This is a genomic window from Pseudomonas ovata (assembly GCF_003131185.1).
Taxonomy (GTDB): Bacteria; Pseudomonadota; Gammaproteobacteria; order Pseudomonadales; family Pseudomonadaceae; genus Aquipseudomonas; species Aquipseudomonas ovata.
On record NZ_QFFU01000033.1, the window covers coordinates 1 to 55521 of the forward strand.

Genomic DNA, 55521 nt, shown 5'->3' on the forward strand with positions numbered 1-55521 from the left:
CCACTTCGGCACCAGCTTCTACACCCTGGACATCCGTGGCGAACAGCCGCTGATCAAGGCCAAGAAGGTGGTGCTCAAGAACGACTATGTGCGTCAGGTCATCGACGTCTATCACATCTGAAGGTGCACCCATGAGCTTTCATATCGCGCTCAATTTCGAAGACGGGGTGACCCGTTTTATCGAGGCCACTGGCAGCGAAACCGTCGCCGACGCGGCTTATCGCCAGGGCATCAATATTCCGCTGGACTGCCGCGACGGTGCCTGCGGCACCTGCAAGTGCTTTGCCGAGGCCGGCACCTACGACCTGGGCCAGGAATACATCGAGGATGCCCTGACCGAGGAAGAGGCCGAACAAGGTTATGTGCTGACCTGCCAGATGCGCGCCGCCAGCGATTGCGTGGTGCGCGTGCCGGCTTCATCGGATGTGTGCAAGACCCGGCAAGCGAGCTTCGATGCCGTTGTCAGTGACGTTCGCCCGCTGTCTGCCAGCACGATTGCGCTGTCGATCAAGGGCGACGCGCTGGCTCGCCTGGCATTCCTGCCGGGCCAGTACGTCAACCTGCAGATACCCGGCAGCGAGCAGACCCGCGCTTATTCGTTCAGCTCGCTGCAAAAGGGCGGCGAAGTCAGCTTTCTGGTGCGTAACGTGCCGGGCGGCCTGATGAGCCGTTACCTGACCGAGGCGGCCAGGGTTGGTGATGCCATTCGCCTGGCCGGTCCCCTGGGCAGCTTTTACCTGCGTGAGATCAAGCGACCGTTGCTGCTGCTGGCCGGCGGCACCGGCCTTGCGCCATTCACCGCGATGCTGGAAAAAATCGCCGGGCAGGGCAGTGCCCACCCGGTGCACCTGATCTACGGGGTCACCCACGACTTCGACCTGGTCGAGCTGGAAAAACTTGAAGCCTTTGCGGCACAGATTCCCGGTTTCACCTGGCGCGCCTGCGTGGCCAGCCCCGACAGCGCTCATCCGCACAAGGGCTATGTCACCCAGCACATCGAGCCGGGTCATCTCAACGACGGCGACGTGGACATCTACCTGTGTGGCCCGCCGCCAATGGTCGAGGCGGTCAGCGCCTACATGCGTGACCAGGGCCTGACACCGAGCAACTTCTACTTCGAGAAATTCGCGGCCAGCGCGGCCTGATTTCCATCCTTCTACAACGAGGTTGTCATGAGTACGAGATTTGCAGGCAAGGTGGTCGTGGTGACGGGGGCCGCGCAAGGTATCGGCCGCAGCGTGGCCGAACGTCTGGTGCAGGAAGGCGCGCAGGTCGTGGCCGTCGACCGTTCCGAACTGGTCTTTGAGGTCAGCGGTGCATTGGGTGACGAGCGGGTGCTGGCGCTGACGGCCGACCTTGAACAGTACGCCGACTGCAGCCGGGTCATGGCCGCCGCCGTCGAGCGCTTCGGGCGCCTGGACGTGCTGATCAACAACGTCGGCGGCACGATCTGGGCCAAGCCTTTCGAGCACTATGCCGAGCATGAGATCGAAGCCGAGGTGCGCCGCTCGCTGTTCCCGACCCTGTGGTGCTGTCATGCGGCCTTGCCGTGGATGATCAAGCAGGGCAAGGGGGCCATCGTCAACGTGTCGTCGATTGCCACCCGCAGCATCAATCGGGTGCCCTACGGCGCGGCAAAGGGCGGTGTGAATGCCTTGACCGCCTGCCTGGCCTTCGAAAATGCCGAGCGTGGCATTCGCGTCAACGCCACCGCCCCTGGCGGCACCGAGGCACCGCCACGGCGCATCCCGCGCAACAGTGCCGAGCAGAGTCCGGACGAGAAAGTCTGGTATCAGCAGATCGTCGACCAGACCCTGCACAGCAGCCCGATGAAACGCTACGGCACCATTGATGAGCAGGTCGGCCCGATCCTGTTCCTGGCCTCTGATGAAGCGGCCTATATCACGGGCGTGACCCTGCCGGTCGGCGGTGGCGACCTGGGTTGAGCCATTGGCGTAACGGCCGCTATCACAACGCTCCACAAGAACAAGACAGGTGAAGACCATGACCGTGAAGATTTCCCATACCCCGGCGCTGCAGGCATTCTTCGAAGAAGCGGCCGGCCTTGGTAACGATGACGGCAGTCCTCGGGTAAAAAGCATCGTGCTGCGGGTGTTGCAGGAACTGGCGAGCCTCATCGAGGACCTGGACATTACCGAAGACGAGTTCTGGAAAACCGTCGATTACCTCAACCGCCTGGGAGGTCGCAACGAGGCCGGCCTGCTGGTTGCAGGCCTTGGCATCGAGCATTTCCTCGACCTGTTGCAGGACGCCAAGGACGCGCAGACCGGCTTGACCGGCGGCACCCCGCGCACCATCGAAGGCCCGCTGTATGTCGCCGGCGCGCCGCTCAGTCAGGGCGAAGCCCGCCTGGATGACGGCGCTGAAAACGGCGTGGCCACGGTCATGTTTCTGGAGGGGCAGGTGTTCGACCCGGATGGCAAGCCGCTGGCGGGCGCAATCGTCGACCTGTGGCAAGCCAACACCCAGGGCACCTATTCGTTCTTCGATTCGAGCCAGTCGCCCTACAACCTGCGCCGGCGCATCGTCACTGATGCGCAGGGCCGTTACCGCGCGCGCTCCATCGTGCCGTCCGGCTACGGCTGCGATCCGCAAGGCCCGACCCAGGCGTGCCTGGACCTGCTCGGCCGCCACGGCCAGCGTCCGGCACATGTGCACTTTTTCATCTCGGCACCTGGCCATCGACACCTGACCACGCAGATCAACCTGTCGGGCGAGAAATACCTCTGGGACGACTTTGCCTACGCCACCCGTGATGGCCTGGTGGGTGAGGTGGTCTTTCTGGAGGATGGCGCGCGCGGCATCGAAGGCCGCTACGCCGAGTTGAAATTCGACTTCCAGTTACAGAAAGCCGTGGTGTCCGAGGCCGAGCAGCGCAGCGCCCGGCCACGGGCCTTGCAGGACGCCTGATCACGGCACCGATGCACTGTGTCCCTCCGGGCCCGCCTTTACAGGCCGGTCCGGTTTTTTGCGTTTCACCGTCCAATAACAATAACGAGACCACTCATGCACACACCCAACATACGTCTGCGTCTTGCCGCACTGGTCCAGGCCAGTGCACTGCTGGCTTGCCTCATGGCCGCTGTCTACCCCGACGCCCGCACAATCGGCCTGTCGATCAGCATCCTTGCGCTGCTGGCGGCCGGCTGGCTGTATCACTTCGACAAGGTCCGCACGGTCGAGGTGCGGGTCGACATTCCGGTCGAGTCTTTGCCACCACCGCCTGCGCTGCTGGTCGAGGCGGCGCGTGCGCCCGAGCCACTGCCGCTCGACCCGCGATTGCACAGCGGCCTGGCCGAACTGACCCTGGCCATCGGCGACACCGAACAGGACATGCGCCTGGCCAACCAGATGGCGCGCGAGGCGGGCGGCAAGGTCAGCGCCAGTGCCGAGAGCATTCAGGCCTCGGCCCGAATCCTCGGTGAGCTGGACCGCTCCATGGGCCAACTGGCGCATTCGTTCGACGAGCTCGGTGGTCAGTCGGTGCAGATCAGCGCACTGGTCGGTAGCATCCAGGACATTGCCCGGCAGACCAATCTGCTGGCCTTGAACGCCGCCATCGAAGCCGCCCGCGCGGGCGAGCATGGTCGCGGCTTTGCCGTGGTGGCCGATGAGGTACGTCACCTGTCACGCCGTGTGACCGACTCCAGCGCGCAGATCCATCAGATCGCGCAAAGCCTGGAGCGCACCGCCGATGAAGCACGTGGCGGTATTGATCAACTGGGTGCCTCGGCCCGCAGCGGTCTGGCGCAATCGGATCAAGCCTTGCAGTCGATGCAAAGCCTGCGCGAGGCGGCGGTGGCCAGGATGGAAATTGTCGAGCGGGTCATGGGGCGGCTGGTCGCTCAACGGGCGCTGACGGCGCAGGTTGAGGGCTTGTTGATCGACCCGGCTCCGGCCTCGACATTGTCACGCGCTCGAGGTTATTGAGCCATTAGCGGTGCCCATTAATCGAGCGTTGCGTAACCCGGCGCCTCCCTGCCCGGATCAGGGAGCGCGTACGGGCTTTGTAACCGCCTGAACAGGCAAGGTGCACGTCTCGGTTGGCGCAAGGATTGACATTCTTTGGCAGGCCATTCATCCTCTGTTTCAACTTGTTGGACAACCAACAACCAACAACTGCAAGAACAGCGGTTCAGCGCTTGAAGCGTGATGGACCCTCCAGAAGAGGACTTATGTCTCATCCCCCTGACAGTGCCGAATTGCCGCCACTGTGCGCAGCGCCCAAGCCGTCATTGAAAGCGCCATCCTTCAGGCTTCTGCCTGGAGCCTGCGATACCCATGCCCATGTGATCAGCGCCGATCACATTCGCTACCCATTCGTGGCCGACCGCAGCTACACCCCGGCACCGGCCCCTGAACAGGCGTACCTGCAGATGCTGCACGCCATGGGCATGCAGCGCGGTGTGTTGGTCCAGCCGAGCATCTACGGCACCGATAACCGCTACATGCTGGAGGTATTGGAACGTCATCAGGCCTGCTTGCGCGGTGTCGCTGTGGTCGACGACCAGGTCAGCGATGCGGTGCTTGAGCACATGCATCATCACGGGGTGCGCGGGGTGCGCATCAATGTGTTGTTTCGTGGTGGCGTGGACCTGGACCTGATGGAGCGCCTGGCTGCCCGGGTCGCCGAGTTCGGCTGGCATGTGCAGTTTCTGATCGATGTCCGGCACCTGGAAACGTTGCAGGCGCGCATGGCCAGGTTGCCGTGCCCTGTAGTCATTGATCATCTGGGGCATTTTCCCGCCCGCCTGGGTGTTCGGGAGCCGGGCTTTGCGTTGCTACGCCGCAACGTGGCCGAGCGTGGCTGGTGGGTCAAGCTGTCGGGCATTTACCGGCTGAGTGATGCGCCACCCGACTATGCCGACGCCGATGCCTTGGCACAGGCATTGATCGAGGTGGCGCCCGAGCGAATGGTATGGGGCAGCGACTGGCCCCATGTGGCCTTGCAGAGCACGCCTGATACGGGTGCCTTGCTGAACCGGCTGCCGCTGTGGGCGCCCGGTGAGCATCAACGCAAACAAATCCTGGTCGATAACCCGGCCGCCCTCTACGACTTCCGATAACAATAAAAGTGGCCGTTCGCCAATGACGAGCGGGCGGCGCGGAGAATAATAATGAGTTGGTTCAGCGAACTGAGTACGGTTGAAAAACGCACGTTCTATTCCGCTTTCGGCGGGTGGGCGCTGGATGCCCTGGACTTCATGGTCTTCACCTTTGTCATCGCCTCGTTGATGACCTTGTGGAACATCGACAAGGGCTCGGTCGGGCTGCTGAGTACCGTGACCTTGCTGTTTTCCGCCATTGGCGGCTGGGGCGCGGGGATCCTGGCCGACCGCTATGGACGGGTGCGTCTGTTGCAGATCAGCATCCTGTGGTTCTCGATCTGTACGGTGCTGATCGGCTTCGCGCAGAACTTCGAGCAACTGTTCGTCCTTCGCGCCCTGCAGGGGCTGGGCTTTGGCGGCGAGTGGGCCGTAGGCTCGGTGCTGATCGGCGAGATGGTGCGCGCCCAGCATCGCGGCAAGGCCGTGGGCATCGTGCAGAGCGGCTGGGCCGTGGGTTGGGGCGGGGCAGCATTGCTCTATACCGTAGCCTTCAGCGTATTGCCCGAAGACCTGGCGTGGCGCTCGTTGTTCTGGATCGGTGTCGTGCCGGCGCTGCTGGTGCTGTACATCCGCAAATATGTGCCAGAGCCGGAAGTCTTCCAGAATACCCAGAAACAGCAGCGCGAGTCGGGTGAGTCGGTGCCGTTCTGGCATATCTTCTCGCCGTCGCTGCTACGCGTCACCTTGCTGTCGGCGCTGTTGTGCATGGGCGTGCAGGGCGGTTACTACGCGATTACCACGTGGCTGCCGACCTACCTGAAGCTGGAAAAGGGACTGTCGGTGTTCGGCACCGGCAGCTACCTGATGGTGGTGATCCTGGGATCGTTCTGCGGCTACGTGTGCGGGGCTTTCCTGGCCGACCGGCTGGGGCGGCGTCCTAACTTCATTATTTTCGCGGTGTTGTCGGCCATCAGCGTGTTCTGCTACATGCAGCTGGAACTGACCAATACGCAAATGCTGATCCTGGGCTTCCCGCTGGGCTTCACCGCTTCGGGCATCTACAGCGGCATGGGGGCGTTTCTGACCGAGCTGTATCCATCGGCGGTGCGGGCCAACGGCCAGGCGTTTTCCTATAACTTTGGTCGGGCCGTTGGCGCGCTGTTCCCGGGGCTGGTGGGCTATATCAGTGCCAAGTACAGCCTGGGCACGGCCATTGCCATGTTTGCCGGCGGTGCGTATTGCCTGGTGTTGCTGGTCACCTGCTTCCTGCCGGAAACCAAGGGCAAGCAGTTGCACTGATCGCACGGCTCTTTGTTAAAGTAACGCCCACGCATCGTACGATCCGTGGGCGTCTGGGGCCTGCGGTTTGGCAACGGGCGCCCCGACTTTCGATGACAGAGCAGCATGACTATAAAAGCCATTGGCCGACGCGACCATTTTTCAATCGAGATCTCCCGCTACCTGGAAGGTGAGATTCGCGACGGTCGATTGCGCCCCGGCGACCGTATCCCGACCGAGACCCGCCTGGCCGAATCCTTTGCGGTCAGTCGCAATGTCGTGCGTGAAGCGGTGGCCCGGCTCAAGTCCTCAGGGCTGGTGATCAGTCGTCAGGGACTGGGCGCTTTCGTCGCCACGCAATCGAGCCAGAGCACGTTTCGCATCACCCAGGAAGAACTGGGCGACACGTCCAAACTGCGTCAACTGTACGAGCTGCGCCTGGACCTGGAGGTGGCGGCGGCGAGCATGGCCGCCAGGCGTCGATCGCTCAGCCAGTTGGCCAGTATTGCGGCCGCCCTCGACACCCTGCGCGCCGGAATCCACAGCGCCGAGTCCATTGTCGAGCACAGCCTGCAGTTCAAGCGCGCCATTGCCGATGCCACCGGCAACGAGTATTTCCGCAACTTCATTATTTTTCTGTGCGGCCATGTGTTCGAGGCGGCTTCGCTCGAGCGTCGCCTGGTCAGCGCCAGGGACCTGGGCGAGGTGCTGCTGGCCGAGCACCAGGCTGTCTTCGATGCCATCAAGCTGGGCGATCCTGACCTTGCCCGGCGCGCGACCTGGCAGCAGATCATCAACTCGGCCGAGCGCAACGGTTTGCGCGGCCTGCAAGGCTGGGAAGTCACGCGCATGAGTTCGCTGGGCGAGACCTATGCCCCGCAGTGCCCAGGCCCTGATCCGGCGCCGCGGACCCTGCCTCGGGCATTACCTGCCGGGGCCTGTGACTGTCATTTCCATGTGTTCGGTGACGAGCACGGCCAGCCCTTCACACCGCATCGCTCGTACACGCCACCGCCGGCCTCGCTGCAGGCCTTTCGCAAGGTGCAGCAGACGCTGGGCCTGAGCCGCGGCGTGATCGTGCAGCCAAGCGTGTACGGTGCGGACAACACCACCACCCTGACTGCACTGAAAGAGGCGGGCAGCGATTTTCGTGGCGTGGTGGTGATCGACGCCGATGCCGATCCTGGCGTGCTGCAGGAGATGCACCGGCTGGGCGTGCGAGGCGTGCGGGTGAACCTGATCTTCAAGAGTGGCGTGGAGGTATCGGATGTCGCTGCCCTGGCCGAAAAGGTGGCCGTGCTCGGCTGGCATCTGCAACTGCTGATCGACATCACCGAGTTCGCTGACCTGTATGAAACCGTGAAAAGCCTGCCGGTCGATGTGGTGATCGATCATATGGGTCATATGCCGACCAGCACCGGGCTTGAGCATCCGGGCTTCATGGACCTTGTACGTTTGCTGGAGGAGGGACGTGCCTGGGTGAAGCTCTCCGGGGCTTATCGCTTCACGGCCTGCAACGATCTTCCCTACGATGACGTGACCCCGTATGCCAGGGCGCTTATTGCGGCCAATCCGCAGCGGGTGCTGTGGGCCAGTGACTGGCCGCACCCGTGCATACCGGTGCCGATGCCCAATGATGCCGACCTGCTGGAGATGCTGTTCGACTGGACCGATAACGATGATGCGCTGATCAAGCAGATCCTGGTGGACAATCCGGCGCAGCTCTACGGATTCTGACCGGCAACACCGGCGGCCACCCGCCGGGCGCCGGTGTTGCCGTCTCACTCAGAAAATATAATCAGTGGTCAAAAAGCTCGACTCGCGATTACGAATGATCTCGCTGATCAGCGCCTTGTTGCCTTCCTGGAACTTGGTGGCCACCAGGGTCCGGATCGAAAACACCCGTAGCGCATCGTGGACCGAAAGGGTGCCTTCAGCGGAGTTCTTGCGCCCGTTGAACGGATACTGGTCCGGGCCGCGCTGGCACTGGGCATTGATATTGATGCGCCCGACCTGATTGGCAAAGGCGTCCACCAGCCGGCCTACCTGCGCCGAATCGTTGCCGAAAATACTCAGTTGCTGGCCAAAGTCGGAGTCCAGCACGTAGTCGATGACCGTCTGCAGGTCACGGTAGGCCACCACCGGCACCACAGGGCCAAACTGTTCCTCGTGATAGACGCGCATGTCGGCGGTCACCGGGTACAGCACGGCCGGGTAGAAGAAGTTCTCCAGTACCTCTGCGCCGCCTTCATTGACCACGCGAGCGCCTTTTTCCACGGCATCGGCCACCAGGCCTTGCAGGTAATCGGTCTTGCCCGGTTCCGGCAGCGGCGTCAGCGACACCCCTGGCTCCCACGGCATGCCGGGCTTGAGCTGTGCCAGCCGGGCCTGGAATTTTTCCAGGAACGGCTCGACCACCTCCTCATGCACGAACAGGATCTTCAGCGCCGTGCAGCGCTGGCCATTGAACGACAGGGCGCCGGTGACCGACTCGCTGACGGCATTGTCCAGGTCGACATCCGGCAGCACGATGCCAGGGTTCTTGGCATCCAGGCCCAGGGCGGCACGCAGGCGGTGCGGGCGGGGGTGCAGTTTCTTCAGGTCACTGGCGGCCTTGTTGGTGCCGATGAAGGCAAACACATCGATCTTGCCGGTGGCCATCAGGGCACTGACCGTCTCGCGGCCACGGCCGTAGATCACGTTGATCACACCGGCCGGAAAGCTGTCGCGGAAGGCTTCGAGCAACGGTCGAATCAGCAGCACGCCGAACTTGGCCGGCTTGAACACCACGGTGTTGCCCATGATCAGCGCCGGAATCAGCGTCGTGAAGGTTTCGTTGAGCGGGTAGTTGTACGGCCCCATGCACAAGGTCACGCCCAGCGGTACACGGCGGATCTGGCCCAGGGTGTCCTGTTCCAGCTCGAAACGGCTGGAGCGCCGGTCCAGCTCCTTGAGGGCATTGATGGTGTCGACGATGTAGTCGCAGGTGCGGTCGAACTCCTTTTCGGAGTCCTTGAGGTTCTTGCCGATCTCCCACATCAACAGCTTGACGACCGCCTCGCGCTGCTCGCGCATGCGCTTGAGGAACGTCTCGACGTGCTGGATACGCTCGACCACCCGCAGTGTCGGCCAGGCACCCTGGCCACGGTCATAGGCCCGCACGGCCGCATCCAGGGCGGTCATTGCGGTCTCGGCGTCCATCAGCGGCGTACTGCCCAGTATCACCGGCTCCAGCGTGTCTCCATGGCGCAAGCTGATCGGGCTGCGCACCGGGGCCAGGGCGCCTGGCCAGGACTCCAGAAGGCCATCGACCAGATACTCGCGCTGCTCGATGGCAGGGCCCGGGCGCCAGATGTCAGGAATCTGGTCGGCGTTGGGGAACAAGGAGTCAAGACGATTACCCTGTGGCATGAACTCACCTCACTGTGATGGGTTGGAAAGACGGCTTTGAACACACTACGCCACCTGCCATGACCGATGAAACCTGAGGTCGTTGATTCGCCTGGGTTTTTTTCGGTTTTTTTAGGGGCGGTGCTTGACTACCGTATTTAAATCAGTAAGATAGCCCTCATTCCGCGATAGCTCAGTTGGTAGAGCAAGTGACTGTTAATCACTGGGTCCCTGGTTCGAGTCCAGGTCGTGGAGCCAGATTTTATAGATGTAAATCAAGGTCTTGCGCAGCTTTCACCGAAAATGAGACCAAATGACAGCCTGTACGTCATTTGGTCCTCGGAATGAGAGTAGCGCAAGGCCTTGTTTTTTTACATCTGCTTACAAAGTCCTATCACCTGCCTTGACGTTTCATCGCCGTCTCTAATCACTCGATTTAGAGGCGTGCATCATGAAAACCGTATCCATCGTTTCAACCAAGGGCGGGCCGGGCAAAACCACGGTCACGGCCAATCTGGGCGCGTTCTGCGCCGACGCAAACATCCGAACCCTGCTGATCGACCTCGACACCCAGCCGTCCCTGTCGTCGTTCTACCGTCTCGACCATGAAGCGCCTGGCGGCATCTTCGAACTGATCGCGCACAACGAAACGCGGTTGGAGCAGATCGTCAGCCGCACGTGCATTCCCAACCTGTCGCTGATCCTCTCCAACGCCCCGTTCAACCTGCTCGGCAAGACGGCCGCGGCCTTCTCCATGGTGCATATCCTGCACACGAACTGTTTTCTGGGTGGCGCGGCGAATTTGATCGACGCTTGATTAAGAGCACGGGCTCTCATAATAGAGCCGAGTCATTAACACGAAGCAGATGGCTTTAATAGAACTGCATTCTGCTCACAAAGTCTTCCTTCAGGATACGGTTTTTATAGTCCAGCGGCGTTGCGCTGACCAGGTGTTTGAATTCCCTTAAGAAATGAGGTTGATCACTGAATCCCAAGTCAACTGCTAAATCGCTAAACCCAATATCATTATGATGAATTTTATAAATCGCAGACTGACAGCGAATGATTCGACAGAACATTTTTGGTGTCATTCCCAGGTCATTTTGAAATGAGCGCTGTAAAGTTCTAATGGTGTAGCCAGTGAGCGACTCCAGACGTTTGATGCCAATATTACCTTGGGCTTGGCAAATCATATTGACCACTGGAAGCGTCAGCTTTAATGATTTTCGCGGCGCGGTATTCGTCAAGAGAAAATGCTTGAGAAAAGTGAGTTGCGTGACAAAATTTTTCTCGCGCACGACCTGTTCAAATACACGTTCGGCATTCACACTAACATCAAGAAGGTCGAAAGAGCCTTCAATTAATTCCTCGGCAGAAAGATTTAAAAAATCAGGAATAACGCCAGGTGAAAATCGCACGCCAACATAGCGGCGCCCCTTGCAAAACTCCACGGAACCGGCTTGCAGCATTGTTCCGTGTACGCTCACTGAAGGATGGGTGTCATCACAGTCAAATAGTATATCAATACAGCCGTCCGGAACCGACAGCATGAAGGGCGAGAATGAGGGTGTTTCAAAACTGTAAAAATGTGAAATTAAAGGGCTGTCCGATATCGAAACTGAAAATGCTTTAGCGGCTTGCAACACAAACCAGGGTTGGTGGGAGTGCATGCTTAAATAGGGAGAAGCCAATAAAGAGACTGACATAACCTGCACCTGCTTGTGAAAACCATCACCTGAATCCATGCAGGTGTCGTGCCATATTCATGGGTTATAAAATTTGCAAATGTCGTAAAAATTCAATACTTAACAATATCAGCGCTCTAGGTTTGTCCAAACCGAAAAATCGCTACAGTGCCTGAGCTTAGCCACTAAGGGGGAACTCAAAACTGCCTGATTTTGGCAAGAAATCAGGCGTCCGAATGCTGATCCTCCGGTGAGGCAGGTCATCTTCGTCGATGCCGTGTACTCCGGCAAGCGCAAACAGATTCTTAAAGAGTTGTTCTTGATCAGGCTCGGTCAAGTGCCGCTCTAGAAGGGCTTGATTGCCTTGAGGCGAGCCGCATTGTCATAGGGTGCGGAGGCGGCCGTCAGGCCTGCTGGCTTGGAAAAGTGTCCAGAAAATGAGGATGGGAAGGTTATCTGGCAGGTGGTGATACATCGCAGCACCAACAAAAGGCTCTCCAGGTGGGGTGTTTTGTAACAGAGCCATGCTCAAGGTGGAGAGGCCGAGGGCCGGGTCGAGAATCCAGGGTGAGTGCTCATGCACCCGTGCAGTGCATCTTGTTCAAGGTCTATATCGTGTCCGGGGCAGGGGGTCTATTCAGAGTGATGCATCAATTACAGCGGATTTTCAGAAATAATTGAGTGATTGTGCTGCAGGCAGCAGCCAGCCGTGGAAAATTTTAAACGGGCGAAGCATTGTTTGGAAGAGCCGACTCGGGTTTAGGAGATCTCAACATGAAAACGATTAATGATGTGGCGGGTTCAAATTCTTATTCTGTTCAGGGCGTTACTGACAGGCGCGTGTTTAATTATATTGATACGGACCTGGGTCAACTTCATTACGCAGAGTGCGGTGCAGGTGATGCGATGATTTTATTGCATCAAACACCGCGCTCATTGGATGAATTCGCTGAAGTCCAACCGCTGTTAGCATCTCGTTGGCGGACCATCGCTATGGACATGTACGGTTTTGGGCAGTCTGCAAAGTTTTCCGCGCCACAGACGGTTGAACAATATGCGCAAGGTGTGTTGGCACTGGTGGATGCATTAAATATAGAGCGATTTTCTATTGTTGGGCATCACACTGGTATGTTTGTCGCTTCAGAGGTGGCGGCTATCGCTCCAGCGCGTGTGACCGCTGTAGTTCTGTCTGCTGGTGATGTTGTTGATGCCGCGTTTCGAGAGGCCATGGCGGCACTCGACGTAGATGTAGCCGAGACCAGAGAGGATGGCTCACACCTGATGGAGCTTTGGCGGAAACGTTTGAATCTATACCCATTCGGGCACCCTGATGTGTTAAATCGATTTATTCGGGATGCGCTGGCTCCGGGGGTAACTCCTTTAGAGGGGCATCTTGCGGTTGCAAGATATGACATGGAGAGTCGAATTGGCCTTGTCAAGGCGCCCGTGTTGGTTCTGGCCGCTACCGATGACCCCGTAACATACGCCCGGACTCAGATAGTCGTGGATGCTTATTGCAATTCATGCTTCGTGTCCTGCGCAGAAATAGAGGGAGGCGGAATACCGTTGATGGAATTAAAATCTAAAGAAGTCGCCGCTACTGTGTATCGTTTTTTTGATCAGCTTGAATATAATTTTGCAGGGGGGAAGTGTGAATGATTTCTTGTTGCAGGCGATGAGTGCAACCTGGTTATTAAAGTGACGCTGGAGCATCATTCCGTATGGCCATGGCGCTCTACATCCCTTTCCCAATAACGTCGATTGGGCATTGGAAGTTGAAGCGCTGTCAGCGATAGGCCATTGAGCGTTGCACTGAAACCCTCGATCACCAATGGTTGCCATCGCATCATTTATTGTCACCAGCCTCAGGTAGCCACTGGTTCGCTCCACCAACGTGACTACAGAGGAGGCGTTGGCCTTACCCTTGATCAGATTGCTTTTCCTCGTGCAATGCCCCGGCGTTTGAAGCGCTCGTTAACCGGCAATCGCTTTCTCATCAGTCGACACACTTGGTGGCGGGCCTGCACCTGCTGTTGGACCAGGATGGCCTAGTAACCATCAGAGGCATCTCGATTACGGCGCAGCTGTCGGCTGCTGCTTGAAAGCGAGATGGGGGATCAAGCCAGCAATGCTACGCAGGCTGAAGCCTTGGGCATGACCGATCTAATGTCGTAAAAATTCAATATTCCAGCAAATTATGACGTTAGGATTGTTTAAGACAGTAAGCTCGCCAGGGCAACCTGGTATCGTCCTGCGCCGGAAAAATCAATCAGGTCCGTTAGGGGGCCTTTCTTGAGCAGGATGGATCGGGTCGTGATGGAGAAGGCTTTGATTTGATTATGTGAGCCGAATGACCGCGTGGTGCGAAGGCGCCTGTCAGCCTTATCTGAATTGGTACTTGCCTAGTATGAGCAAGTGCACCGCGAAACGGGATGTGCAATTTGCATTTTTGAACGCGTGGATGACAAGCCGGTCTCGATTAGCGCGTGTGGGATATGTAACGCTGTGAGGCAGAGCAGGGGTTGGCTAAAAACACATAATTCATCAGGTCTCAGCCTGGAAGAAAAGCCGAGTCGATGGTCAGTTACGACCAAATACAACATAACAACAATGTGGGTAAGCGCGATGTCAAAGCATGATGCCAAGATCGATTTCATTTATCTCTCCGAGCAGGACATGATCAAAGCCGGAGTGATGGACATGGCTGAATGCGTGAACACCATGGAGCGCATGTTTATTCTGCTCCAGCAAGGTGATTATCGCATGGGCGGTGCGAATAATGATTCTCATGGCTCACAGATTACATTTCCCGCCGATTCGCCCTTTCCCGGCATGCCGAAGCCTACACCGGATCGTCGCTTAATGGCGATGCCCGCCTACTTGGGTGGCGACTTCCAGACCTGCGGTGTGAAATGGTACGGCTCTAACATCGCGAACCGCGATAAGGGTTTGCCACGTTCAATTTTGACGTTCATTTTAAACGATGTCGATACCGGTGCTCCACTGGCTTATATGTCAGCCAATCTGTTGTCAGCCTATCGAACCGGGGCGGTTCCTGGCGTAGGCGCTCGTCACTTGGGGCGAAAGAATTCAAAAGTTATTGGCTTATTAGGGCCGGGTGTCATGGGTAAAACATCCGTGACTGCTTTTATGTCGACATGCCCCGAAATTGACACCCTCAACATCAAAGGCCGCGGAGAAAAAAACCTAAACAGGTTTGTTGAGTGGGTTAATGAAGTCTTTCCTCACATCAGAAATGTCAATGTGGTCGATACGATTGAAGACGTGGTGCGCGGTGCTGACATCGTGACTTACTGTAACTCCGGTGATGTCGGCGATCCATCGACGTATCCCTTGGTGAAACGCGAGTGGGTCAAGCCGGGTGCTTTCCTTGCGATGCCTGCCTTTTGTCGCCTGGACGACGGTATGGAACAGGCAGATATACGAAAAGTGCTTGATAACACAGGACTTTACGATGCCTGGTATGCAGAGCTGCCTAAGCCGGCCCATAACCTGATCCCGTTAGTGGGTATGCGATTTATGGACATGGTCGGCGAAGGGAAACTTTCCCGCGAGGCGCTGGAGGACCTGGGTGACATCTGTGCTGGCATGACACCCGGGCGACAAAATGATGAAGAAATCATCATTTTGTCTGTGGGCGGTATGCCCGTTGAGGACGTGGCTTGGGCGACAATGGTCTACCGCAAGGCGCTTGAAAAAGACATTGGGGTCAAACTGAATCTATGGGAGGAGCCTGTCCTTCGTTAAAGACTATTCAAGGGCATCAGTCCGGCCACTGCGATTACATACCCACCCGTGGCCTCAGTCGAATACAAAAGGAGAGGGTGGAAGTTACAGCGTACCGTGGTGCATCAACTTTAAATAAAGTCAGCGTGAAGCCAGAGTAACGACCGTTGAGCGTGTCAGATACTCTCGCAGGCACCTCAGGAAATTGTCATGACGAAAACTCTCGAGTCCGTGAGGACTGCTGATCAGTTACCAACCTCCACCACAGTCGTCATTATCGGAGGTGGCATTATTGGTGTGACAGCGGCATTGACCTTGGCCGAGCGGAATATCCCCGTTGTCCTGTTGGAAAAAGGCCATATCGCTGGCGAACAATCCTCGCGAAATCTGGGATGGGTACGCAAGACTAATCGGCACGCTGATGATGTGCCATTAGCTCTGGCGGCAGATCGCCTATGGGCAGGTCTACCTGAGCGTGTGGGTCGCGAGGTGGGTTATCAGCAATCCGGTATTATGTTTCTTGCAGCAAATCAAGAGCATCTGGCATTACAGGAAAACTGGTTGAAGTCTGTGGAGTCTTTATCCTTGGACTCCAAAGTGCTTGGTGCACGCGAGGTTAATGAGCGTGTGCCCAGAGGCAAAGGTGAGTGGGCGGGGGCTCTCTACACACCTTCAGACGGCAAGGCAGAGCCCCATCTGGCCACCTCTGCGCTTGCACAAGCGGCCATCGAAAAAGGCGCTGTATTGATTCAGAACTGTGCCGTTAGAACGCTCTCAACGACGGGTGGGAAAGTTAGCGGTGTTGTGACCGAGCACGGTGAGATTCGCTGTGATCAAGTGTTATTAGCCGGTGGCGCTTGGTCGCGCCGCTTTCTGGGTAATGCTGGAGTGAGTTACCCAACGCTTCCTCTCATATGCTCGGTGCTTCGGACTGCCCCAATGGAGGGGCCAACTGATATTGCCGTTGGAGGCCCTGATTTTTCATTTCGAAAACACAGGGATGGTGGTTACATCATTACCCAGCGCGCGGCCTTGGACGCTAAACTCACCTTGGATCACTTATTAATTGGTCACCGGTACCTCAGTCTGCTTCGTGGACAAGGTTCCTTTTTACGCGTTTCTTTAGGCAAGCCTTTCCTCCAGGACCTTGCCCTCAAGCGCCGCTGGCGTGCAGACCAAACCTCACCGTTTGAGTGCGTTCGAACACTCGACCCGTCTGTCAATGAAAGCCTTATCCAGGAAGCCTTGAGCAACCTTCGCAAGGCCTGGCCGATTTTTGAAAACGCAAGTATTTCCGAAGTGTGGGCGGGGCAGATTGATATAACCCCAGACTCAAACCCTGTCATTGACCATATTCAGTCCATTCCCGGGCTGACGATTGCCACTGGCTTCTCAGGTCATGGTTTTGGTACCGGCCCCGCTGCCGGGCAACTGGCAGCAGACCTCGTATCCAATATGACGCCACTCGTTGACCCCGCTCCATACCGGTTTGATCGCCTCTGAAGTAATCGAGTATTGGCCCTTAAATAAAAATAAATGGACCCTACACATGAGCGAATCCAAGAATATATCCAGCGCCACTCTCACGGCCGCCAGTGCGAATCCGAAACGCGCCAAGAAGTTCGGATTGCTTACGATGATGTCAATCTGTATCGGCTTGGTTGTTGCTCAAGGCGCCATGATATCGACGGCACAGGGCGTTGGTTTTGGTGCCATGACGTTTCTGGCTGCCATGGTAGCGGCGCTGGCAATTTCACAATGTAATGCGATGAGTTTTGCCGAACTTTCTCTGATGTTTCCTCAAAAAGGAACACTGGCTACCTATACCCAGAAGGCAATAGGTCATGTGCCGGCTATTGTTGCCGTTTTTGCCGGTTACATTGTGGTCTCCGTGCTGGCGGTGCCGGTTGAGATGTTTATGATTGATATCATCCTGGCCAAACTGCTGCCCGGCTTCGTGCCGGACAAGACAATATCGCTGCTTATCCTGGTCGGGCTTACCCTGACTAATTTAATGGGGACAGACGTATTTGCGCGAATACAAAATCTGCTCGTTCTGGTCATGGTGAGTACAATCGCGCTGGTGTCATGTGTGGCTATCATGGGAGCCGTACAACCCCATCCAGCGTTAGCGGGTACACCCGTCGATTGGGGTTTTGCCCGCGTGACTGATTTCGGTTTTATCGGATTCATTGCACTGTCAATGTGGTGTTTTGTCGGCATCGAATACATTTGCTCGTTAATCAGCGAGGTCAAGGAGCCGCATAAAAATATTCCCCGGTCCATGCACCTTTCCTTGTTTGTAATATTTTTCCTGTTCGTCGGGTTTGGCTATGGTATAACCTTTTACATGGACTCTGAAACCTTGCTAAGTGCCAAGATGCCCTACGTTGACTTTATCATGGCTGTCTTTGGTAGCTCTACTGGCTTGGTGATTACAGCCGTCGTTGCACTGGCGGCGACCTCGAGTTCTGTCAATACCATATTGGCAGCTGTTCCAAGAATGATGCATGGGATGGCCGAGCAAGGGCAGTTGCTCCCGATGTTCAAAAAGGTGAATCGTTATAATGTGCCTTGGGTAGCCACCGCAGTACTTAGTGGTTCGATACTTATTCCTTATTTATTGCTTGATATTGACTCGATCATACTCTTTGTGATCGCGGCCAGCACCAGTTATCTTGTTGCTTACTTGATTGCACACCTGAATGTGATTGTCTTGCGTAAGCGGATGCCGGATCACGCACGTCCTTATCGCTCTCCGTTCTTCCCGGTACCGCAACTCTTTGCCATTGTCGCCATCCTGTACGTGGCTATCAATAATTCCCCCTCGCCGGAATTGACGACTTCGGTTTATGCGATTACTGGCGGCATGCTTTCGTTCATTACCCTCTGCAGTGTCATATGGGTTAAGTTTTATATGAAGCGGGGCATTTTCGAGCCTGATATGGACTCATAAAGCCGGGGAGCACCTCTAAAAACTACCTGCGTTGTCATCGCTGCGTTAAAAACAGGCTCAGAATGCTCATTTACAACGCGTAAACTCCGCTTCTTCGCCTGTTTTTGCCTTGCGCTGACTGCCTCGCCTACGTTTTTAGAGGCACCCCCGGGCGATTGATGTTCTCATTGCTACCGCGCTGCCAGGGGCTGTGCGGTTCACAGACGTAAATCGCCACCTTTGTTTTCTGGATCAATCTGGCATGTTTGACCCTCTCACGGACCTGGCCGTTGACCTTGACGGTCTCGACCAGGCTGTAGATTTTAGCGCTGGCGGTGGCGCCGTTGACGGTATCGCTGAACAGCCAGGCTTTGCGTCCGATGACAAACGATCGTAAAAGACACGCGGTTCTTACACCGCCAACGTCGCCCCACGCGTATTCACAAACAGTGAATAAACCGAGTGGCTGCTGGCCATGAACAGCCGATTCCCTTCGCGCCCCCCAAAGCACAGGTTCGCGCAGCGTTCTGGCAGCGAGATATGCCCGATGGCTTTGCCCTGCGGATTGAACACGCGCACGCCATCGAGTTTTTCCAGGTCGGCCCTGGCATCGCCATTGCCACCCCAGCCGCACCAGATGTTGCCCGCTTCGTCGCACTTGATGCCGTCGATCGCCGCGTAGTCCAGCCCCTCGATGTGCTTGCGACGTTCGCCCAGTGTGCCGTCGTCTTTCACAGTGATCGCCCAGATCAATCGATTGGGCTTGGCACGACCTTCGACGACAAACAGCGTTTTTTCATCGAGTGAAAAACACAGCCCGTTAGGACCATTGAGGTCGTCGATGACCCGGGTGACTTTCTGGGTCTCGCCGTCGATGCGGTAAACCGCGTGAGGTTGGACGGGGGTGATTTTGTGGCCTTCGTAGTTGTTGCCGGTCTGGAAGGGTGGGTCAGTGAACCAGATGGATCCGTCTTTTTTGCAGACGACATCGTTGGGCGAGTTGAAGGGCTTGCCGTCGAAGCTGTCGGCCAGCACGGTGATCGCGCCATTGTATTCGGTGCGTGTGATGCGGCGGCCTTCACGGGTTGTGGTCGAGCCTTCGCAGACGATCAGGCGCCCTTGGCGATCCCGGCACATGCCATTGGAGAAGTTGGCGTGTTCGCGGTACACCGAGAAGGTGTCGGTGATTTCGTCCCAGCGCATGATGCGATTGTTGGGGATGTCGCTGACCAGCAAATAGCGGCCATCGCCGACCCAGACCGGTCCTTCGGCCCAACGCATGCCGGTGGCCAGTTTTTCAACACTGGCGTTAAAGACACGCAACTCCAGGAAGCTGTCGTCGAGGACCTGAATCAGCGGATCCGGGTAGCGTTGACTCAAGGGCTCGGCCGCCTCGGAGAGTCGAGGCAGGGCAGCGCTGCCAACAGTCGCCAGGGTCGCGGAAACGGCGAGGGACTTCTTGAGAAAGTTGCGTCGGGTATTGCCCTCGGCCTGGTCAAGGTCTGCAGGCGCGGCGGACAGGAATGAGTTCATGTAGCGGTCTCCTTGGTCTTGTTTTTTTGAGAGACGTAGTAATACCTTGTGATAAGACATCGTACAAGATGGTTGGCTTGATGGTTTCAGGTGACATCAATCGGCAGCACGCCACCTTGCTGATTTTTCTTCCTGGCAAGCAGCAGTCCACACGATCTTGGCTTTGATTGAGCACACGGATACACGTTAAGACGACTGTGCAAACACCTTGAACAGATCAACGTCCTCGTTTTGCGCAGGCGCCAGGCGCAAGCGCTGTTCGATATTGAGCAAGTGCTCCTCCATGCGCTGCGTCGCCTGCTGAACATTCCCTTCCAACAGCGCCGTGGCCAGGGCTTCGTGCTCGTTGTGCGAGCACTGGATGCCGCTGTGATTCTCATACAGGGCGATGATCAGCGAGCTGCGGGCAATCAGGCCTTCGAGCATTTCGCCCAGGGTGCTGTTACCGGCAATGCGGGCCAGCAAGCGATGGAAATCACCTGACAGCCGGATGAATTCGGGCCTGGCCGGTTCGTGCCCAAGTGCCAGCTCGGCTTTGAGGTGCGCTTTGATGGCCCGGCGGTCGAGGGCCTGCATGCGCTTGCAGGCTTCTTCGATCAGGGCTTTTTCGATCACCTGGCGGGCGGCGAACACTTCGCGGGCCTGCTGCGGCGTGGGTTCTTCAACGAAGGCGCCACGATTCATTTCCAGGCGTACCAGCTTGAGGTGGGCCAGTTCGCGCAAAGCGCTGCGAATGTGGTTGCGGTTGGCCTGGAAAACCTCGACCAGATTGAGTTCGGTCAGGCGCGTACCGGGCGGCAGGCGCTGCTCGACGATTGCATCGTAAATCGCGTTATAGATGCGTTGCACTTCACGAATGACGTGACTGGCCATGGACGATGCTCTTGGATAGGAAAGTCTGGGCGGTTGAAGCCGGGTTGCAGTGTAATTGTTAACAATGCAGCCGCAAAGAGCCAAGACCTTCGGCAAACGGGTGCACGTTTTTATCGCGCTGCCCTATAGCTGTGCGAGACCACCATGTTTCAAGGATTGGCCTGCCAGGAGACCACCCTGAGGTGGTGCCTGGAAGCGATAGAAAAAGTGCCGTTTTTCAGCCAGATAGACCGCTGCGTAGCCTTCAGGCAGGCATTGCGGGCGTTGAAGTGCGGGCTTGGCATATCGATTGCTAACACTTTTATATCAATTGTTAGCGATCTTAGGCGGCGAGCATGTCTGGTAAAGGTCAGGTCGAGCTGGTGGCGGTGCACAAGGCCTACGGTACGCGGGTAGCGGTCAGTGATATCCATCTGAAGATTCCCAGTGGCAGCTATTGCTGCCTGCTCGGTCCCAGCGGTTGCGGCAAGAGCACCACCTTGCGCATGCTGGCCGGGCACGAGGCGGTGAGCGAGGGCGATATCCTCATGGATAACCGCAACGTCACGGACTTTTCGCCGACCCAGCGCGGAACGGCAATGATGTTTCAGAACTACGCGTTGTTCCCGCACATGAACTGCCTGGACAACGTCGCCTTCGGCCTGCGCATTGCCGGCATGGCCAAGCCCGAGCGCCACGCCAGGGCCCGTGAACTGCTGGCGCTGGTGAACATGCAGGATTACGCCCAGAGCTACCCCGAGCAGCTTTCCGGTGGTCAGCAGCAGCGTGTGGCGCTGGCCCGCGCCCTGATCACCCAGCCGGATGTGGTGCTGCTCGACGAGCCACTGTCTGCCCTCGACCCGTTTTTGCGGATTCGCATGCGCAAGGAACTCAAGGCGATCCAGAAGCAATTGGGGCTGACCTTCATCCATGTCACCCACTCCCAGGAAGAAGCATTTGCCCTGGCCGACCTGGCGGTGGTGATGGATGGCGGCCGGATCCAGCAGGTCGCGCCGCCGCGAGAATTGTTCGAGCGCCCGGCTACGCCCTTTGTCGCGCAATTCATTGGCGGTCACAGCCTGATGCAGGGCGAGCTCGGGCCGCGTGAGGCGGATCGGGTGGTGCTCAGCGTCGACGGTGCAGGGCAGGGCAGCCTGAGCCTGGCGCAACTGGGCGACGACTACGCCGAGGCTGCTGTGGGCACACCGTTGGCGTTCTCGGTGCGCTGTGACCACCTTGACATCCTGCCGCCTGACAGCGCTGTACCGTCTGGCCAGTTCGGTCTGCCGGCGCGGGTCTGCGATGTCGAGTTTCAGGGGGCCTTTATCTATGTCGAATGCCAGACCGCCCGTGCGACGCCGCTGATGGTTTACCTGGCCGACCGCCGACATCAGGTGCCCGAGGTGGGCGCCGAGGTCTTGCTGGTCTGGGATGCCGCGCACCTCAACCTGTTCTCCCCGCAATACGCCAATCCGACCCAGGAGGTTCACTGATGAGTGAGCACGACGACAGCACTGCGCAATGCCCCGCCGAAACCCCGCAGCTGGAAGCCGCCAAGGGACTGTCCAGGCGCAGCCTGATCAAGGGCCTGGGGGTCGCCTCGGCGGTGGCCGTGGGTTCGGGCGCGATCACGGGGTTTCCGATGATCTGGGCACAGAACATCAAGAACATCACCTTGCGCCAGTTCGGCACCGGGGTGTCCAACCTCAACGACATCGCCATGAAGGCCAGGGAAGACCTGGGCATCACCCTGCAACTCACTGCGCTGGACTCCGATGCAGTGGCGCAGCGTGCCGTGACTCAGCCGCGCTCCTTTGATATTGCCGACATCGAATACTGGATCGGCAAAAAGGTGTTTCCGTCCGGCACCATGCAGGCCATGGACACTCGCCGGCTGAAGAACTTTGACAAGATTTCGCCGTTGTTCATCAACGGCAAGCTGAACGCCGGTTCGGTGATCGCCCAGGGTACGGCACCGCACACCGTTGGCTTCGTCGAAAGCGCCGATTCGCTGAAATTCGCCAGTGAGCCGACCCGCTGGATGACACTGGTACCGACCATCTACAACGCCGACACCCTGGGGATTCGTCCTGATCTGGTCGGGCGCCCGATCAAGAACTGGCGCGACCTCATGGACCCGGCTTTCAAGGGCAAGACGTCGATTCTCAATATCCCGTCCATCGGCATCATGGACGCGGCGATGATGTGCGAGTCCATGGGAGAAATCACCTACGGTGACAAGGGCAACATGACCCAGGACGAGATCGACAAGACCATTGCCATCCTCATGCAAGCCAAGAAAAACGGTCAGTTCCGCGCCTTCTGGAAAAGCTTCGATGAATCGGTGAACCTGATGGCTTCCGGTGAGGTGGTGATCCAGTCCATGTGGTCGCCGGCCGTGGCCGCCGTGCGCAGCCGCGGTGTGGCCTGCACCTATCAGCCTCTGGAAGAGGGCTATCGCGCCTGGGGCGGTGGCATCGGTCTGGCCAGGCATCTCAGCGGCCTGGAACTCGATGCGGCCTATGAATACATCGACTGGTACCTGTCGGGCTGGGTCGGTGCCTACCTTAACCGCCAGGGCTATTACAGCGCCGCCCCGGAGACTTCCAGGCAATACATGAGCGCCGATGAATGGGGTTTCTGGATGGAAGGCAAGGCGGCCCGGAACGACATTCTCAGTCCGGACGGCAAGGTCATGGAAAAGGCCGGTGCGGTGCGTGATGGCGGTTCCTACGAGCAGCGTATGGGCAGCGTGGCCTGCTGGAACTCGGTCATGGACGAGAACCGCCACATGGTGCGCAAGTGGAACGAGTTCATCGTCTCATGACCCGGTCTTGACGGTGGATGGCGCTGTTTCATCCACCGCAATGCCTGCGACTTACCTTCTTTTCCGCAGCCTGGATTCGATATGCGCACCGCCATCTCCAACATCAGCCACCTGCAAGCCCTGCCGCTGGCGTTGACCCTGCTGCTGTTCCTGGTCTTTCCCATCATGGTGATCGTGGTGGTGAGCTTCTGGGACTACGACGCCTACCAGTTGATCCCGGACTTCATCTTCGGCAACTATCAGTACCTGCTGTCTTCGCCGACGACCTTGCAGGCCTACCTGAACACCTTCAAGTATGCCTTGCTGACCTGGCTGATCACCCTGGCGCTGGGCTTTACCGTGGCCTACTACCTGGCCTTTCACATCCGTAGCAACAAGGTGCAGACCTTGTTGTTCCTGCTGTGCACCATCCCGTTCTTTACCTCCAACATCATCCGCATGATTTCCTGGATACCGCTGCTGGGGCGCAATGGCCTGGTCAACAGCAGCCTGATCGGTACCGGGCTGATCGACCAGCCGCTGGAGTTTCTGCTGTACAGCGAATTTTCCATCGTCCTGGCCTATGTGCACCTGTACACGCTGTTCATGGTTGTGCCGATCTTCAACACCATGATGCGCATCGACCGCCGCCTGATCGAGGCGGCGCGGGACGCCGGCGCGCAGACCTGGCAGATCCTGCTGCTGGTAATCGTGCCGCTGTGCAAGTCAGGGATCCTCATCGGCAGCATTTTCGTACTGACCCTGGTGATGGGCGATTTCGTCACCGTGCGCATCATGGGCGGCGGCCTGCATGCCTCGGTCGGCGTGCTGATCCACAACGAGATCAGTCTGTTGCAATACCCGGCAGCGGCGGCCAGTGCCGTGGTGTTGCTGGCCACGGTGTTGCTGATGCTGGTGGTGATGTTCCGCCTGGTGGATATCCGTAAGGAGTTGTGATCATGAAATCCAAGGTACGTCCGTGGAGCTTTTATTGCCTGAGCCTGTTCTTCGGCCTGTTCGTGCTGTTTCTCTACGGCCCGACGCTGACCATCGGCATCCTCTCGTTCCAGGGCCCGGACGGCGGGCTGACCTTTCCCATGAATGGCGTGTCCCTGCACTGGTTCCACAACCTGTTCCAGGCCCAGCAGGTGGGTGATTTTGCCGGTGCGTTCAGCCGCTCGATTCTCCTGGGCCTCGCGGTGATGGCGTGCACCCTGGTGTTCTCGGTGCTGGCCGGCTTCGCTTACCGGCGACCCTTCGCGGGCAGCCAGGCGCTGTTCTACCTGACGCTGGCAAGCCTGATCATTCCGTCGATCCTGGTCAGCCTGGGCATTGGCCTGATGTTCGACCGCCTCGGCTGGGAGCCGGTCTGGTACAGCTCGGCGTTTGGCGCGCACCTGACCTGGACCTTGCCGTTCGGCCTGCTGATCATGTTTGCCGTGTTCAACCGCTTCAACCGCGCCTACGAAATGGCCGCGCGCGATCTTGGCGCCAGCCCCTGGCAAACAGTGCGCCTGATCGTCCTGCCGCTGATTGCACCGAGTCTGTTCGGGGTGGCGCTGTTCGGCTTCACCCTGTCCTACGACGAGTTCGCCCGCACGTTGATGGTCTCTGGCAGCTTCAATAGCCTGCCCCTGGAGATCTTCGGCATGACCACCAATGTCACCACGCCGGTGCTCTATGCACTGGGCACCCTGACGACATTGTTTTCCCTGGCATTGATCGGTCTGGTGTTGCTGTTGATGAGCCTGAGCCAGCGAATGAGGAAACCGGTATGAACATTCGTGTGATCAACCCCAATGGCTCGGCGGGCATGGCGAGGTTGCTGGAGGCAACCTGCCAGGGCATCAAGGCGGCAGAAACGCAATTGAGCGTGATCCATCTGCCGGGCTCGGTGGCCAGTATCGAAGGCGCTGCCGATGGTGTGTACGCCGCTTACCACTTGCTGGAGGCGATGCGCCAAGGCCAGGAGGAGGGCGTACAAGGTTTTGTGATCGCCTGCTTCGACGACACCGGCCTGGACGCCGCCCGCGAGTTGGCCACCGGCCCGGTGCTGGGCATTGGTGAAGCGGCCATGCACGCGGCGAGCATGCTGAGTGTGCGCTACTCGATCCTCACCAGCCTGCCGCGCTCGATTCATATCATTGAACGCAACATGCACAGCTATGGCCTGCAACGGCGTTGCGCCAATATCCATGCGGCGGATATTCCGGTGCTGGAACTGGAGCGCGACCCGGTCCATTACCTGCGTCTGCGCGCGCTGGGCCAGCAGATCCTGCGCGATGACCGCAGCGAGTGCCTGGTGATGGGCTGCGCCGGCATGAGCCAGTGGGCGCAGCGCCTGCAGGAGGACCTTGGCGTGCCGGTGGTCGATGGCGTGCAGGTGGCGCTGAAATGGGTGGAGTCCCTGGTGCAGTTGCGCCTGGGCAGCAGCAAGCACCTGAGTTATGCCTGGCCACGCAGCAAGGCGGTCTAGAGTCTGTTGCATCCCGTCAGGGGCGGTAGGGATGATGCTCGATCCAGTGGCGGGCAATATCGACGCGACGCGCCACCCAGACACGATCATGGGCTTCGATATGGTCGAGAAAGCGCTGCAGTGCCCGGAAACGCCCGGGGCGCCCGACCAGCCGGGCGTGCAAGCCGACCGACATCATCTTCGGCGCGGTTTCGCCTTCGGCATAGAGCACGTCGAAGGTGTCTCGCAGATAGGCGAAGAACTGATCACCGCTATTGAAACCGCCGGGGCTTGAGAAGCGCATGTCATTGGCATCGAGGGTGTAAGGCACGATCAAATGCGGCTCATGCACACCCTGCCGGGTTTGCATTTCGGTCCACAACGGCAGGTCGTCGCCATAGTAATCGCTGTCGTACAGGAACCCGCCATGTTCGGCCACCAGGCGCCGGGTGTTGGGGCTGTCCCGGCCGGTGTACCAGCCAAGCGGTGGCGACCCGGTAAGTCGGGTGATGATGTCAACGGCGCGCTGCAGATGTTCGCGTTCAAGGTCGACCGGGGCGTTCTGGTAATGCAACCAGCGCCAGCCGTGGCTGGCGATCTCGTGATTGCGATCAATCAGCGCCTGGGTGATTTCCGGGCAGCGTTCCAGGGCCATGGCGACGGCAAAGGCAGTGAGCGGCAGGCCGCGCCGCCGGAATTCATCGAGTATGCGCCAGACCCCGGCGCGTGACCCGTATTCGTACATCGATTCCATGCTCATGTGCCGATCGGCAAAGCTCTGGGCGCCGACAATTTCAGAGAGAAATGTCTCGCTCTGGCTGTCGCCATGCAGCACGCAGTTCTCGCTGCCTTCCTCGATATTGAGCACGAACTGGACCGCGATGCGTGCACCGCCCGGCCATTTGGCATCGGGTGGGTTGCCTGCGTAACCGCGCAGGTCGCGGGGATAGTTCGGGTGTTGCTGAACCATGGACAGGTTTTCCTTGAAGGCCTATCAGTACCGCGCGTGCTCTTGACGGCTCCATCTTGAGGCCAGGATTGATGAATGAGTCGCCGGTTATACGGGCATTTGCATCACGCTCAGAAAGAGCAAGTTTCACGCCATTCCCTGCACGAGTAAGCAGGGGCGGGGAACGGATCATTTCTGTCGACTCAAGGGCCTGCCAGGCTGTTCACGATAAGTGCGCTGTTCGCATCATCCGCACTGTAATTGCACGCTGGCAGTTGCTGGCAGCGGTTCGTTTCAGCACACTCGGCCTTCAGCGTTCTTGAGGTGATGAAGTGACATGAAGGATCAATCCGGCCCCATCCCCCTGGTCATCCTTGACGTTCAGGAGGCGATTGATCAGCCGAACTGGGAGGGCAAAAGTAATCCTGGTTATCTGGCGGTGATTCAACGCCTTCTTGAACACTGGCGGTCAAACGATTGGCCGGTTATTCATGTAAAGCACGATGAGCAAGCGCCTGCATCCAGTTACTACGTTCATGGCCCGTGGAACGGCATAAAGAAAGAGGTGGCCCCTGTAGCGGGAGAAATCGTGGTCATCAAACAGGAAAACTGTGCCTTCATCGGCACTGAACTGGACGCTGTGCTCAAACACCTGCAGGCGACGCGCCTGGTGCTGACCGGGGTGGTCATTCATAACAGCATGGATGCGACGGTTCGTGCGGGCAAGGCGCTCGGCTATGGCATCATTCTTCCTTCAGACGCCACCACCGCCGTGCCCGTGGCAGGGACGAATGGAGCGTCCTGGAGCGCCACGACCGTGCATGAATTGACCTTGGCGATTCTCGGTAACGAGTATGCCGATGTCATGTCATCGGACGAAGTGATCGCACAGTTCACCATATGAAGTCAGGTGGCAGCCACTGATTGATCTCACGTGCACGCAGCCTGTGAGCGATCAGCGTCGGCCAGCCCCGCCTCAATGAAGCGCACCGAGCTTTCCATGGCCTGCTGAGCTTCTGGCAGCCGGGTGGCGTAGAAGTGCCAGGCGTGGAACATCGCCGGCCATACTTCCAGGTTGACGCGAACGCGGTTGTCAGCCAGGTGAGTGGCAAGACGCATCGCATCACTGAGCATCAACTCGTTCTCGCCGATCTGCACCAGGATCGGCGGAAGTCCAGTGACGTCTGCGAATACGGGCGAGGCCAGGGGGTGATTGGCCAAGGTGTCGCCCAGGAACGCTCTGGCAAGAATATCCAGAACAGGCTTGGCGTTCAGAGGGTCCAGGCCTTCGCGATTGCTCATGGACGCACCGGTGTGTTCAAGGTTGGCCCATGGCGAAATGGACGAGCCAACCGCAGGCAATGCCAGTCCTTGTGATTTGGCCGCCACCATCACGCTGACAACCATCGCACCACCCGCTGACTCGCCAGCGAATGCAATCCTTCTGGCTGGCACGTTCTGTTCGAGCAACCATTCATAGGCGCGCAGTGTGTCGTTGATGGAAGCCGGGAACCTGTGCTCGGGGGCAAGGCGGTAATCGGGCATGTACACCCGGGCACCCAGCCTGTTTGCATAGTTGCCGCCGATGCCATGGTAGCCATCCGGACGTCCGACGATGTAGGCGCCGCCATGGATATACATCAATACAGCGTCGGTCTTGATTATGTCCGGAGTGACCAGTGTGCCTGGCACCCCGCCCATGTCGACGGTTTCAAACCTGACACCGGCAGGCGCTGGATTCTGCGCAAGCATGTGGGCATAGGCGTCGCGGATGTCGCTCATGCGTGTGGTGGTATCGATTCCCTTGAGAACAGGCACCAGGTCGCCAAGGCTGTTGGCCCAGGCGTGTACAGCCATTTTTACTTCAGTATTCATCATGATCTCAATTAGTTTGGGGTTTTTTAGTGTCTAATCGAGATGCTATGCTTGTCATTGGGGAATAGGGTTCCCTATAGAAGGCGTAAAACCGCCCGAACATCGAGATCTCAAGGCTTATGGAACTCCACAACCTGAACGACATTGCAGCTTTTGTAAGCTCGGTGAATGCCGGAAGCTTCACGGCAGCGGCAAAGCAACTGGGCCTGACGCGCTCGGCGGTGGGCAAGTCGATTGTCAGGCTCGAAGCGCGTCTGCAGGTGAGACTGCTCAATCGCACCACGCGTAGCCTGAGCATGACCGATGACGGACAGGTGCTTTATGACCGCTGCGTGGGCGTCCTTCAGGATCTGGATGAGGTGGAGGAGGCCCTTGCGTTTCGGCGCGCCACGCCCAGTGGACGACTGCGTATCAGCCTGCCGGTTGCACTGGGCAGGCTCCACATCCTCCAGCATGTAGAGAGTTGTCTGAGGGAGTGGCCATCGCTCAGTATCGACATCGCCTTTTCCGACAGGCTGGTCGACCTGATTGATGAGGGATTCGACCTGGCCATACGTATCGGGCCTCCCAGGGAGGATTCCCGATTGCTGACGCGCACCGTGGCCTACCAGCAAATGATCAGTTGCGCTTCACCCAGGTATCTGGCTGAACACGCTCGGCCTGAAACACCCGAAGATCTCTCCGCTCACCAGTGCCTGCATTTTGTCAGCGGTGGAAGACTGCTTCCCTGGCATTTTCGAGTCGATGGGCGCCCCTGGCCCTTTACGCAGGGCGGCAGGCTGCAGATGGACAGTGCCGAGTCCTTGCACCAGTCAGCGGTCGCAGGCCTGGGTATCGCGACGCTGCCGTCTTATGTCGTCAATGACGATTTGCGCAGCGGCAAGCTTGTGCAAGTGCTTGCAGAGTATGCAGAGGCCGCAGAGCCTGTCCGGGTAATCTATCCCAGTAAGCGGCACCTCTCGCCAAAAATTCGGCTCTTCATCGATAAGCTCGTGCAGGCCTGGTCGCCGTGTGCCCCCTGGGAACAGCCTTTGGCGCCAGGCATGTGTTCTGCCTGACCCGCAGGGCACGTGCAATGGATCAATGTCCGGCTCATGCGGCAGCATGGTATCCACTTGCCGGGTCTGCCCCTTGATGCGACGATCTGGTCTTTTCTCAAGCACAGGGAGTGTCGCCATGCTGACTCAATCGTCACTGTGGTTTTTTGTGGTTCCGTTTGCCATCGCCGCGGCCATTCCCGGACCTGCACAAGGCGCGTTACTCGGCCAGGTGGTGTCCAGGGGAGCCAGATCGACCTTGCCATTCATCGTCGGCATGGTGCTGGGCAATGCCCTCTGGCTGCTGGTGGCGATCCTTGGCCTGGCTGCACTGGCCTTGCAGTTTGAACAGGCTTTCGTGGCAATCAAGTGGCTGGGCATTGCTTTCATCCTGTTTGTCGCCTGGAACCTCTGGTCGAACAATACCGGGCAGTCTCAGGCGCCTGTCCAGCGCTCAGCCGCGCGGGGTCTGTTATCCGGTGCCCTGTTGACGCTGGGTAATCCGAAGGCCGTGGTTTTTTTTGGTGCCGTCCTGCCTCATGCATTCGATCTGACGCGTCTGAGTACTGCCGAAGTGGTGTTGATCATGGCGCTGGGTATTGGCATCGATCTGTCGATCCAAATGGTCTACTTACTCACAGCTTCGCGCATCAAACGCGTGATTCGCTCACCGGCCGCCATGAAGCAGCTGAACCGTACATCCGCTGGCGTCATGGCCGGGTGTGCCGGGTGGATGGCGATTTCGCGGTGACCGCTGGCAAGACCGTAGTGTTCTTCCGGGCCTTAGTGGCAACCGCTTCATTCTCATGGCCAGTGTCATGCGCGATCAAATGATGCATGGCAGCCCGGATTTCGCTCAGCCCGGCACCTCGGCCGAATACGAATCCGGCGAAGGCGGGGACACGATGGTCTTGTTGTCGTTCATGAACACCCGCCCATGCACATACGCGTGGATGGCGCGTGCCAGTACCTGGCTCTCGACGTCGCGACCCAGGGCGACATAGTCCGATGGGCAGTACCCCGATTTTCCAGCGATACAACAGGTCGCTCAGACAGTGGCCGAAGCGCGACACCATCAGGATCACTTTGCGCTGGGTGCGCTCGTCGAAAAACGCGTGGTCCATCTTGTACTTTGCCACCAGCGGCGCAAAGGCTTCTTCCAGTTCCTGCAGCGAGCGACCTTCCTCGGAGCGAAAGGTGATGCGCATGAAGTAATGCTGCGTGCTTTCATGAAAAAGCACACTACCAACCCTGATGTGGCGCGCTACCTGGGAGCGGGCAGCGACCTGAAGATCAAGCGCGGTTTGAACGCGCTGTGGAACCAGGGCGGTATTCAGTACGCGGCGCCAGTGCGCTGAGGGCTGTCACGCCCGACCGGGTCGGGCGTTTCCAGATACGTTGGCACATTCACCCCACTCGGTCTGCAGCGCCTCGCGCTGTTCAGCCCGCGCCAGCCCCAGGTTGGCACACACCTGTATGAATAAAGAACCTCGAAAACAACCCCCGTCTCAATCGGCACTCAACTGCCACAGGACATCCAGCACATGCTGTGTCGAGCGCTCGACGTTGCCGGCGCGATGGGCAATGCCCAGTTGCCGCCAGAGGGCAGGCTGCAAGGGGCGCATGACGATGCGGGTGTCGGGCAGTGGCGTATCGGCCTCATGAGGTAGCAGGGTCGCACCATAACCGGCGGCCACCAGGCTTTTGATCGCATCGTTGTAATTGAGCTGGATACGCGGTGCAGGGTGCTGGCCTGCGCTGGCAAACCATTCTGAGGTCTGACGCGAAAGCCGGGTGGTGCTGTCGTTCAGAATCAGCGCCCGGTCGGCCAGCCAGCCGGGGGTGATCAGGTCCGGGCATGCCCAGCGTGCCGGCAGGAAGGCCATGACCGGATCGCGCCGCCATGCCTTGATCGTCAAGCCTTTCAACGGCGCCTGGGGCAATGCCACCAGGCCGATGTCCAGCGTGCCCTCGACCAGTTTTTTCAGGGTTTCCCGGGACGTGAGCACCGCGACCTGCACATCGATGGCCGGATGGTCCCGCCCCAGGGTTTCCAGCGCCTGCGGCAACAGCTGCGCGATGGCCCCGGTTGAAGCGCCCAGGCGCACCCGGCCGGCCAGGCCCTGCACTTGGCGCTGTACATCCTCCAGTGCTTGCTCGGCATCGGCCAAGAGCCGCCTGGCGCGTTCGATCAGTGTGTCGCCCAGCGCGGTTGGCTGGACCCGGCCGCGGGTGCGCGACAACAGCAACCCGCCAACCCGCGCTTCAAGATCGGTAATGTGCAGGCTGACCGTGGGCGGCGCCAGGTTCAATTCACGAGCCGCCTCGGCAAACGAACCCAGGTCGGCGATGGCCACCAGCGTGCGCAGGCGGTCCAGGCTGATTTCACGCATGGGGATTCCTCGTTCAGAAAAACTGAACAAAACCGTTTTAAAATTCAACTTTTATTATTCCATGGCGATGCGCAAGATCACAGTCACTGACTTCTCTTGCGAGCACCTTCTCATGGCAATACCCCTGGTTTTTATCGACGGCGACCAAGGCACCACCGGCTTGCAGATCCAGCAGCGGTTGCAGGGGCGTACCGATTTGCGCGTGCTTACGCTGGCACCTGAGCAGCGCAAGGATCCCAAACACCGGCGTGAGGCCATCAATGCCTGCGACATCGCGCTGCTGTGCCTGCCTGATGACGCCGCGCGCGAGGCGGTGGCGAGCATCAACAATCCGGCGGTGCGGGTGATCGATGCCAGCTCGGCCCACCGTACCCATCCAGACTGGACCTACGGCTTTGCGCAACTGAGCGCGCAGCAGGCGCAGCGCATTGCCGGCGCACAGCGGGTCAGCAACCCCGGCTGCTACCCCACCGGCGCTGTGGGCCTGTTGCATCCGTTGCTGGAGGCGGGATTATTGCCCCGGGATTATCCGGCCAGCATTCATGCCGTGTCCGGCTATTCCGGGGGCGGTCGCGCGGCCGTCGAGGCGCATGAAGGCGCCAAGGCGTCGCAGGCGCTGGCGTTTCAGGTCTATGGATTGGGGCTGGCGCACAAGCATGTCCCGGAGATCCAGCAACACAGCGGCCTGAGCGAGCGGCCGCTGTTCGTGCCGTCCTACGGCAATTTTCGTCAAGGCATCGTGCTGACCATCCCCCTGCATATGCGTTTGCTGGCGCCCGGTGTCGATGCACAGCGGCTGCAGGCATGCCTGGAGCAGCATTACGCCGGCACCGGGACTGTGCAGGTCATGCCGATGCAGCAGGCCAAGGCCTTGACGGCCATTGACCCACAGAGCATGAACGGCACCGATGATCTGCAATTGATGGTGTTCGACAATGGCAGCCAGGTCTTGCTGGCGGCGGTGTTCGACAACCTGGGCAAGGGCGCGGCCGGGGCGGCGGTGCAGAACCTGGAACTGATGCTGGCCGGTAACCTGACTCGAAAAACAGCGTCCTGACGGGCAGTGCAGCCTTCAAGGCTCATTGCGTGCCAGCGGGTTTTTGCTGTCAGGTGTGATGCTCAGCCAGCCACCTTCAAGCACCTGCAGCAGTTCACCCAGTTGTTCGATAGCGTGCGGTTTGCCCTCAAAGCCGTGGATGGCCTCGTTGCCGGCCTGTGCCAGCCGGTCGATGGCCGCGTCCGCCAGGGCCATGCCGGACGGGCTGAGCTTGATCAGTTGGCCGCGCCGGTCCAGCGGGTCAGGAATGCGCAGGACCACGCCTTTTTCGACCATCTTGTCGGCGCGGTAGGTGGCCGCGCCCGACGTCACTTTCAGCAACCGGAAGACGTCGGTAGGCCGCATGCAATAGGGCTCACCGCTGCGCCTCAGGGCGAACAGCAGCATCAGCTCCTTGTAATCAAGGCCCATGTGTTCGGCGATGTCGGTGACATGCTGATCGATCAGCAAGGCCAGGCTGCGAATACGGATCAACAGTGACAGGCCGTCATGCTCAAGATCGGGACGCTCCCGGCGCCACGCATTGGCCACGGCTTCAGGGCTGACGGAAGGGGAAAAGAGCTTGTTCATGAGCGGCTCGAGGGTGCAGAGCTTCGATCATACCTCAAGGATCCACATTCTGTAGCGACGGCAAACGGACTTACGACGATAACGTTAATAGGTTAACGGTTTGGCTTGACACCATGATCGGGCAGGCTTAGCGTAGATATACCTTAATTGTTAAGATTCTTCTTGGTTAAGGTAAAAGCCCTGAAAGCCTGAAAAATAAAAAGGACCCGACCATGCTCACTGCTGAACAGAATCGCCTGTTAACCGATGTCTCTCTAGGCACGCCTCTGAACCGCTACTGGAAACGACAGTGGATACCGGCGTTGCGCAGCGCCGCCCTGGAGCCGGGGGGAGCACCGGTCAAAGTCGAGCTGCTGGGCGAGCACTATGTGGCTTTTCGTGGCGACAACGGTGAGGCCGGTTTTCTGCGCGAGGCGTGCCCCCATCGCGGTGTCTCGCTGGCGCTGGGGCGTAACGAGAACAATCGCCTCACCTGCATTTTTCATGGCTGGAGCTTCAATGCCGAAGGCCGTTGCGTAAAGATGCCCACCGAGAAAGACCAGGGTTTTTGCGACAAGGTAAAAGGCCAGGGTTTCCGGGTGCGAGAGGGGGGCGCGATCGTATGGGTCTACCTGGGTGAGGGTGAGCCGCCCGCGTTCACCGATTACGCCTTCACCTACCTCGGCCGCGAGCATTGCCGGCCACGGGCGTCCTACAACGAGGCCAACTGGCTGCAGAATCTCGAGACGCTGCTGGACTCGGCGCACATTGGCCTGCTGCATGCCGACACCACGGCAGACAAGCGCCTTCCTCAAGCCGGGCTGCAACTGGTGTCGGGCAATGACACGCCGAAATACACCCTGGAAAGCCGACCTTACGGCCTTCGTTCCTACTCCCTGCGCACCAGCGGCGGCGAGCAGGACTACCTGCGCGTGACCGAATTCGTGGCACCAGGCACCGCCTTCATTGGCACCACCGACGCGGAAGCCGGCTTCGTCATTATCGTCGTGCCGGTCAATAACACGCGCAGCCTGCAGTGGTACGTCTACTGGGACACTCGTCAACCGATCGACCAGAACCTGCCGGATTTCGCCTTGCTGGGCACTGATGAGTCGGATGACAACTTCGCCGCTTCACGCCAGGGCACGCCGAACTATGGGCAGGACCGGGCGGCCATGCGTGCCGGTGAAAGCTGGAGCGGCATCCCTGGCGTGATTTTCGAAGACTACGCCGTGGCCGAGAGCATTCCGATTGTCGACCGTACCCGTGAGTTTCTGGGCAGTGGCGATCTGGCCATCGTGCGCCTGCGGCGTGAGTTGATGGAGCGGATACGCCTGAGCGAAGCGGGTGAGGACTGTCTCAAGGCCGAGCAGTCCGACTACCGTGCGCTGCGTGCGCTGGCAGCGATGATTCCGGTACAGACCGATATCCGGGTATTTACCGACAGACAGCAAGATGAGCGTCGCAAGACGTTCTCTGCCTGATTTGCGCTGGCGCCGGCCAGGCCGGCGCTGTTCTGTGCACTGCCGCTTGAGGTCATCATGCAAGCTTCCATGCTTTATCCGGTTTATGTGAAATCGATTACCCATGAGGCCGAACAGGTACTGGCCTTTGATCTGCGGCCAGTCTCTGGCATTGAACTGCCTCCATTTACGGCCGGTGCGCACATCGATGTGGTCATTGAAGGCATGCCGACCCGCAGTTATTCCCTGCTCAATCATCCCGACGATAAAAACCGCTATGTGATTGCCGTGGCCAGAGATCCCGCCAGTCGCGGCGGCTCAAGGTACTTGCACGAACGGTTGCGATGCGGTGCCACGTTGCAGGTTGGCGCGCCGAGAAACCTGTTTGCGCTGGACCCGGCTGCCTGCGAAACGGTATTGATCGCCGGCGGTATCGGTATCACGCCACTGTGGAGCATGGCCCAGCAACTGGAGTCGCAGGGCAAGCCGTGGACGCTTTATTATTTCGCCCGTGAAGCCAGGCATGCGGCACTGCTTGAGCGAATCGATGCGGCGTCGCGAAACAATGTCGAGTTGCTCTACGCCCTGACGCCCGAGCAAACGATGGCAACGCTGCGCGGGATCTTCGCTGCCGACGCCAGCCAGCGGCACTACTACTGTTGTGGTCCGGCCGGCATGCTCAAGGCCTACAAGGAGGCCGCCGCCGAGGTGGATTCCACACGCGTGCACTTTGAAAGTTTTGTGCCCACTCACGAAATGGCCTGCGAAGGGGGTTATGAGGTGCACCTGGCCCGGTCAGGGAAAACCCTTGCGGTTGACAAAGGCCAGAGCCTTCTGGAGGCGATGCTTGCCAGCGGCATCGAGGTCATGAATTCGTGCAGAGAAGGTATCTGCGGTGCCTGCGAAGTCGCTGTGCTGGAAGGCGAGCCTGACCATCGTGACTCTATCCTGAGCGATGACGAGCGTCAGGCAGGCAAGTCGATGTTCGTCTGTTGCTCCGGTAGCAAGTCCTCGCGCCTGGTACTGGATATTTAAACGTCGCACTCCAGCGATGACCACACAGGTCGTGTCCAGCGGTTCCTTTCAATGGCTGTGCAACGAGCCTTGCATGGCCACGCCCGTGATCGCTTGAGGCGCGGGTATCAAACAAAGCCCTGATAAATCCAATAATAAGGTAGGCCGGCATGTCTTTGATCGACGCCCACACACAAACAGCGAAGCCTGATAATGAGGCGTTGCCTGATCTGATTCACCGCAAGAATGCCGTCAGGCTCATTCCGCTGCTCTTTATCTGCTATCTGTTTGCGCACCTGGACCGTATCAATATCGGTTTCGCCAAAATCCAGATGAGTGCTGACTTGCAGTTCAGCAATAGTGTCTACGGGCTCGGCGCCGGGTTGTTTTTTGTGTCCTATATGCTGTTCGGTGTGCCGAGCAACATGGTGCTTGATAAAGTCGGCCCGCGTCGCTGGATTGCGTTTCTCATGGTGTCGTGGGGCTTGATGTCTGCCGGCATGATGGGGGTGGAAACGCCTCTGGCGTTTTATGTCTTGCGATTTCTTCTGGGGGTCGCAGAAGCAGGGTTCTTCCCAGGCATTCTGCTGTTTATCAATCGCTGGTTTGCCACAAACCGACGCGCTCAGGTGACCGCCTGGTTTGCCATCGCCGTCCCTATGGCAGGTGTGGTGGGCGCCCCCGTTTCTGGCTGGATTCTTGAGGCTTTTTCTGACAGCAGCACCTTGCGTGGCTGGCAATGGATGTTCCTGCTCGAGGGCTTGCCAGTGGTGTTGCTGGGGCTGGTTGTGTTGAGCGTGCTACCGGACAACTTCAACGAAGCGCGCTGGCTTGCCGAGCATGAGCGCATTGCCTTGGGGCAACTCGTGGGCGGGCAGGCATCAATCGATGAACGGGGTCGCTTCGGCACGCTGCTGCGTAACCCACAGGTCGCGTTATTGATTGTCATCTATTCGGCCGTGATGCTCGGCATGGGGGTTGTTGCCTTCTGGATGCCGACCTTGATTTCGGGTGCCGGTGTCGCTCACAGCCATCAGATCGGTGTGCTGAGTGCCATTCCTTACCTCGTCGGCTGTTTTTGCATGGTGTTGACAGGGCGCTCTTCGGATCGTCGGCGTGAACGCCGATGGCACGTATTCATTCCTCTGCTGGCGACAGCTATCGGTATCGCGCTGACCGCCCTGGCGCCTCAAAGTCTGTTGCTTGTCATGCTGGGCATGGTGCTGGCCTGCGCGGGTGCCACGACGGCGCTTGCCATGTTCTGGCAACTGCCTGCAGGCATTATCTCGAGCCGGGATCTTGCCATAGGCATTGCCTTTGTCAGCTCATGCGGCAGCGTGGCTTCATTTCTCTCTCCGGCGCTGGTCGGCTGGATGAAAGACAGCAGTGGCAGTGCAAGTCTTGCCCTGCTTCTGCTCAGCGCCCTGATCCTGATCGGCAGCGTGGTCGTATTTGCACTGCCGAAGCACCAGGTCAATCCCGCCAGGTAATGACTGGCGATATCCGGGCCACTGCCTGCCACCCGGCAGCATTTCACTCGGTCAGACAGATTGACGATACGATACGTTCAGTATTATATTTGGTGCCACATCTGCGAGTCATAACAATGAATAACAATATGCTTCGTGTCATCTGGTTTGTACCGCCTGCCGTGTCCATTGCGGCCTCCTGGGAAGCCTCTGATCGTGTCGAACTGCAATCAAGGCAGACCCTGTCTTCCGATGAGCAGTTCGAAGCCCTGTCCAGCGGTGCAATGGACGCGGCTGTAACATCGATGGATAACGTGCTGCACTGGAACCTGCGTCCCGGGCCGCAGGACTTTGTCATTGTGGCGCAGGTCGAGAGCACCACACCTTTGAGCTTGATCGGCCGATCGAAGGTACAAGCGCTTCAGGACCTGGAAGGTGCCAGCATCCTCGTCGATGCACCCGAAAATGGTTTCGTCATTGCACTCAGGGCTCTGCTGGGTGAGGCGGGCCTGGCCAGGGATGCTTATTCCCTGGTGCCTGTCGGGGGCGTCAAGGAGCGCTTTCAGGCGTTGGTCGACGGACAAGGGGACGCCACGTTATTGGGCCCGCCATTCGATTCACTCGCCCTTGCCCAAGGGCTCGTGACCATTGCCGGCATTCAAGCTGCTTACCCACTGTTTCCCGGGCAGGGCGTGGTCGTCAGGCGCACCACACTGCTCAACAATCCGGCCCTCAAAGCCTGGATCGCCTTGCTCGCGCAGGCCGTACGCGGCATCGGGGGCAACCTGAACAAGCTTGAATCGGTATTGGCCAGCCAGTCCATGCCCGCCAGCGCCGTCAAGGCGATGATCGATACCTTTCCGACGACCCTGATGCCCAGCGTACAGGGCATCGAACTGTTGATCGCCCACAGAAAGCAACTGGGCCTGTTGGGGGCAGAGGCCTCTTACGCGTCGCTCGTCGATACCTCTCTGCTCAAGTGACTACCCCCGGAGGATATGAATGAAAACATTTGCACTCGGCACCTTTTCAACGGCCCAGGATCCCTCGCGCAAGTTTGCCGGGGTGGTGGTTGACCACAAAGTGGCCAACCTTGGCGACCTGGCAAAAGAGTATGGATTTGCAGGGCTGATCGACAAAACCGTGCTGTCGCTGCTCGATGACTGGCAGCGCAGCCTTGAAGATTTGCAACAACTGGTGCACCAGGCGTCTGCGCATGACTGGACCGATGAGCGCGAGTTGCGCTTCCATTCGCCTGTGGATCTGCCGCGTCAGGTCTTTTGCACCGGCGCCAACTACCGCAAGCATGTCGTGGACCTGACCGTTGACTCCAAGGTGGGTCCTGAAGGACTCAACGACGATGAGCTGCGGGCATGGGCCGAGGACATGATGGACAAGCGCGTGGCCCATGGGGAGCCGTACGTCTTTACCAAACCGGTCTCGGCCATTTCCGGTGCCTACGACGATCTGGTGCTGCCGCCCACCACCCGCAAGCCTGACTGGGAGCTCGAGCTGGCCGTGGTGATCGGTCAGGAGGCTTATAACGTCAGCGAAGCCGACGCCATGAATTACGTGGCCGGTTATACCATCGTCAACGATATTTCAGCCCGCGACCTCATCCCCAGGACAGACTACAAGATGCTGGGGACCGACTGGCTGCGCTCCAAAGGTCAGCCAGGGTTCCTGCCGATCGGTCCTTATCTGGTGCCCAGGTGCTTCATTGAAAACCCTTATGAGCTGTCGATGAAACTGACGGTTTCGGGTGCTGTGATGCAGGACGAGACGACCGCCGACATGCTGTTCAATATCGAAAAGCAGATCGCTTATATCACCCGTTATGCACGCCTGTTGCCCGGTGACATTATCTGCACCGGTTCGCCGGCCGGAAATGGCACTCACTACAATCGCTTCCTTGAAGCCGGCGATGTCATGGAGGGCACCATCACAGGCCTGGGGCATCAACGACAGAAGTGCGTCGTGTGAACGCGCCGGGGCCTGCCATGCACACACTGATCGATAACCCTGACCGCGCCTTGCTGGAGCGCCTGCTCGGCGAAGAAGCGTCCGATGTGGCGCTGGAGATGACCGAGCATCTCAGGCAACTGGATGTGCGCCTGGTGAAAGGATCGCCAGGGCATCTGGAACTCAGCTTCAGGGCATCGGGGGCAGACTTGCAAGGCAATAACGTCGTGGCAGGCGGCACGCTGATGACCATGCTCGATTACGCCATGGCTTTTGCCGTGCTCAGCCAATTGCCGGCCGGTCGTACCTGTGCCACGACCAGTATCACCGTCAATATGCAGTCCGCTGCCGGGCCTGCGCGGCTCAAGGTCATCGGGCAGGTGGACCGGGTGGGGCGGCAAGTCGCTTTTGCCCGTGCCGAGTTGCTTGACCCCGAAAGCAACAAGCGCGTGGCCAATGCGTGTGCGACCTTCGCCGTGCTGGAATGCCGATAAAAAGCCAAAAAATTTTAACTATATACTGAACGATACGTATCGTTTATATGGAGTGCTGGTATGAATATAACCGCTTCTGCGCCCTACCGTCCGGTCCGCCGGATCGTGACCGGTCATAACGCACAAGGTGAATCCATCATCGAAAGCGATGGCGTTGCACTGAATGTCGTGGCCGAGCCAGGCAAGCCGATTGCCCAGGTGCTATGGGCGACCGGACAAGGACGGGCGCCGGGCGGTGAGCCTGCACCGGCCGGGCACAAGTTTGCCTTTCACTCTGAAGGCGGGTCATTGCTGCGCATCGTGGATTTTCCGGCCGATGAAACCTACGACCAGGAAAAGCTGCTCGAATTTCTGGATCAGGAAGGCGTGCGAGACACCGCTCAGCCCAGGCACTTCTGGTTTCACAAGACGGAGTCGCTCGATTATGCCGTGGTGCTCGAAGGCGAAATCCATGCCTTGCTGGATCAGGGCGAAACCCTGATGCAGGCCGGGGACGTGCTTATCCAGCGCGCCACGAACCATAGCTGGTCCAATAAGTCGGGAAAAAACTGTCGCATGCTGTTTGTGCTGATGGCCTTGCAGGAAGGAGAGGCATTATGAGAAAGGCAATTATCACTGCGGCCATTACCGGTGGTGCCCACACGCCCTCGATGTCGCCTTACTTGCCCGTCACGCCCGATGAGATCGCGCAACAGGCCATCGATGCCGTGCACGCCGGGGCGGCCATTGTCCATCTGCATGCGCGCAACCCTGAAGACGGGCGCCCGACCGGCAGCCCTGAGATGTTCAGGCAGTTCGTCAGCCGTATCAAGCAGCAGACCGATGCCATCGTGAACATCTCCACCGGCGGCGGTGGCCCCGGCATGCCGATCCATGAGCGCGCGGCCGCCGGCATCGATCTGCAGCCGGAGATGTGCTCATTGAACATGGGGTCTATCAACCTCAACCTTTCCGAGATGGCCAGGAAGGAAAGGGACTGGAAATACGACTGGGAAGTGCAACACCTGGAAGCCACCAAGGACCTGGTGTTCAAGAACACCTATGCCGACATCGAGTGGATCCTTGAAACCATTGGCAGTACCGGCACACGCTTCGAGTTTGAATGCTACGACGTCAGCCATCTGTATACGCTGAAGTACTTTCTCGATCAGGGCCTGGTGAAGCCGCCGCTGTTCATCCAGACCATTTTCGGGCTGCGCGGGGCCATTGGTTCGCATGCCGAAGACGTCCTGCATCAGAAGCGCACAGCCGACAGGCTGTTTGGCGATCAGTATCACTGGTCGGTGCTGGGCGCCGGCAAGGATCAGATTCCCCTGGCGACCCTCAGTGCGCTGCTGGGCGGCAATGTGCGGGTGGGGCTCGAAGACAGCCTTTATATCGGTCGTGGCGAGCTGGCTGTATCCAACGCTGCCCAGGTGCGCAAGATTCGCGAGATTCTCGAAGGGCTGGGCATCGAAATTGCGACCCCTGCCGAGGCGCGTGAAATGCTTGCGCTCAAAGGGCGAGACAATACTGCTTTTTGACGGGCGTGCTGCCGACCGGTTTATTGCCGGCCCTGAGGGCCGGCGCTTTCAAGCCTGTGAGTCAGGAACACCGAGCAAATGATAGACATAGGCGATATGCGATGTGGCAAATTGCTCGTCCAGCGGTGCATGGCCGAGCATGAGCCTCATGTAGACCGCGCCATAGATCACGTCCATGAGGATTTCTATGTTGGTATCGGCTGCGATCTCGCCTGTCGCTTTCCAGTCTTCGAGAATCTCACGCACCACGGCGCGGCGGCCGTAGTGAAAGCGCTCACGGAAGGCGCGCAGGATCGAAGGGTCCGACTGGCCCTCGGCAATGATCTGGGCCACCAGGCGTCCCGGCCAGCCTGCGTATTGCTCGACCAGCGAGCGAAAGTGGTAGGCCAGCGCGTCCTTGGGCGCCAGTTCACGAGGCACCGTGGTCTTGACCAGGTGGTTCTCCATGAACGCGTCGATGACAATCAGCGCCTTGGAATCCCACCATCGATAAATGGTCGCCTTGCTGACGCCGGCTTCGCGTGCGATTGCTTCGATCGAGATGGCCTGGATCGACTTTTCCTGAAGAAGCAATATGGTCGCGTCGAGTATCTGGCGACGCGTCGCTTCGCTGCGAGGACGGCCGACGGCTGATTTTTCGTTCGATGCCATCTTGTTAACCTGCATGACAGATCCTTTCACGTTGACTGTTCTGCACCTGTTCGTTACGGCAGCCTGGGGCAGGGTGCATACGAAACGTGTCGGTCAGTATATTTTCAATGCCAGAAACTTGCTATGACAGTGCCAAGGGCGCTGCCAATCATTCCTGATCTTTAGGCTCTGTGGAAGAACAGAGGCGGTTGCTGAAATAAGCAACAAAAGCAGTGTAGCAAACCCCTTTACAAAACGATACGATCCGTTTAGATTTGGTTTCAGTCTTCCCGTGCTGAGCTTCAGTGATCCAGCGCGTACCACCGGGCCGAAAACGGCACCCGGCAAGATGAACACAATAACAAAGGTGATCGAATGAATATCGTAGGTCCGGACAGGCTGGTCTTTGGTGTAGATGATGTGGCGCTTTGCGAGCGCTTCCTGGTGGATTATGGCTTGCAGGCCGTCGGCAACGGGCGCTTCGAGGCGCTCGATGGCACGGGCGTGGAAATCAGGCATCGCAACGACCCTGACTTGCCAGCGTGGGAACTGCCCACCAGCAATATGCTGCGCAAGACCGTCTATGGCGTCAGTGATGCTTCAGTGCTTGAACAGATCAAACGTGAATTCGAAGGCGAGCGTGAGGTCAAGGTGCTGGCTGACGGCTCGCTGGAGCTGGTGGACGACCTGGGATTTGCCCTGGGCTTTCAGGTGACGGTGCGCAGACCGATCAATCTTCCTGCCGAGGCCATCAATGCGCCGGGTGACATTCGTCGCCCTGCCAACACCACCGGCGTGCCTTCGGATGTTGCCACGCCCCTGGTGGCGCGCCCGCGCACACTGTCGCATGTGGTGTATTTCGTGCCCGATTCCGAAAAGGCCGAAGCGTTCTACACCCGCCGCCTGGGCTTCAAGCTGACCGACAAGTTCGTCGGGATGGGGCCGTTCCTGCGTCCTGCCGGGACGTTCGATCATCACACGCTGTTCTTTATCCAGACCCCGCCCCACCTGCAAGGGTGCGAACATTTCACCTTCCACATGGGGGGGCCGACCGAGGTGCTCAGCGCCGGCTATGCGTTCGTCAACAAAGGCTATGAGTCTTTCTGGGGCCCCGGGCGCCATCGCTTTGGCTCGAACTGGTTCTGGTACTTCAATACGCCGCTGGGCTGCCATATCGAGTACGACGCCGACATGGACCAACACGATGATGAATGGACACCCCGTGTGGCACCTGGCGTCATCGATAACTCGCAGATCTTCCTGTTCCATTGGCGTGAACAATGGGCGCCCGGTGGCAAGCCCGGCTGATCGATGCCATGCAGGCATCATCGACCCGCTACAGCGTTTGCTCTATCAGCGATCTTCCAGAAGGGCAGTCAAAAGGATTCCGATTGTCTGCCTTTGGGCCGGATGACTTTTTCCTGGTCAATCAGGCCGGTGTGATCCATGGCTATCGCAACTCGTGCCCGCACTGGCCCGGCTCGACCCTGCCACTGAAAAAAGGTGACTACCTGGATGAGTCGGCTCGCTACATCGTGTGCCACGGACATAACGCCCTGTTTGAAATTGAAACAGGGCGGTGTATCAGCGGACCTTGCCTGGGCGAGCGGCTGACACCCTTGACCATTGAAGTCGATCAGTCGGGCACTGTTTTTATTCTCACACATACTGCATCGCTCTGAATGTTCTGTCCTGCGCAGGCGCACAACCGTGTGCCGGCGCCGCTTCAACCTGCATGAAAACAAAAACAATAAAGGATGTGCCTCATGAACAATACCGGTGTCTTCAAACTCGCTGTTTGTCTCATCAGTGCAGTGGTGGCTGCTCGTGCGCAGGCCCTCGAAGGGGGAACGTCCAGTTACCCGTCGGGTGTCGTGACCGTCATGAGCGGGGCCATTGGCGCGCCCGGTGAAACCCACCTGTACAGTTACAACAAACTGATCGATATCAACTCGGTTCGCGACGGTCAGGGCGACAAGGTCTTTCCCAAGGCCAGCGGCAAGATTCACGCGCATGCGCTGCGGTTGGTGCATACCCTCGACGGGCCGCAGTTTCTGGGCGCCAATGTCTCACTGCAGGCGGCTCTGCCCTATGTAGACGGGCATATCGACATTCCGGCGCTCGGCCCGTATGGGCGCGGCTCTTCGGACGGCATGGGCGACCCGATGTTTGGTTTTTTGCTCAGTTGGGCATCACCGCGGTACTTGCAGAACATCGACATTGAACTTATCCAGCCATGGGGCAAGTACGATGAACATGAACTGGTCAATCCCGGCAACAATACGCGCGCACTTTATGTGGGGTACGCCTTTACCTGGTTTGCTGCCGAAAAACTGGAGCTGAGTTCCAAGATCAGTGCCAACTACAGTTTTGAGAACAAGGCCACTGACTACCAATCCGGTATCCAGGTCGTTGCCGACTACGGCCTCAACTACCGGATCGGTCAGAACTGGCTGGCGGGTATTGGTGGTTACGTGGCGACTCAATTGAACGATGATCAGTCCAATGGGCAGGACATCGGTAATCGCACCCGCTCGACCAAAATAGGTCCGCAAGTCGGGTATGGCAGTCGGGACTGGGGGTTTGTCGCGGCGTACCAGAAAGATGTGTATGCCCGTAATACCTCGGGTGGCGATACCCTGATGCTCAATGGGTTCGTCAAGTTCTAGGTTTGCACGGTCCGAAACGCCTGGCCTTATGGCCAGGCGTTTTTTGTCATGCCTGAACAATAGTGTTCCGGTGGCTCGCCATGTCCGTGTAGCAATAGGGAAGGGGACGGCACAGAAGAAGGTGCAGCAAATGGCCCGGCAGCAGAACACTGCCGGGCCGGGAGGTCAGAGCCCTCCAAGTGCCACGTATTTGATTTCCAGGTAGTCCTCGATACCGTACAGGGAGCCTTCACGGCCCAGGCCGGACGCCTTGACGCCGCCAAAGGGAGCAACTTCCGTAGAAATGATGCCTTCGTTAACGCCGATCATGCCCACTTCCAGGCCCTCGATGACGCGGAAGATGGTCCCGACATCGCGCGCATAGACATAGGCCGCCAGGCCAAAGGGCGTGTCGTTGGCCATGGTCAGCGCCTCCTGCTCTGATGTGAAGCGAAACAGCGGTGCCACCGGACCGAAGGTTTCGTCACTGAACACCAGAGCTTCGCGTGGCACATCAATCAGCACGGTCGGCTCGAAGAAACTGCCACCCAAGGCATGCCGCTGGCCGCCGGCAATGACCCGGGCGCCCTTGCTCACGGCATCGGCAATGTGTTCTTCCACCTTCAATACGGCCGCTTCATTGATCAGCGGTCCCTGCACCACGCCTTCGTGCATGCCATCGCCAACCTTGAGGGCTGCGGTGGCTTCAGCCAGCTTGCTGGCAAATGCGTCGTAAATGCCGGCCTGGACCAGGATCCGGTTGGCCGCGACACAGGCCTGGCCGGTATTGCGGTATTTGGCGGCCAGCGCGCCCTTGACGGCGGCATCGACATCGGCGTCATCGAAGACGATAAAGGGCGCGTTACCGCCCAGTTCCATGCTGGTCTTCTTGATGGTCGGCGCGCACTGGGCGAGCAACTGAGCGCCCACCTCGGTCGAACCGGTGAACGACAGCTTGCGTACGGCCGGATGGGCTGTAAGCGCGCCGCCGATCGCCTGCGCCGAGCCGGTGACCACATTACAGACGCCTGCCGGCAGACCGGCACGCTCGGCCAGCACGGCAAGTGCCAAGGCTGACAACGGGGTCTGGCTGGCCGGCTTGATCACCCCTGCGCAGCCCACGGCCCAGCCGGGACCCGCCTTGCGAGTGATCATTGCCGCCGGGAAGTTCCACGGCGTGATGGCGGCAAAGACGCCGATCGGGGCCTTCTGCACCAGAATCTGCCGACCGTGAGCGTTCTGCGGAATGATGTCGCCGTAGACCCGCTTGGCCTCTTCGGCAAACCACTCGATGAAGCCTGCGGCATAGAGGATTTCACCCCGCGACTCGACCAGGGGCTTGCCTTGCTCGGCCGTCATGATCGTGGCCAGGTCGTCCAGGTTTTCCAGCATCAGGTCGTAAAGCGTGCGCAGCACCCTGGCCCGCTCCTTGGGCAGTGTCTTGCGCCATCCCTGCATGGCGCGCTCGGCCGCTTCGATGGCCCGGCGGGTTTCGTCCGCGCCACCCTTGGGCACGCGTGCCACCAACTCGCCGGTGGCCGGGTTTCTCACTTCGAGGGTCTGGCCGCTGTCGGCCTGTACCCATTGTCCGTCGATCAGCATGGCCTGGCGCAGCAGGTCCGGGTCCTTGAGGGGCAGCGTGACTGTCTTGGTGTTGGTCATGGTCGTGGTCCTCACACCGGATGGCGGCCGACGAAAAAGGCTTCGTCGAGATCGCGGGTAGGATTCAGGCCGGCCACTTCCAGGCCTTTGCGCAGCACCGCCATGTCACGCTGGTACACGCGTTGGGTGGGGTGCGGCATGGGCCCGCCGTTGTAGCCCTGCAACCATCCCTGGTATTTCCACATCATGCGGTTGAGCAAGCCGTTGGCGGCCATCGGCAGGCTGGCGAAGGCCTTGCGCGCAGGGTCCATCTTGTACCAGAGCTGCGTGGCTTCGTCGTACTGGCCGGCGCGGATCAGGGTATGGATCTGTGGCAGCAGCGGACCGTAATAGGCCGAATAGTTAGTGCCGCAAAAGGGAATATCCATCACCTGTGCCAACGGCACGTATTCATATTCCAGCGGTGACGAGATCACCACCTCTTGATGAAACTCGCGATGCACCTCGATGGCCGACATGATGTAGGGCAGGCCGCCCTCGGCCTTGATGGCCACCACGTTGGGAATCTCATCGACCATGCGTCGCAGCACAGCCAGCGGAATGTCGGCCGGGTGCAGGCGGCTGAAGCCCCAGGCCGGCAACGGGAAAATGATCACGCCCAGCCGGGTGGCGTCGCAAATGGCCTTGGTGTAGGCGAAGACCTCTTCGTAATCCTTCGGGTAGAAATACGGCGGGTAGCCCAGCAGCACCAGGTCGGCGCCGGCCTCTTCGGCGCGCTTCACCGCTTCAATGTTGTCTTCCAGGGTGTTGAACACCGCGTGGTGGACAATCACCAGGCGGCCTGCGGCCTGGTCGGCCATGATCCGGCAGAACTCACCGTACTGTTCCTGCGTGATCGCCACTTCCGAGCAGGACAGTGAACCGACGAATCCGTGCTGGATGGCCAGCTCGACATCGTGGCGCACCGCCTTTTCATTGATGCGCCTGAAGTCCGAGGTCATGGTCGGGATGGTGACGTTGGCAACGCCCTTGAGGTGTTCGCGAGCCCATTCGCGGGCGTCTTTCTTGTTGTAATTGGCCATTTACAAGGCTCCTTGGGGGTAAGTGGGTGTACAGATCAGCGTTTTGTCTCGAATTCGATTGGCAAGGCGGTGGCGAGGCCGGCCTCAAGGGCTTTGGTCAGGATCAGCTCGGCCACCACGATGTCCTGCAGGCCGCCACCGACCGACTTGTACATCGGTGTGCGGGCCCGGGCGAGGGCCTCATCGCAGGCACCGCTCATCAGGTCCGCCAGACTGTAGGTCTTGCTGTGCACATCGATACCGGCGGCCTGGGCCGCCAGCATGTCACCGGTTTCTTCCAGCACTTCTTCGCGCATGTCGCAAATGATCAGGTCGCTACGCTCGACCACCGACACATCGATTTCCCGTTGTTCCGGAATGGTGGAGCCGATCGATACCACGGTGGCGCCAGGCTTGAGCCAGTCACCGAACAGAATGGGTTGTTCATCGCGTGAACGGGCTGCAGTCAGTACCAGGTCTGCGCCTTCGACGGCCTCCCGGGCGGTGGCTGCGCCTTTGGCCGGTATCCCCAGGTCCAGGGTGACGGCCTCGGCAAAGGCGGCCCGTTTTTCCGGGGTCGGGCTGAAGACGGTCACCTCGATGAGCTCGCGCACGCTGGCGAATGCTCGGGTGTGCATGGTCGCTTCCAGTCCGCTTCCCAGGACTGCCAGGCGCAACGGGCGCCTGGGCGCCAGGCGATCCAGTGCCGCCGCCGACGTGGCTGCGGTCCGCAGGCCGGTGACCAGATTGCCGTCGACAAAGGCGGCAATGCGGTTGGTGGTGCGATCGAACAACACAATGACGTACTCGATGCCGGGCGGTGCATCGCCCATGTTCGAGCCCATCAGCTTGGCGCCGTAATAGCGGCTGCCCGGCGGAATGGCCGGCAGGTTGCGCAGCCAGGTCTTCTCCAGCACCGCCACGGTGCGCGGTGGCGTGGCCTTGGCAGGGATGTCATGGGCGTAAGCGCGCTGCAGGGCGGCAATGGCATCTTCCCAGCGAAATACAGCGCGTGCCGTATGGCTGGAAACGAAAACCGGCGAGTGGGGGTTGGCAGTCATGGCATAGGCTCCGTATCGCAAAGAAGATTTCTTATAAACGATACGGAGCGTATCTAAAATAGATATTCTCTACAAGCCAGTTGAAAGAGTGAAAAAAATGCTTGGCCTAAAAAGCAGGGGCGCTTGAAATATCGAAACGATACGTATAGTTTGTTTTGTGTTCATACAGCGCCTCAGGAGAAAACAATGAAATTGGGTCGGTTTGTGGTTGAAGGGTTGGACGGTCCGGTGCAGCGCATCTGCATGGTCTTGCCTGAACAAGGTCGGGTCATTGACCTGCGTGCGGCCGAAGCACTGCGGCTTCAGTCGCAAGGCGCTACCCGCGAAGCGGCGTTGCGCTATGCCTCAACGGTCTTTCCCGAAAGCATGTCGGCAGCCATCGCCTTGGGTCAGCAGTTTCTCGATACGGCACACCAGGCCGCGCACGCGTTTGGCGACGATGCCTCGCGCAGCATCGACACACTGCAATGGGGCCCCGCCTGTGATCCCTCGGTGGTCCGTGATGGCTTGACGTTCACCAAGCACATCCGCCAATTTCACGAGCGGATGAACATTACGCCCACCCCGGCCTTGCTGGATATTCCCGGCTACTTCAAGGGCTCGCCCTGGACCGTGATCGGCCACGACGCCGAAGTGCCGTGGCCTGCCAAGGGACAGCGGATCGATTACGAGCTGGAGATCGGCTGGGTCATCGGCCAGCGCGCGCACAACATTCTTCCCGAAGACGCCCGCTCGCATATTTTCGGGCTGACCATCTTCAACGACTTCAGTGCGCGTGACCTGCAAGCCAACGAGTTCGCCATCGGCATGGGACCGACCAAGAGCAAGGACTTTGCCTATGGCATCGGTCCCTGGATCACCACCATCGATGAGTTCACCAACCTCAACGACATCAAGATGGCCGTGCGCGTCAATGGCGAAACCTGGGGTGAAGGTGACTCCTCCGAAATGCTCTGGACGCCTGAAGAACTGATTGCCTATGTCTCGATCGGCGATCATGTCCAGCCAGGCGATGTCATCGGTTCCGGCACCATGGGCAATGGCTCTGCGCTGGAGCTGGGCCGCAGCCTGAATCCGGGCGATGTCGTCGAACTGGAGGTGTCCGGCGTGGGCGTCCTGCGTAACCGTATCGGCCAGCGTCCGGCCGATGCCTGGTGGCCGGCTCGTCGCGAAGCCTTCATGTAGGCCATGTGCAGCAGGGCCTGGTAATACCGTAGCATCAGCGCGGTTGCTTACATTGCCAGGCCTTGAACGGTCGCCGGGTAGGTGATCGCACGCAACACGTGTGTTTTTGCAGCTACCACCCGCCACAGAAGCGGAGAGGAGACAAGAAATGAACGAAATCAAACGCGTCCTGATCGTCGGCAGTGGCATCGGTGGCGCCACCGCCGCCTACGCTCTGCGCAGGGTCGGCGTCGATGTCCATTGCATCGATATCAAGACCGAGACCCCTATGGTCGGGTCTGGCATCTGCATGCTGCACAATGCCATGCGGGCCATGGCCAGCCTTGACCTGGCCCAGGCCTGTCTCGACAGCGGCTATCACTTCGATGCGTTCCGCCAGTTCGACTCGGCAGGGCAACTGCTGCGCACCAACCCGGCGCCGCCCAGTTGCGGCATCCGCCGGCCTGAGCTGGCACGCATCCTGGAGACGGCCGCCGAGGGCGCCGGGGCGATCTTCGATAGAGGGCTCACGGTGCAAAGCCTGGTCAACCGGGCAGAGGGCGTCGATGTCCGCTTCTCTGATGGCCGTGAGGCCACCTACGATCTGGTCGTGGCGGCAGATGGGGTCTATTCCAAGCTGCGCCAGCAACTGTTCGGCACCGACTGCTCGCCACGTTTTGCCGGCCAGAGCGTGTGGCGCTTCAACGCCCCACGGCCTGCCGAAGTCGACGCGTTCTGCCTGTTTCGCACCGCCTCGGGCAGAACCGTGGGTTCGTTCCCGACCTCCCAGGAAAGCTGCTACATCTTTTACCTGGAAAACAGCCCGGAGCCGCTGCGTGTTCCGGAGGCGGAGGCACACCTGCTGATTCGCGAGCGATTGTCCGAGTTCACGGCACCGGCGATCCGTGCGTCGCTGGAATGCGTGACCCAGCCCAGGCAGGTCATTTTCCGGCCCCTGGACATCACCCTGGTGCCTGCCCCCTGGCACCGTGAACGGGTCGTGCTACTGGGCGATGCCGCCCATGCCCCGACGCCGCACATGACCTCGGGTGGTGGCATGGCCATCGAGGATGCCGTGGTCCTGGCCGACTGCATCGCCGCCACACAATCTGGCCAGGCGGCGCTCGAGCTGTATTCCAATCGTCGTTACGAGCGGTGCAAGACCATCTGTGACGCCTCCTTGCAGCTGTGCCGCAATGAACAGCAAGACCCCTTGGGCAATCGGGAAAAGTCGGCGGCCTTGTTGTTGTCCACTTATCAGTTTCTGGGGCAGCCGATTTAAAGACGCGTTATCGACATCTCAGGGTTTTCCAATAACAACAAGAGCGATCAACAGCTATGAACCTTACCTTGAAAGAGTCTGTAACCGCCGGCCTGATCGGCGGCGTGGTCTCGGCCATCGTGGCCTTCGTCGTGGCCTACTACCTCGTGCCCTTTCCGGGCGATGCGCTTGAAAACTCGATTGGCAATGGCATCAGCGGGCTGTTCAGTGGCTTGTTCAGCGGTTTTGTCGGTGTCTTTGTCGTGCTCAGGAAACTGCACGCGGCCCACTGACAGATAACCCGCCTGCCGATGATCTTCAGGCGAGCCATCGTTCGTGCCCGACATGAACGATGGGCCGCCTGAAAAAGAGGCAGGACCCTTCGCGTTCCCGGATGACTCTTATGCTGCGAAATCTGAAGTTGGCACCGCGCTCTGTTCTGAGCTTCGGGGCCATAGCCCTGGTCGTCGTACTGCTGGGCGGCTTTTCAGTGGTCAAGATTCAGGAAATGTCTGATCAGTCGATGGTGATCAGTGAAAAATGGCTGCCCAACATCATGCGCTTGAGCGACCTGGTCAAGGCCCAGTTGCGTAACCATGCCGTGATGGCACAGATGGCCGCCGTGGTCGATCCTGTGGCCAGGCAGGAAGGGCTGGACAACCTGCAACGCATGATTGCCGATGCGCGGGTTTTGCGTGACGCCCTGGCGCCAGGCCTGAGCGACGCCGCCGAGCGAGCCGCATTCGAGCAGTTGATAGCGGCTGATCAGGTGTATGGCGCCGAACAGCAACAGATCATCGCCCAGCTTGCAGCAGGCAACCTGAGCGACGCCGTGCTTGGCCTCAAAGGCAATGCCATGGCCTACGGCATCAAGCTTGGCATGGCGACAGACCATTTGATGAAGCTCAATGTCCAGGGGTATGAGCGCGCGTCCGAAGACCTGTTCGTGGCCCGCGACAGCGCCCGCAAAGGCGTGCTGTTTGCGGTGTTGGCCGCGGCGATCATGACGATCGGCCTGGCGGTCCTGTACACCCGCAGCATCGTGCAACCATTGAGTCATGCCGTAGAAGTCCTCGATCTGGTGAGCAAAGGCGACCTGACCCGGGAAATCAGTGTGTCAGACCACGATGAACCGGCCTTGGTGCTGCGCTCGCTCAAGCTCATGCAGACGGCGCTCAGGGCCGTGATGGACGAGATCGCCGGTGCTTCGCTGCGCATTGCGACCTCGGTGCAGGCGCTGGACACGGTGTCCGAGTCCTCCACCCGCAGCATGCACCGGCAGGACGAGGAAGTGACCGGCGCTGTTTCGGTTGTGCAGGTGGCCAGCCAGGCCATTGACGAAGTCGCCCGCAACGCCGCCTGGACTGCCGAAGCCTCGCACCGTTCGGATCTCAATGTGCGGGCCGGCTGTGAGCAGGTCGAGAAAATGGTCGACGCCATCGTGGCGTTGTCCAGCGAAGTGGAACTGACCAACCAGCAGATTCATGAGCTGGCCACCAGTATTGCCTCGGTTACCCGGATCATCGAAGTCATTCGCACGGTCGCCGAGCAGACCAACCTGCTGGCGCTCAATGCGGCCATCGAAGCTGCACGCGCCGGCGAGGCCGGGCGTGGTTTTGCCGTCGTGGCCGATGAGGTAAGGGCCCTGGCGCACAGGACCAAGGATTCTACGCAGGAAATCGAAGTGCTGATCGGACGTATCCAGGCGGTGACAGGCCGTGCCGTCCAGTCCATGCAGCGCAGTTCGCAGAGCGCTACGGCCACCTTGAGTCTTGCCGGGCATGCCGACCAGGCGCTCAAGGACATCCGTGAATCGATAGAAACCATCAGTGCGCGCAGCCAGGTGATTTCCGGTGCGGCAAGCGAACAGGCCGGCATGATGAGCCATGTCAATCAGAGCCTGCAGGTGATTCAAGGACGCTTTCAGGATGCATCCGAAGGCGTCAGCCAGACACGCCAGGCCAGCCGGGACCTGGCCTCGCAGGCACAGATACTCAGTGCCCTGGTGTCGCGCTTTCAGACCTGAGCGGGACTTGCTACCGGTCATTTTCCGGTTGCTCTGGTTTTGTCATCCCATCCCCAACAACTCGCCCACCGGCAGTCGGTGGGTGGTTTTCAGCTCGCGCAGGGAAAGGTTGGAGCGGATGCTGGTAACCCCCGGCAGCTTACGCAGGACCTTTTCGACAAACCGGCTGTAGCCATCCAGGTCCTTGGCGACCACTTGCAACAAGTAGTCGGCCTCGCCTGTGGTGTTGTGGCAACTGAGCACCTGCGGGGCGGACTCGATGATGCGCTCGAAATGCGCGGTCGCCTCTTCGCCGTGTTCATGGCAGGAAATCTGCACGAACGCCATGACCCCAAGCCCGAGCTGCTTGCGGTTCAACACCGCCTGGTAGCCTTCGATGATACCGCTGTCCTCGAGTCGCTTCTGCCGGCGCCAGCAGGATGCCTCGCTGAGTGACAATTGCTCGGCGAGCTTCACGTTCGACAGCCTGCCATCACGCTGCAAGCACTCCGAGAGTGCGATGTCCAGCTTGTCCATGACCATGCTCATGAAAGAATCCTTCAGTTCAGGGTGGTTTTATGAAGCTTTATTTCACAGTGCCGAAGACGTTCCTTGCAATCTGAAAAGTAATTTCAGGCCGTTGATTCATAATTTTCAAAGCGCGGTCCGTGCGTTTTCCAGACAGAGGTGACTTCATGAAAGCAGTTGTGTACGAAGCCTTTTCCCGGCCCCCCAGGCTGATGAGTGTTGAGGATCCTGCGCCCGAGCCGCATGGCGTTGTCGTCGAGGTGCTGGGCACGGGTGTGTGTCGCAGCGACTGGCATGGCTGGAAGGGGCATGATCCGGACATCCAGTTGCCGCACGTGCCAGGCCATGAACTGGCAGGCGTGGTCGCGGCTGTTGGCAGGGACGTGCGCAAGTGGAAGGTCGGGGATCGCATCACTGTGCCGTTCGTGGGCGGGTGCGGGGCTTGCCCTGAGTGCAACAGCGGCCAGCAACAGGTCTGCCACACCCAGTTTCAGCCGGGCTTCACCCATTGGGGCTCGTTTGCGCAATACGTGGGCATTCACCAGGCCGACCTGAATCTGGTGGCGCTGCCGGAACACATGGATTACGCCACGGCGGCCAGCCTGGGCTGCCGGTTTGTCACCTCGTTTCGCGCCGTGGTCGACCAGGGTCGGGTCAGCGCCGGGCAGTGGGTGGCGGTGCATGGCTGTGGCGGTGTGGGCCTGTCGGCGGTAATGATTGCCCAGGCGGTCGGTGCGAACGTGATCGCCATCGACATTGCCGAAGACAAGCTGCAACTGGCACGATCACTGGGGGCCGTGGCGACGGTCAATGCCAGCCAGGTCGCCAATGTGGTCGAGGCAGTGCAGGACATCACCCAGGGCGGGGCACATGTGTCTCTGGATGCGCTGGGACACCCTACCACCTGTTTCAACTCCATCAGCAACCTGAGGCGTCGTGGCCGGCATGTGCAAGTCGGGCTGATGCTCGCCGATCACAGCACCCCGATCGTACCGATGAGCAAGGTCATCGCCCACGAACTGGAAATTGTCGGCAGTCACGGGATGCAGGCGCATCGCTATGGCGCGATGCTGGACATGATCACCTCAGGCAAACTGGCGCCTGAAAAACTGGTGGGCAAGACCATCAGCCTGGAACAATCGATCGATGCACTGATGAACATGGACCGGTTTGAAACGGCCGGGGTGACAGTGATAACCACTTTCTGACCGGCGCGCCCCTGTGTAGGAGCGCGCTCTGCCCGCGACCGAGTGCGCAGCGCTCGCAAAATCTCGGAAACGCTGAAAGTTTATAGCGAATGACCGAAAATCTTGGAACCGCTGAAAATTTACGACTGCTACGCAGCCGGTCGCGGTGGTCCGGCATTCCGGCAAGCGCGCTCCTACAAGCCAGTCAGCCGCGAACCAGTTCGATCAGTGTCCTGGCCACGCCTTCGGAGCTGGCGGGGTTCTGGCCGGTGATCAGGCGGTCGTCTTCGACCACGAACGGGCCCCAGTCCGGGCCTTTTTCGTACAGCGCCCCGGCCTTTTCGAATTCGGTCTCGATCAGAAACGGCACCACGTCGGTCAGGCCCACAGCCTCTTCTTCGCTGTTGGTAAAGCCGGTGACCCGGCGGCCTTCGATCAGCAGCGCGCCATTGGCAGCCTTGACATGGCGCAGCACGCCTGGCGCATGACAGACAAACCCGATCGGCCGACCGGTGCGCAAGTACGCTTCGATCAGGTTGATTGAGGTCTGCGATTCGGCCAGGTCCCACAACGGCCCATGACCGCCGGGATAGAACACGGTGTCAAAGTCTTCGACCTTGACGGTATCGAGCTTGACCGTATGAGCCAGGGCCTGCTGGGCAGCGTCATCGGCCTTGTAGCGCTCGGTGGCTTCGGTCTGTGCATCGGGCTCGTCGCTCTTGGGATCCAGCGGCGGCTGGCCACCGGCAGGGGAAGCCAGGACCACCTCGGCACCGGCATCCTTGAAGACGTAGTAGGGCGCTGCAAACTCTTCCAGCCAGAAGCCGGTTTTCTTGCCG

Annotated in this window: 51 protein-coding genes, 1 tRNA gene and 6 pseudogenes (1 of these 58 only partly in view); 41 read left to right on the forward strand and 17 right to left on the reverse strand. The window is 59.1% G+C overall.

What is annotated here, in order from left to right:
* The 8 genes and pseudogenes from DGA31_RS27155 to DGA31_RS27190 form a co-directional block, all read left to right on the forward strand.
* Positions 1-121 (forward strand): annotated as a pseudogene (locus DGA31_RS27155) (benzoate 1,2-dioxygenase small subunit); the annotation flags it as partial.
* Positions 122-131: 10 nt separating this feature from the next.
* Complete coding sequence (benC, locus tag DGA31_RS27160; RefSeq protein WP_109514616.1) at positions 132-1145, forward strand: benzoate 1,2-dioxygenase electron transfer component BenC; 1014 nt, start codon at positions 132-134, stop codon at positions 1143-1145.
* 27 nt (positions 1146-1172) lie between these two features.
* The gene (locus tag DGA31_RS27165) at positions 1173-1946 is read left to right on the forward strand and encodes a 1,6-dihydroxycyclohexa-2,4-diene-1-carboxylate dehydrogenase (RefSeq protein WP_109514617.1); all 774 of its coding nucleotides are present in this window, start codon (positions 1173-1175) and stop codon (positions 1944-1946) included.
* Positions 1947-2004: 58 nt separating this feature from the next.
* The gene (gene catA, locus DGA31_RS27170; RefSeq protein WP_109514653.1) at positions 2005-2931 is read left to right on the forward strand and encodes a catechol 1,2-dioxygenase; all 927 of its coding nucleotides are present in this window, start codon (positions 2005-2007) and stop codon (positions 2929-2931) included.
* 570 nt (positions 2932-3501) lie between these two features.
* Positions 3502-3951, forward strand: a pseudogene (locus DGA31_RS30970) (methyl-accepting chemotaxis protein); the annotation flags it as partial.
* A gap of 245 nt (positions 3952-4196) precedes the next feature.
* Positions 4197-5087: an amidohydrolase family protein gene (locus tag DGA31_RS27180; RefSeq protein WP_109514618.1), complete on the forward strand. Its 891-nt coding sequence runs from the start codon at positions 4197-4199 to the stop codon at positions 5085-5087.
* A 51-nt stretch (positions 5088-5138) separates the two neighbouring features.
* Positions 5139-6368 carry an MFS transporter gene (locus tag DGA31_RS27185; RefSeq protein WP_056837650.1) on the forward strand — a complete coding sequence of 410 codons (1230 nt, stop codon included), beginning with the start codon at positions 5139-5141 and terminating at the stop codon, positions 6366-6368.
* A 105-nt stretch (positions 6369-6473) separates the two neighbouring features.
* Positions 6474-8084 carry an amidohydrolase family protein gene (locus tag DGA31_RS27190; protein ID WP_109514619.1) on the forward strand — a complete coding sequence of 537 codons (1611 nt, stop codon included), beginning with the start codon at positions 6474-6476 and terminating at the stop codon, positions 8082-8084.
* Between the two features lie 48 nt (positions 8085-8132).
* Here the strand turns inward: DGA31_RS27190 and DGA31_RS27195 are convergent, their stop codons facing one another.
* Entirely contained in the window at positions 8133-9758 is a 1626-nt protein-coding gene (locus tag DGA31_RS27195) for an NADP-dependent glyceraldehyde-3-phosphate dehydrogenase (protein ID WP_109514620.1), read from the reverse strand.
* A 161-nt stretch (positions 9759-9919) separates the two neighbouring features.
* Between DGA31_RS27195 and DGA31_RS27200 the strand changes: the two genes are divergently transcribed.
* Together DGA31_RS27200 and DGA31_RS27205 are read left to right on the forward strand one after the other, a co-directional pair.
* A tRNA-Asn gene (locus tag DGA31_RS27200) sits at positions 9920-9995 on the forward strand.
* 193 nt (positions 9996-10188) lie between these two features.
* Positions 10189-10467 (forward strand): annotated as a pseudogene (locus DGA31_RS27205) (ParA family protein); the annotation flags it as partial.
* A gap of 142 nt (positions 10468-10609) precedes the next feature.
* Here DGA31_RS27205 and DGA31_RS27210 read toward each other — a convergent pair.
* Entirely contained in the window at positions 10610-11482 is an 873-nt protein-coding gene (locus DGA31_RS27210; RefSeq protein ID WP_241509663.1) for an AraC family transcriptional regulator, read from the reverse strand.
* A 714-nt stretch (positions 11483-12196) separates the two neighbouring features.
* On the opposite strand from DGA31_RS27210, the gene DGA31_RS27215 reads away from it, so the two are divergent.
* Positions 12197-13081 (forward strand): alpha/beta fold hydrolase, encoded by an 885-nt coding sequence (locus DGA31_RS27215; RefSeq protein ID WP_109514622.1) that lies wholly within the window; start codon positions 12197-12199, stop codon positions 13079-13081.
* Positions 13082-13209: 128 nt separating this feature from the next.
* Here the strand turns inward: DGA31_RS27215 and DGA31_RS27220 are convergent.
* A pseudogene (locus tag DGA31_RS27220) lies at positions 13210-13585 on the reverse strand (hypothetical protein); the annotation flags it as partial.
* A 462-nt stretch (positions 13586-14047) separates the two neighbouring features.
* On the opposite strand from DGA31_RS27220, the gene DGA31_RS27225 reads away from it, so the two are divergent.
* The 3 genes from DGA31_RS27225 to DGA31_RS27235 all read left to right on the forward strand — a co-directional run bounded on the left by DGA31_RS27225 (position 14048) and on the right by DGA31_RS27235 (position 18125).
* On the forward strand, positions 14048-15190 hold the full coding sequence (locus tag DGA31_RS27225; protein ID WP_109514623.1) for an ornithine cyclodeaminase family protein: 1143 nt from the start codon (positions 14048-14050) through the stop codon (positions 15188-15190).
* 189 nt (positions 15191-15379) lie between these two features.
* Positions 15380-16672 (forward strand): NAD(P)/FAD-dependent oxidoreductase, encoded by a 1293-nt coding sequence (locus tag DGA31_RS27230; protein ID WP_109514624.1) that lies wholly within the window; start codon positions 15380-15382, stop codon positions 16670-16672.
* Positions 16673-16718: 46 nt separating this feature from the next.
* Entirely contained in the window at positions 16719-18125 is a 1407-nt protein-coding gene (locus tag DGA31_RS27235) for an APC family permease (RefSeq protein WP_109514625.1), read from the forward strand.
* Positions 18126-18279: 154 nt separating this feature from the next.
* Here DGA31_RS27235 and DGA31_RS30590 read toward each other — a convergent pair.
* From DGA31_RS30590 to DGA31_RS27250, 3 genes and pseudogenes are all read right to left on the reverse strand, one after another.
* A pseudogene (locus DGA31_RS30590) lies at positions 18280-18390 on the reverse strand (IS30 family transposase); the annotation flags it as partial.
* A gap of 125 nt (positions 18391-18515) precedes the next feature.
* Positions 18516-19637 carry an SMP-30/gluconolactonase/LRE family protein gene (locus tag DGA31_RS27245; RefSeq protein ID WP_109514626.1) on the reverse strand — a complete coding sequence of 374 codons (1122 nt, stop codon included), beginning with the start codon at positions 19635-19637 and terminating at the stop codon, positions 18516-18518.
* Between the two features lie 186 nt (positions 19638-19823).
* On the reverse strand, positions 19824-20510 hold the full coding sequence (locus DGA31_RS27250; RefSeq protein WP_109514627.1) for a GntR family transcriptional regulator: 687 nt from the start codon (positions 20508-20510) through the stop codon (positions 19824-19826).
* 335 nt (positions 20511-20845) lie between these two features.
* Between DGA31_RS27250 and DGA31_RS27255 the strand changes: the two genes are divergently transcribed.
* The 5 genes from DGA31_RS27255 to DGA31_RS27275 all read left to right on the forward strand — a co-directional run bounded on the left by DGA31_RS27255 (position 20846) and on the right by DGA31_RS27275 (position 25771).
* The gene (locus DGA31_RS27255; protein ID WP_109514628.1) at positions 20846-21982 is read left to right on the forward strand and encodes an ABC transporter ATP-binding protein; all 1137 of its coding nucleotides are present in this window, start codon (positions 20846-20848) and stop codon (positions 21980-21982) included.
* Positions 21982-23316: an ABC transporter substrate-binding protein gene (locus DGA31_RS27260; RefSeq protein ID WP_109514629.1), complete on the forward strand. Its 1335-nt coding sequence runs from the start codon at positions 21982-21984 to the stop codon at positions 23314-23316. The genes DGA31_RS27255 and DGA31_RS27260 overlap by 1 nt, the downstream gene beginning before the upstream one ends.
* 81 nt (positions 23317-23397) lie before the next feature.
* Positions 23398-24252: an ABC transporter permease gene (locus tag DGA31_RS27265; protein ID WP_109514630.1), complete on the forward strand. Its 855-nt coding sequence runs from the start codon at positions 23398-23400 to the stop codon at positions 24250-24252.
* A 2-nt stretch (positions 24253-24254) separates the two neighbouring features.
* A complete protein-coding gene (locus DGA31_RS27270) occupies positions 24255-25073 on the forward strand; it encodes an ABC transporter permease (protein ID WP_109514631.1) in 819 nt (272 codons plus the stop codon).
* On the forward strand, positions 25070-25771 hold the full coding sequence (locus DGA31_RS27275) for an aspartate/glutamate racemase family protein (protein WP_109514632.1): 702 nt from the start codon (positions 25070-25072) through the stop codon (positions 25769-25771). The genes DGA31_RS27270 and DGA31_RS27275 overlap by 4 nt, the downstream gene beginning before the upstream one ends.
* Before the next feature lie 16 nt (positions 25772-25787).
* Here the strand turns inward: DGA31_RS27275 and puuE are convergent, their stop codons facing one another.
* Complete coding sequence (gene puuE / locus DGA31_RS27280) at positions 25788-26720, reverse strand: allantoinase PuuE (protein WP_109514633.1); 933 nt, start codon at positions 26718-26720, stop codon at positions 25788-25790.
* Between the two features lie 316 nt (positions 26721-27036).
* Between puuE and DGA31_RS27285 the strand changes: the two genes are divergently transcribed.
* A complete protein-coding gene (locus tag DGA31_RS27285; protein WP_109514634.1) occupies positions 27037-27603 on the forward strand; it encodes an isochorismatase family protein in 567 nt (188 codons plus the stop codon).
* Between the two features lie 26 nt (positions 27604-27629).
* Here the strand turns inward: DGA31_RS27285 and DGA31_RS27290 are convergent, their stop codons facing one another.
* Positions 27630-28574 carry an alpha/beta hydrolase gene (locus tag DGA31_RS27290; RefSeq protein ID WP_161959237.1) on the reverse strand — a complete coding sequence of 315 codons (945 nt, stop codon included), beginning with the start codon at positions 28572-28574 and terminating at the stop codon, positions 27630-27632.
* A 119-nt stretch (positions 28575-28693) separates the two neighbouring features.
* Here DGA31_RS27290 and DGA31_RS27295 point away from each other — a divergent pair, with 119 nt between their 5' ends.
* Positions 28694-29632 carry a LysR family transcriptional regulator gene (locus DGA31_RS27295; protein ID WP_109514635.1) on the forward strand — a complete coding sequence of 313 codons (939 nt, stop codon included), beginning with the start codon at positions 28694-28696 and terminating at the stop codon, positions 29630-29632.
* Between the two features lie 76 nt (positions 29633-29708).
* A complete protein-coding gene (locus tag DGA31_RS27300; RefSeq protein ID WP_241509665.1) occupies positions 29709-30362 on the forward strand; it encodes a LysE family translocator in 654 nt (217 codons plus the stop codon).
* On the opposite strand, the gene DGA31_RS27305 is transcribed toward DGA31_RS27300, so the two are convergent.
* A complete protein-coding gene (locus DGA31_RS27305) occupies positions 30322-30852 on the reverse strand; it encodes a hypothetical protein (protein ID WP_241509664.1) in 531 nt (176 codons plus the stop codon). The two genes, DGA31_RS27300 and DGA31_RS27305, sit on opposite strands and share 41 nt — an antisense overlap.
* On the opposite strand from DGA31_RS27305, the gene DGA31_RS30100 reads away from it, so the two are divergent.
* On the forward strand, positions 30841-30969 hold the full coding sequence (locus tag DGA31_RS30100) for a hypothetical protein (protein WP_421958017.1): 129 nt from the start codon (positions 30841-30843) through the stop codon (positions 30967-30969). The genes DGA31_RS27305 and DGA31_RS30100 overlap by 12 nt on opposite strands.
* Before the next feature lie 150 nt (positions 30970-31119).
* Here DGA31_RS30100 and DGA31_RS27315 read toward each other — a convergent pair whose 3' ends face one another.
* Entirely contained in the window at positions 31120-32004 is an 885-nt protein-coding gene (locus DGA31_RS27315) for a LysR family transcriptional regulator (RefSeq protein ID WP_109514637.1), read from the reverse strand.
* A 112-nt stretch (positions 32005-32116) separates the two neighbouring features.
* Here DGA31_RS27315 and argC point away from each other — a divergent pair, with 112 nt between their 5' ends.
* Positions 32117-33061, forward strand: coding sequence for an N-acetyl-gamma-glutamyl-phosphate reductase (argC, locus tag DGA31_RS27320; protein ID WP_056837680.1), 945 nt, complete (start codon positions 32117-32119; stop codon positions 33059-33061).
* 15 nt (positions 33062-33076) lie between these two features.
* On the opposite strand, the gene DGA31_RS27325 is transcribed toward argC, so the two are convergent.
* Positions 33077-33631 (reverse strand): MarR family winged helix-turn-helix transcriptional regulator, encoded by a 555-nt coding sequence (locus DGA31_RS27325; protein WP_056837682.1) that lies wholly within the window; start codon positions 33629-33631, stop codon positions 33077-33079.
* 212 nt (positions 33632-33843) lie between these two features.
* Between DGA31_RS27325 and DGA31_RS27330 the strand changes: the two genes are divergently transcribed.
* The 8 genes from DGA31_RS27330 to kce all read left to right on the forward strand — a co-directional run bounded on the left by DGA31_RS27330 (position 33844) and on the right by kce (position 41535).
* Positions 33844-35094: a Rieske 2Fe-2S domain-containing protein gene (locus tag DGA31_RS27330; protein ID WP_109514638.1), complete on the forward strand. Its 1251-nt coding sequence runs from the start codon at positions 33844-33846 to the stop codon at positions 35092-35094.
* 57 nt (positions 35095-35151) lie between these two features.
* A complete protein-coding gene (locus DGA31_RS27335; RefSeq protein WP_206606851.1) occupies positions 35152-36108 on the forward strand; it encodes a PDR/VanB family oxidoreductase in 957 nt (318 codons plus the stop codon).
* A 149-nt stretch (positions 36109-36257) separates the two neighbouring features.
* Positions 36258-37577 (forward strand): MFS transporter, encoded by a 1320-nt coding sequence (locus DGA31_RS27340; protein WP_109514639.1) that lies wholly within the window; start codon positions 36258-36260, stop codon positions 37575-37577.
* Positions 37578-37705: 128 nt separating this feature from the next.
* Positions 37706-38539 (forward strand): ABC transporter substrate-binding protein, encoded by an 834-nt coding sequence (locus DGA31_RS27345; RefSeq protein WP_206606852.1) that lies wholly within the window; start codon positions 37706-37708, stop codon positions 38537-38539.
* 19 nt (positions 38540-38558) lie between these two features.
* Positions 38559-39539, forward strand: coding sequence for a fumarylacetoacetate hydrolase family protein (locus DGA31_RS27350; RefSeq protein WP_109514641.1), 981 nt, complete (start codon positions 38559-38561; stop codon positions 39537-39539).
* Between the two features lie 17 nt (positions 39540-39556).
* Entirely contained in the window at positions 39557-40012 is a 456-nt protein-coding gene (locus tag DGA31_RS27355) for a PaaI family thioesterase (RefSeq protein WP_109514642.1), read from the forward strand.
* A gap of 60 nt (positions 40013-40072) precedes the next feature.
* On the forward strand, positions 40073-40612 hold the full coding sequence (locus tag DGA31_RS27360) for a cupin domain-containing protein (protein WP_056837693.1): 540 nt from the start codon (positions 40073-40075) through the stop codon (positions 40610-40612).
* Positions 40609-41535, forward strand: coding sequence for a 3,5-dioxohexanoate:acetyl-CoA acetone transferase (gene kce, locus DGA31_RS27365; protein ID WP_056837696.1), 927 nt, complete (start codon positions 40609-40611; stop codon positions 41533-41535). Before DGA31_RS27360 ends, kce begins: the two co-directional genes overlap by 4 nt.
* 48 nt (positions 41536-41583) lie before the next feature.
* Here the strand turns inward: kce and DGA31_RS27370 are convergent, their stop codons facing one another.
* Positions 41584-42201 (reverse strand): TetR/AcrR family transcriptional regulator, encoded by a 618-nt coding sequence (locus DGA31_RS27370; RefSeq protein WP_109514643.1) that lies wholly within the window; start codon positions 42199-42201, stop codon positions 41584-41586.
* 339 nt (positions 42202-42540) lie between these two features.
* Between DGA31_RS27370 and DGA31_RS27375 the strand changes: the two genes are divergently transcribed.
* The 3 genes from DGA31_RS27375 to DGA31_RS27385 all read left to right on the forward strand — a co-directional run bounded on the left by DGA31_RS27375 (position 42541) and on the right by DGA31_RS27385 (position 44834).
* Positions 42541-43473 carry a VOC family protein gene (locus DGA31_RS27375; RefSeq protein WP_056837699.1) on the forward strand — a complete coding sequence of 311 codons (933 nt, stop codon included), beginning with the start codon at positions 42541-42543 and terminating at the stop codon, positions 43471-43473.
* Positions 43446-43847 (forward strand): Rieske (2Fe-2S) protein, encoded by a 402-nt coding sequence (locus tag DGA31_RS27380; protein ID WP_240043486.1) that lies wholly within the window; start codon positions 43446-43448, stop codon positions 43845-43847. The genes DGA31_RS27375 and DGA31_RS27380 overlap by 28 nt, the downstream gene beginning before the upstream one ends.
* An 84-nt stretch (positions 43848-43931) precedes the next feature.
* Positions 43932-44834, forward strand: a complete 903-nt coding sequence (locus tag DGA31_RS27385) for a SphA family protein (protein WP_056837701.1) — start codon at positions 43932-43934, stop codon at positions 44832-44834.
* A gap of 165 nt (positions 44835-44999) precedes the next feature.
* Here the strand turns inward: DGA31_RS27385 and DGA31_RS27390 are convergent, their stop codons facing one another.
* Genes DGA31_RS27390 through DGA31_RS27400 form a run of 3 tightly spaced genes read right to left on the reverse strand, consistent with a single transcriptional unit; the run spans position 45000 to position 48537 of the window.
* Entirely contained in the window at positions 45000-46451 is a 1452-nt protein-coding gene (locus DGA31_RS27390) for an NAD-dependent succinate-semialdehyde dehydrogenase (RefSeq protein ID WP_277749411.1), read from the reverse strand.
* Between the two features lie 35 nt (positions 46452-46486).
* A complete protein-coding gene (locus tag DGA31_RS27395; RefSeq protein ID WP_056837705.1) occupies positions 46487-47497 on the reverse strand; it encodes a dihydrodipicolinate synthase family protein in 1011 nt (336 codons plus the stop codon).
* A gap of 35 nt (positions 47498-47532) precedes the next feature.
* The gene (locus tag DGA31_RS27400) at positions 47533-48537 is read right to left on the reverse strand and encodes an ornithine cyclodeaminase family protein (protein WP_109514645.1); all 1005 of its coding nucleotides are present in this window, start codon (positions 48535-48537) and stop codon (positions 47533-47535) included.
* A 186-nt stretch (positions 48538-48723) separates the two neighbouring features.
* On the opposite strand from DGA31_RS27400, the gene DGA31_RS27405 reads away from it, so the two are divergent.
* From DGA31_RS27405 to DGA31_RS30980, 5 genes and pseudogenes are all read left to right on the forward strand, one after another.
* Positions 48724-49722 carry a fumarylacetoacetate hydrolase family protein gene (locus DGA31_RS27405; protein WP_109514646.1) on the forward strand — a complete coding sequence of 333 codons (999 nt, stop codon included), beginning with the start codon at positions 48724-48726 and terminating at the stop codon, positions 49720-49722.
* A gap of 148 nt (positions 49723-49870) precedes the next feature.
* On the forward strand, positions 49871-50983 hold the full coding sequence (locus DGA31_RS27410; RefSeq protein WP_109514647.1) for an FAD-dependent monooxygenase: 1113 nt from the start codon (positions 49871-49873) through the stop codon (positions 50981-50983).
* Positions 50984-51051: 68 nt separating this feature from the next.
* Positions 51052-51255, forward strand: a complete 204-nt coding sequence (locus tag DGA31_RS27415; RefSeq protein WP_236709401.1) for a hypothetical protein — start codon at positions 51052-51054, stop codon at positions 51253-51255.
* A 110-nt stretch (positions 51256-51365) separates the two neighbouring features.
* A pseudogene (locus DGA31_RS30975) lies at positions 51366-51869 on the forward strand (MCP four helix bundle domain-containing protein); the annotation flags it as partial.
* Between the two features lie 519 nt (positions 51870-52388).
* Positions 52389-52988, forward strand: a complete 600-nt coding sequence (locus tag DGA31_RS30980; RefSeq protein ID WP_421958016.1) for a methyl-accepting chemotaxis protein — start codon at positions 52389-52391, stop codon at positions 52986-52988.
* Between the two features lie 42 nt (positions 52989-53030).
* Here the strand turns inward: DGA31_RS30980 and DGA31_RS27425 are convergent, their stop codons facing one another.
* Complete coding sequence (locus DGA31_RS27425) at positions 53031-53504, reverse strand: Lrp/AsnC family transcriptional regulator (protein ID WP_421958015.1); 474 nt, start codon at positions 53502-53504, stop codon at positions 53031-53033.
* Between the two features lie 158 nt (positions 53505-53662).
* Between DGA31_RS27425 and DGA31_RS27430 the strand changes: the two genes are divergently transcribed.
* On the forward strand, positions 53663-54703 hold the full coding sequence (locus DGA31_RS27430) for a zinc-dependent alcohol dehydrogenase family protein (protein WP_056837719.1): 1041 nt from the start codon (positions 53663-53665) through the stop codon (positions 54701-54703).
* A 184-nt stretch (positions 54704-54887) separates the two neighbouring features.
* On the opposite strand, the gene DGA31_RS27435 is transcribed toward DGA31_RS27430, so the two are convergent.
* A protein-coding gene (locus tag DGA31_RS27435; protein ID WP_109514648.1) for a type 1 glutamine amidotransferase domain-containing protein crosses the window boundary here: on the reverse strand, positions 54888-55521 show its 3' portion. 47 nt of this gene lie beyond the right edge of the window; the window shows 634 of its 681 coding nt (coding positions 48-681); the start codon falls outside the window, past its right edge — the gene reads right to left on this strand; its stop codon occupies positions 54888-54890.

Excerpts from the sequence above, each read along its gene's own strand:
- DGA31_RS27355 (WP_109514642.1), top strand. The coding sequence starts at position 39,557 with ATGCACACACTGATCGATAACCCTGACCGCGCCTTGCTGGAGCGCCTG.
- benC (WP_109514616.1), top strand. The coding sequence starts at position 132 with ATGAGCTTTCATATCGCGCTCAATTTCGAAGACGGGGTGACCCGTTTT.
- DGA31_RS27230 (WP_109514624.1), top strand. The coding sequence starts at position 15,380 with ATGACGAAAACTCTCGAGTCCGTGAGGACTGCTGATCAGTTACCAACC.
- catA (WP_109514653.1), top strand. The coding sequence starts at position 2,005 with ATGACCGTGAAGATTTCCCATACCCCGGCGCTGCAGGCATTCTTCGAA.
- DGA31_RS27215 (WP_109514622.1), top strand. The coding sequence starts at position 12,197 with ATGAAAACGATTAATGATGTGGCGGGTTCAAATTCTTATTCTGTTCAG.
- DGA31_RS27380 (WP_240043486.1), top strand. The coding sequence starts at position 43,446 with ATGGGCGCCCGGTGGCAAGCCCGGCTGATCGATGCCATGCAGGCATCA.
- DGA31_RS27375 (WP_056837699.1), top strand. The coding sequence starts at position 42,541 with ATGAATATCGTAGGTCCGGACAGGCTGGTCTTTGGTGTAGATGATGTG.
- DGA31_RS27195 (WP_109514620.1), bottom strand. The coding sequence starts at position 9,758 with ATGCCACAGGGTAATCGTCTTGACTCCTTGTTCCCCAACGCCGACCAG.
- DGA31_RS27250 (WP_109514627.1), bottom strand. The coding sequence starts at position 20,510 with ATGGCCAGTCACGTCATTCGTGAAGTGCAACGCATCTATAACGCGATT.
- DGA31_RS27345 (WP_206606852.1), top strand. The coding sequence starts at position 37,706 with ATGCTTCGTGTCATCTGGTTTGTACCGCCTGCCGTGTCCATTGCGGCC.
- DGA31_RS27335 (WP_206606851.1), top strand. The coding sequence starts at position 35,152 with ATGCAAGCTTCCATGCTTTATCCGGTTTATGTGAAATCGATTACCCAT.
- DGA31_RS27410 (WP_109514647.1), top strand. The coding sequence starts at position 49,871 with ATGAACGAAATCAAACGCGTCCTGATCGTCGGCAGTGGCATCGGTGGC.
- DGA31_RS27255 (WP_109514628.1), top strand. The coding sequence starts at position 20,846 with ATGTCTGGTAAAGGTCAGGTCGAGCTGGTGGCGGTGCACAAGGCCTAC.
- DGA31_RS27340 (WP_109514639.1), top strand. The coding sequence starts at position 36,258 with ATGTCTTTGATCGACGCCCACACACAAACAGCGAAGCCTGATAATGAG.
- DGA31_RS27385 (WP_056837701.1), top strand. The coding sequence starts at position 43,932 with ATGAACAATACCGGTGTCTTCAAACTCGCTGTTTGTCTCATCAGTGCA.
- DGA31_RS27235 (WP_109514625.1), top strand. The coding sequence starts at position 16,719 with ATGAGCGAATCCAAGAATATATCCAGCGCCACTCTCACGGCCGCCAGT.
- DGA31_RS27425 (WP_421958015.1), bottom strand. The coding sequence starts at position 53,504 with ATGGACAAGCTGGACATCGCACTCTCGGAGTGCTTGCAGCGTGATGGC.
- DGA31_RS27430 (WP_056837719.1), top strand. The coding sequence starts at position 53,663 with ATGAAAGCAGTTGTGTACGAAGCCTTTTCCCGGCCCCCCAGGCTGATG.
- DGA31_RS27185 (WP_056837650.1), top strand. The coding sequence starts at position 5,139 with ATGAGTTGGTTCAGCGAACTGAGTACGGTTGAAAAACGCACGTTCTAT.
- DGA31_RS27295 (WP_109514635.1), top strand. The coding sequence starts at position 28,694 with ATGGAACTCCACAACCTGAACGACATTGCAGCTTTTGTAAGCTCGGTG.
- DGA31_RS27350 (WP_109514641.1), top strand. The coding sequence starts at position 38,559 with ATGAAAACATTTGCACTCGGCACCTTTTCAACGGCCCAGGATCCCTCG.
- DGA31_RS27300 (WP_241509665.1), top strand. The coding sequence starts at position 29,709 with ATGCGACGATCTGGTCTTTTCTCAAGCACAGGGAGTGTCGCCATGCTG.
- DGA31_RS27165 (WP_109514617.1), top strand. The coding sequence starts at position 1,173 with ATGAGTACGAGATTTGCAGGCAAGGTGGTCGTGGTGACGGGGGCCGCG.
- DGA31_RS27405 (WP_109514646.1), top strand. The coding sequence starts at position 48,724 with ATGAAATTGGGTCGGTTTGTGGTTGAAGGGTTGGACGGTCCGGTGCAG.
- DGA31_RS27210 (WP_241509663.1), bottom strand. The coding sequence starts at position 11,482 with ATGGATTCAGGTGATGGTTTTCACAAGCAGGTGCAGGTTATGTCAGTC.
- puuE (WP_109514633.1), bottom strand. The coding sequence starts at position 26,720 with ATGGTTCAGCAACACCCGAACTATCCCCGCGACCTGCGCGGTTACGCA.
- DGA31_RS27400 (WP_109514645.1), bottom strand. The coding sequence starts at position 48,537 with ATGACTGCCAACCCCCACTCGCCGGTTTTCGTTTCCAGCCATACGGCA.
- DGA31_RS27180 (WP_109514618.1), top strand. The coding sequence starts at position 4,197 with ATGTCTCATCCCCCTGACAGTGCCGAATTGCCGCCACTGTGCGCAGCG.
- DGA31_RS27270 (WP_109514631.1), top strand. The coding sequence starts at position 24,255 with ATGAAATCCAAGGTACGTCCGTGGAGCTTTTATTGCCTGAGCCTGTTC.
- DGA31_RS27315 (WP_109514637.1), bottom strand. The coding sequence starts at position 32,004 with ATGCGTGAAATCAGCCTGGACCGCCTGCGCACGCTGGTGGCCATCGCC.
- argC (WP_056837680.1), top strand. The coding sequence starts at position 32,117 with ATGGCAATACCCCTGGTTTTTATCGACGGCGACCAAGGCACCACCGGC.
- DGA31_RS27265 (WP_109514630.1), top strand. The coding sequence starts at position 23,398 with ATGCGCACCGCCATCTCCAACATCAGCCACCTGCAAGCCCTGCCGCTG.
- DGA31_RS27275 (WP_109514632.1), top strand. The coding sequence starts at position 25,070 with ATGAACATTCGTGTGATCAACCCCAATGGCTCGGCGGGCATGGCGAGG.
- DGA31_RS27330 (WP_109514638.1), top strand. The coding sequence starts at position 33,844 with ATGCTCACTGCTGAACAGAATCGCCTGTTAACCGATGTCTCTCTAGGC.
- DGA31_RS27245 (WP_109514626.1), bottom strand. The coding sequence starts at position 19,637 with ATGAACTCATTCCTGTCCGCCGCGCCTGCAGACCTTGACCAGGCCGAG.
- DGA31_RS27395 (WP_056837705.1), bottom strand. The coding sequence starts at position 47,497 with ATGGCCAATTACAACAAGAAAGACGCCCGCGAATGGGCTCGCGAACAC.
- DGA31_RS27260 (WP_109514629.1), top strand. The coding sequence starts at position 21,982 with ATGAGTGAGCACGACGACAGCACTGCGCAATGCCCCGCCGAAACCCCG.
- kce (WP_056837696.1), top strand. The coding sequence starts at position 40,609 with ATGAGAAAGGCAATTATCACTGCGGCCATTACCGGTGGTGCCCACACG.
- DGA31_RS27325 (WP_056837682.1), bottom strand. The coding sequence starts at position 33,631 with ATGAACAAGCTCTTTTCCCCTTCCGTCAGCCCTGAAGCCGTGGCCAAT.
- DGA31_RS27190 (WP_109514619.1), top strand. The coding sequence starts at position 6,474 with ATGACTATAAAAGCCATTGGCCGACGCGACCATTTTTCAATCGAGATC.
- DGA31_RS27225 (WP_109514623.1), top strand. The coding sequence starts at position 14,048 with ATGTCAAAGCATGATGCCAAGATCGATTTCATTTATCTCTCCGAGCAG.
- DGA31_RS27360 (WP_056837693.1), top strand. The coding sequence starts at position 40,073 with ATGAATATAACCGCTTCTGCGCCCTACCGTCCGGTCCGCCGGATCGTG.
- DGA31_RS30100 (WP_421958017.1), top strand. The coding sequence starts at position 30,841 with ATGAAAAAGCACACTACCAACCCTGATGTGGCGCGCTACCTGGGAGCG.
- DGA31_RS27290 (WP_161959237.1), bottom strand. The coding sequence starts at position 28,574 with ATGAATACTGAAGTAAAAATGGCTGTACACGCCTGGGCCAACAGCCTT.
- DGA31_RS27370 (WP_109514643.1), bottom strand. The coding sequence starts at position 42,201 with ATGCAGGTTAACAAGATGGCATCGAACGAAAAATCAGCCGTCGGCCGT.
- DGA31_RS30980 (WP_421958016.1), top strand. The coding sequence starts at position 52,389 with ATGGTCGACGCCATCGTGGCGTTGTCCAGCGAAGTGGAACTGACCAAC.
- DGA31_RS27285 (WP_109514634.1), top strand. The coding sequence starts at position 27,037 with ATGAAGGATCAATCCGGCCCCATCCCCCTGGTCATCCTTGACGTTCAG.